This window comes from Pseudomonas sp. nanlin1, assembly GCF_045571515.1.
GTDB lineage: Bacteria > Pseudomonadota > Gammaproteobacteria > Pseudomonadales > Pseudomonadaceae > Aquipseudomonas.
On the sequence record NZ_CP124218.1, the window covers coordinates 750,001 to 807,671 of the forward strand.

At 61.9% G+C, this 57,671-nt stretch carries 46 protein-coding genes, 2 rRNA genes and 1 pseudogene (2 of these 49 only partly in view); 36 read left to right on the plus strand and 13 right to left on the minus strand.

The window, feature by feature from the left end:
- From QCL65_RS03520 to QCL65_RS03555, 8 genes are all read left to right on the plus strand, one after another.
- Positions 1-518, plus strand: a 23S ribosomal RNA gene (locus tag QCL65_RS03520); it begins 2,375 nt to the left of the window's first position.
- 139 nt (positions 519-657) lie between these two features.
- Positions 658-773: ribosomal RNA gene (gene rrf, locus QCL65_RS03525) — 5S ribosomal RNA — on the plus strand.
- Between the two features lie 149 nt (positions 774-922).
- Complete coding sequence (gene recC / locus QCL65_RS03530) at positions 923-4,390, plus strand: exodeoxyribonuclease V subunit gamma (protein ID WP_407314920.1); 3,468 nt, start codon at positions 923-925, stop codon at positions 4,388-4,390.
- On the plus strand, positions 4,387-8,082 hold the full coding sequence (recB, locus tag QCL65_RS03535; protein WP_407314921.1) for an exodeoxyribonuclease V subunit beta: 3,696 nt from the start codon (positions 4,387-4,389) through the stop codon (positions 8,080-8,082). The genes recC and recB overlap by 4 nt, the downstream gene beginning before the upstream one ends.
- The gene (gene recD, locus QCL65_RS03540) at positions 8,079-10,151 is read left to right on the plus strand and encodes an exodeoxyribonuclease V subunit alpha (RefSeq protein WP_407314922.1); all 2,073 of its coding nucleotides are present in this window, start codon (positions 8,079-8,081) and stop codon (positions 10,149-10,151) included. The genes recB and recD overlap by 4 nt, the downstream gene beginning before the upstream one ends.
- A gap of 165 nt (positions 10,152-10,316) precedes the next feature.
- Complete coding sequence (locus QCL65_RS03545; RefSeq protein WP_407314923.1) at positions 10,317-10,811, plus strand: YfiR family protein; 495 nt, start codon at positions 10,317-10,319, stop codon at positions 10,809-10,811.
- Positions 10,808-12,094, plus strand: coding sequence for a diguanylate cyclase domain-containing protein (locus QCL65_RS03550; protein WP_407314924.1), 1,287 nt, complete (start codon positions 10,808-10,810; stop codon positions 12,092-12,094). Before QCL65_RS03545 ends, QCL65_RS03550 begins: the two co-directional genes overlap by 4 nt.
- A gap of 109 nt (positions 12,095-12,203) precedes the next feature.
- Positions 12,204-13,709: a M10 family metallopeptidase C-terminal domain-containing protein gene (locus QCL65_RS03555; protein WP_407314925.1), complete on the plus strand. Its 1,506-nt coding sequence runs from the start codon at positions 12,204-12,206 to the stop codon at positions 13,707-13,709.
- Here the strand turns inward: QCL65_RS03555 and QCL65_RS03560 are convergent.
- A complete protein-coding gene (locus QCL65_RS03560; protein WP_407314926.1) occupies positions 13,700-14,656 on the minus strand; it encodes a LysR family transcriptional regulator in 957 nt (318 codons plus the stop codon). The two genes, QCL65_RS03555 and QCL65_RS03560, sit on opposite strands and share 10 nt — an antisense overlap.
- Before the next feature lie 104 nt (positions 14,657-14,760).
- On the opposite strand from QCL65_RS03560, the gene QCL65_RS03565 reads away from it, so the two are divergent.
- Positions 14,761-16,281 carry a CoA-acylating methylmalonate-semialdehyde dehydrogenase gene (locus QCL65_RS03565; protein ID WP_407314927.1) on the plus strand — a complete coding sequence of 507 codons (1,521 nt, stop codon included), beginning with the start codon at positions 14,761-14,763 and terminating at the stop codon, positions 16,279-16,281.
- Positions 16,282-16,291: 10 nt separating this feature from the next.
- Positions 16,292-17,182 (plus strand): 3-hydroxyisobutyrate dehydrogenase, encoded by an 891-nt coding sequence (mmsB, locus tag QCL65_RS03570; protein WP_407314928.1) that lies wholly within the window; start codon positions 16,292-16,294, stop codon positions 17,180-17,182.
- Here the strand turns inward: mmsB and QCL65_RS03575 are convergent.
- Entirely contained in the window at positions 17,175-18,188 is a 1,014-nt protein-coding gene (locus tag QCL65_RS03575; RefSeq protein ID WP_407314929.1) for a GntR family transcriptional regulator, read from the minus strand. The two genes, mmsB and QCL65_RS03575, sit on opposite strands and share 8 nt — an antisense overlap.
- A gap of 371 nt (positions 18,189-18,559) precedes the next feature.
- Here QCL65_RS03575 and QCL65_RS03580 point away from each other — a divergent pair, with 371 nt between their 5' ends.
- The 8 genes from QCL65_RS03580 to QCL65_RS03615 all read left to right on the plus strand — a co-directional run bounded on the left by QCL65_RS03580 (position 18,560) and on the right by QCL65_RS03615 (position 26,302).
- Complete coding sequence (locus QCL65_RS03580) at positions 18,560-19,909, plus strand: amidase (protein ID WP_407314930.1); 1,350 nt, start codon at positions 18,560-18,562, stop codon at positions 19,907-19,909.
- Positions 19,910-19,979: 70 nt separating this feature from the next.
- Positions 19,980-20,861 carry a polysaccharide deacetylase family protein gene (locus QCL65_RS03585; RefSeq protein WP_407314931.1) on the plus strand — a complete coding sequence of 294 codons (882 nt, stop codon included), beginning with the start codon at positions 19,980-19,982 and terminating at the stop codon, positions 20,859-20,861.
- 38 nt (positions 20,862-20,899) lie between these two features.
- Positions 20,900-22,258 carry an MFS transporter gene (locus QCL65_RS03590; protein WP_407314932.1) on the plus strand — a complete coding sequence of 453 codons (1,359 nt, stop codon included), beginning with the start codon at positions 20,900-20,902 and terminating at the stop codon, positions 22,256-22,258.
- 15 nt (positions 22,259-22,273) lie between these two features.
- Positions 22,274-23,047, plus strand: a complete 774-nt coding sequence (locus QCL65_RS03595) for an SDR family NAD(P)-dependent oxidoreductase (protein WP_407314933.1) — start codon at positions 22,274-22,276, stop codon at positions 23,045-23,047.
- A 19-nt stretch (positions 23,048-23,066) separates the two neighbouring features.
- Entirely contained in the window at positions 23,067-23,819 is a 753-nt protein-coding gene (locus tag QCL65_RS03600) for an SDR family NAD(P)-dependent oxidoreductase (protein WP_407314934.1), read from the plus strand.
- 19 nt (positions 23,820-23,838) lie between these two features.
- Positions 23,839-24,138 carry a hypothetical protein gene (locus QCL65_RS03605; protein ID WP_407314935.1) on the plus strand — a complete coding sequence of 100 codons (300 nt, stop codon included), beginning with the start codon at positions 23,839-23,841 and terminating at the stop codon, positions 24,136-24,138.
- Positions 24,135-25,121 carry a CobW family GTP-binding protein gene (locus QCL65_RS03610; RefSeq protein ID WP_407314936.1) on the plus strand — a complete coding sequence of 329 codons (987 nt, stop codon included), beginning with the start codon at positions 24,135-24,137 and terminating at the stop codon, positions 25,119-25,121. The genes QCL65_RS03605 and QCL65_RS03610 overlap by 4 nt, the downstream gene beginning before the upstream one ends.
- Positions 25,118-26,302 (plus strand): PotD/PotF family extracellular solute-binding protein, encoded by a 1,185-nt coding sequence (locus tag QCL65_RS03615; RefSeq protein ID WP_407314937.1) that lies wholly within the window; start codon positions 25,118-25,120, stop codon positions 26,300-26,302. Before QCL65_RS03610 ends, QCL65_RS03615 begins: the two co-directional genes overlap by 4 nt.
- Here the strand turns inward: QCL65_RS03615 and QCL65_RS03620 are convergent.
- The gene (locus tag QCL65_RS03620; protein WP_407314938.1) at positions 26,283-27,194 is read right to left on the minus strand and encodes a LysR substrate-binding domain-containing protein; all 912 of its coding nucleotides are present in this window, start codon (positions 27,192-27,194) and stop codon (positions 26,283-26,285) included. The two genes, QCL65_RS03615 and QCL65_RS03620, sit on opposite strands and share 20 nt — an antisense overlap.
- An 86-nt stretch (positions 27,195-27,280) precedes the next feature.
- On the opposite strand from QCL65_RS03620, the gene QCL65_RS03625 reads away from it, so the two are divergent.
- From QCL65_RS03625 to QCL65_RS03635, 3 genes are all read left to right on the plus strand, one after another.
- Complete coding sequence (locus QCL65_RS03625) at positions 27,281-28,048, plus strand: sulfite exporter TauE/SafE family protein (RefSeq protein ID WP_407314939.1); 768 nt, start codon at positions 27,281-27,283, stop codon at positions 28,046-28,048.
- 106 nt (positions 28,049-28,154) lie between these two features.
- Complete coding sequence (ggt, locus tag QCL65_RS03630; RefSeq protein ID WP_407314940.1) at positions 28,155-29,819, plus strand: gamma-glutamyltransferase; 1,665 nt, start codon at positions 28,155-28,157, stop codon at positions 29,817-29,819.
- Positions 29,820-29,840: 21 nt separating this feature from the next.
- A complete protein-coding gene (locus QCL65_RS03635; protein ID WP_407314941.1) occupies positions 29,841-31,277 on the plus strand; it encodes a surface-adhesin E family protein in 1,437 nt (478 codons plus the stop codon).
- 122 nt (positions 31,278-31,399) lie between these two features.
- Here the strand turns inward: QCL65_RS03635 and QCL65_RS03640 are convergent, their stop codons facing one another.
- The 4 genes and pseudogenes from QCL65_RS03640 to QCL65_RS03655 all read right to left on the minus strand — a co-directional run bounded on the left by QCL65_RS03640 (position 31,400) and on the right by QCL65_RS03655 (position 37,114).
- Positions 31,400-33,316 (minus strand): methyl-accepting chemotaxis protein, encoded by a 1,917-nt coding sequence (locus QCL65_RS03640; RefSeq protein ID WP_407314942.1) that lies wholly within the window; start codon positions 33,314-33,316, stop codon positions 31,400-31,402.
- Between the two features lie 117 nt (positions 33,317-33,433).
- A complete protein-coding gene (locus QCL65_RS03645; protein WP_407316659.1) occupies positions 33,434-34,297 on the minus strand; it encodes a methyl-accepting chemotaxis protein in 864 nt (287 codons plus the stop codon).
- Positions 34,289-35,413, minus strand: a pseudogene (locus QCL65_RS03650) (methyl-accepting chemotaxis protein); the annotation flags it as partial. The gene QCL65_RS03645 and the pseudogene QCL65_RS03650, both read right to left, overlap by 9 nt.
- Before the next feature lie 117 nt (positions 35,414-35,530).
- On the minus strand, positions 35,531-37,114 hold the full coding sequence (locus QCL65_RS03655) for an aldehyde dehydrogenase (NADP(+)) (RefSeq protein WP_407314943.1): 1,584 nt from the start codon (positions 37,112-37,114) through the stop codon (positions 35,531-35,533).
- 200 nt (positions 37,115-37,314) lie between these two features.
- On the opposite strand from QCL65_RS03655, the gene QCL65_RS03660 reads away from it, so the two are divergent.
- The 3 genes from QCL65_RS03660 to QCL65_RS03670 all read left to right on the plus strand — a co-directional run bounded on the left by QCL65_RS03660 (position 37,315) and on the right by QCL65_RS03670 (position 39,588).
- On the plus strand, positions 37,315-38,313 hold the full coding sequence (locus QCL65_RS03660; RefSeq protein WP_407314944.1) for a response regulator: 999 nt from the start codon (positions 37,315-37,317) through the stop codon (positions 38,311-38,313).
- Positions 38,314-38,316: 3 nt separating this feature from the next.
- Positions 38,317-39,276: a diguanylate cyclase gene (locus QCL65_RS03665; RefSeq protein ID WP_407314945.1), complete on the plus strand. Its 960-nt coding sequence runs from the start codon at positions 38,317-38,319 to the stop codon at positions 39,274-39,276.
- 84 nt (positions 39,277-39,360) lie between these two features.
- Positions 39,361-39,588: a hypothetical protein gene (locus QCL65_RS03670; protein WP_407314946.1), complete on the plus strand. Its 228-nt coding sequence runs from the start codon at positions 39,361-39,363 to the stop codon at positions 39,586-39,588.
- A 4-nt stretch (positions 39,589-39,592) separates the two neighbouring features.
- Here QCL65_RS03670 and QCL65_RS03675 read toward each other — a convergent pair whose 3' ends face one another.
- On the minus strand, positions 39,593-39,805 hold the full coding sequence (locus tag QCL65_RS03675) for a hypothetical protein (RefSeq protein WP_407314947.1): 213 nt from the start codon (positions 39,803-39,805) through the stop codon (positions 39,593-39,595).
- 485 nt (positions 39,806-40,290) lie between these two features.
- Between QCL65_RS03675 and QCL65_RS03680 the strand changes: the two genes are divergently transcribed.
- From QCL65_RS03680 to QCL65_RS03710, 7 genes are all read left to right on the plus strand, one after another.
- Positions 40,291-40,575 carry a hypothetical protein gene (locus tag QCL65_RS03680; protein ID WP_407314948.1) on the plus strand — a complete coding sequence of 95 codons (285 nt, stop codon included), beginning with the start codon at positions 40,291-40,293 and terminating at the stop codon, positions 40,573-40,575.
- A gap of 142 nt (positions 40,576-40,717) precedes the next feature.
- The gene (locus QCL65_RS03685) at positions 40,718-41,221 is read left to right on the plus strand and encodes an AAA family ATPase (RefSeq protein ID WP_407314949.1); all 504 of its coding nucleotides are present in this window, start codon (positions 40,718-40,720) and stop codon (positions 41,219-41,221) included.
- Positions 41,222-41,331: 110 nt separating this feature from the next.
- Entirely contained in the window at positions 41,332-41,547 is a 216-nt protein-coding gene (gene cydP / locus QCL65_RS03690; RefSeq protein ID WP_407314950.1) for a cytochrome oxidase putative small subunit CydP, read from the plus strand.
- Positions 41,525-43,114: a cytochrome ubiquinol oxidase subunit I gene (locus tag QCL65_RS03695; RefSeq protein WP_407314951.1), complete on the plus strand. Its 1,590-nt coding sequence runs from the start codon at positions 41,525-41,527 to the stop codon at positions 43,112-43,114. Before cydP ends, QCL65_RS03695 begins: the two co-directional genes overlap by 23 nt.
- Positions 43,114-44,256: a cytochrome d ubiquinol oxidase subunit II gene (gene cydB, locus QCL65_RS03700; RefSeq protein ID WP_407314952.1), complete on the plus strand. Its 1,143-nt coding sequence runs from the start codon at positions 43,114-43,116 to the stop codon at positions 44,254-44,256. The genes QCL65_RS03695 and cydB overlap by 1 nt, the downstream gene beginning before the upstream one ends.
- A 12-nt stretch (positions 44,257-44,268) precedes the next feature.
- Positions 44,269-44,385, plus strand: a complete 117-nt coding sequence (gene cydX, locus QCL65_RS03705) for a cytochrome bd-I oxidase subunit CydX (protein WP_407314953.1) — start codon at positions 44,269-44,271, stop codon at positions 44,383-44,385.
- Positions 44,369-44,665: a cyd operon YbgE family protein gene (locus QCL65_RS03710; RefSeq protein ID WP_407314954.1), complete on the plus strand. Its 297-nt coding sequence runs from the start codon at positions 44,369-44,371 to the stop codon at positions 44,663-44,665. The genes cydX and QCL65_RS03710 overlap by 17 nt, the downstream gene beginning before the upstream one ends.
- Before the next feature lie 142 nt (positions 44,666-44,807).
- On the opposite strand, the gene QCL65_RS03715 is transcribed toward QCL65_RS03710, so the two are convergent.
- The 3 genes from QCL65_RS03715 to QCL65_RS03725 all read right to left on the minus strand — a co-directional run bounded on the left by QCL65_RS03715 (position 44,808) and on the right by QCL65_RS03725 (position 46,465).
- On the minus strand, positions 44,808-45,485 hold the full coding sequence (locus QCL65_RS03715; protein WP_407314955.1) for a DUF1828 domain-containing protein: 678 nt from the start codon (positions 45,483-45,485) through the stop codon (positions 44,808-44,810).
- A gap of 77 nt (positions 45,486-45,562) precedes the next feature.
- Positions 45,563-46,066, minus strand: a complete 504-nt coding sequence (locus QCL65_RS03720) for a hypothetical protein (RefSeq protein ID WP_407314956.1) — start codon at positions 46,064-46,066, stop codon at positions 45,563-45,565.
- A gap of 150 nt (positions 46,067-46,216) precedes the next feature.
- Entirely contained in the window at positions 46,217-46,465 is a 249-nt protein-coding gene (locus tag QCL65_RS03725) for a hypothetical protein (protein ID WP_407314957.1), read from the minus strand.
- A gap of 232 nt (positions 46,466-46,697) precedes the next feature.
- Between QCL65_RS03725 and QCL65_RS03730 the strand changes: the two genes are divergently transcribed.
- Positions 46,698-48,860 carry a TonB-dependent siderophore receptor gene (locus QCL65_RS03730; protein WP_407314958.1) on the plus strand — a complete coding sequence of 721 codons (2,163 nt, stop codon included), beginning with the start codon at positions 46,698-46,700 and terminating at the stop codon, positions 48,858-48,860.
- Positions 48,861-48,926: 66 nt separating this feature from the next.
- Here QCL65_RS03730 and QCL65_RS03735 read toward each other — a convergent pair whose 3' ends face one another.
- On the minus strand, positions 48,927-50,936 hold the full coding sequence (locus QCL65_RS03735) for a M10 family metallopeptidase C-terminal domain-containing protein (protein ID WP_407314959.1): 2,010 nt from the start codon (positions 50,934-50,936) through the stop codon (positions 48,927-48,929).
- 111 nt (positions 50,937-51,047) lie between these two features.
- Complete coding sequence (locus tag QCL65_RS03740; protein ID WP_407314960.1) at positions 51,048-53,624, minus strand: M10 family metallopeptidase C-terminal domain-containing protein; 2,577 nt, start codon at positions 53,622-53,624, stop codon at positions 51,048-51,050.
- Positions 53,625-53,882: 258 nt separating this feature from the next.
- Between QCL65_RS03740 and QCL65_RS03745 the strand changes: the two genes are divergently transcribed.
- From QCL65_RS03745 to QCL65_RS03760, 4 genes are all read left to right on the plus strand, one after another.
- Positions 53,883-54,371 (plus strand): Hcp family type VI secretion system effector, encoded by a 489-nt coding sequence (locus QCL65_RS03745; protein ID WP_407314961.1) that lies wholly within the window; start codon positions 53,883-53,885, stop codon positions 54,369-54,371.
- Positions 54,372-54,380: 9 nt separating this feature from the next.
- A complete protein-coding gene (locus tag QCL65_RS03750; protein WP_407314962.1) occupies positions 54,381-55,358 on the plus strand; it encodes a hypothetical protein in 978 nt (325 codons plus the stop codon).
- Between the two features lie 518 nt (positions 55,359-55,876).
- The gene (locus QCL65_RS03755) at positions 55,877-57,163 is read left to right on the plus strand and encodes a hypothetical protein (protein ID WP_407314963.1); all 1,287 of its coding nucleotides are present in this window, start codon (positions 55,877-55,879) and stop codon (positions 57,161-57,163) included.
- A gap of 54 nt (positions 57,164-57,217) precedes the next feature.
- A protein-coding gene (locus tag QCL65_RS03760; protein ID WP_407314964.1) for a hypothetical protein crosses the window boundary here: on the plus strand, positions 57,218-57,671 show its 5' portion. The gene runs 182 nt beyond the window's last position; only the first 454 of its 636 coding nucleotides appear in the window; the start codon lies at positions 57,218-57,220; its stop codon lies beyond the right edge, outside the window.

A 57,671-nucleotide genomic window follows, 5' to 3' on the forward strand; every position in this document is an offset into this window, starting at 1 on the left:
TAGTGATCCGGTGGTTCTGTATGGAAGGGCCATCGCTCAACGGATAAAAGGTACTCCGGGGATAACAGGCTGATACCGCCCAAGAGTTCATATCGACGGCGGTGTTTGGCACCTCGATGTCGGCTCATCACATCCTGGGGCTGAAGCCGGTCCCAAGGGTATGGCTGTTCGCCATTTAAAGTGGTACGCGAGCTGGGTTTAGAACGTCGTGAGACAGTTCGGTCCCTATCTGCCGTGGACGTTTGAGATTTGAGAGGGGCTGCTCCTAGTACGAGAGGACCGGAGTGGACGAACCTCTGGTGTTCCGGTTGTCACGCCAGTGGCATTGCCGGGTAGCTATGTTCGGGAAAGATAACCGCTGAAAGCATCTAAGCGGGAAACTTGCCTCAAGATGAGATCTCACTGGAACCTTGAGTTCCCTAAAGGGCCGTCGAAGACTACGACGTTGATAGGTGGGGTGTGTAAGCGCTGTGAGGCGTTGAGCTAACCCATACTAATTGCCCGTGAGGCTTGACCATATAACACCCAAGCAATTTGACTCGAGAGAGCGGATTGCGGTGTTGTGAAGACTGCAGAGTCCGAAAATTTGCACTCACAAACCACCGATATCACACACCTGATTTGCCGAGACGCGTAAGCGCATCGGTACCCGAATTTCTTGACGACCATAGAGCCTTGGAACCACCTGATCCCATCCCGAACTCAGTAGTGAAACGATGCATCGCCGATGGTAGTGTGGGGTTTCCCCATGTGAGAGTAGGTCATCGTCAAGATTAAATTCCGAAACCCCCATCTGCGTAGGCAGGTGGGGGTTTTGTTTTTCCGCAGGTTTATGCCGTTACAAGCTCGCTAAGCCAGGCTCTGCTTCATCTGGTAAGGTTTCCTTGCTGATCTACCCCCCTTCTTCGTCAAGGACGCTTGTATGTCGGATGCCCCCATCCTTACGCCTGGATTCATGGTGGTTCATGGCAACCGCCTGGATGACCTGCGCAGCCTCGTGGTGGGGTGGATGCGGCGTTACCCATTGCCTCCTTTGGAAAATGAAATTGCTCTGGTGCAGAGCAACGGCATTGCTCAGTGGCTAAAACTCGCCCTGGCCGAAGACCCCCAGGCCGACGATGGGGGAGGCTGTGGTATCGCGGCAGCCATTGAGGTGCAATTGCCAGGCAGCTTTCTATGGCAACTGTACAGGCTGGTCTTGGGCAAAGAAGCGATTCCAGTGACCTCCCTGCTGGACAAGGCACCGCTGACCTGGCGGCTCATGCGCTTGCTGCCAGAGTTGATCGAGCAACCTCATTTCGCGCCACTCAAGCGTTTTTTGACCGCCGACGCTGATCTGCGTAAGCGCTATCAATTGTCTGAACGCTTGTCCGACCTGTTCGATCAATACCAGGTGTACAGGGCGGACTGGCTGGAAGACTGGGCGGCCGGCCGGCATCAGCTGCGCAGCGCGCGCGGTGAACCCAAGCCTTTGTCCGAAGCCAACGTGTGGCAAGCTGAGCTATGGCGAGCGCTGCTGCAAGACGTCGGAGCCGGCGATATGGCGCAAAGCCGCGCAGGTGTTCACCAGCGTTATATGGAGCGCATCACCCAGCTGGAGGCCGCGCCCGCCACCCTACCGCCAAGGGTGATCGTATTCGGCATTTCGTCGCTACCGGCCCAGGCGCTTGAGGCGTTGGCCGGGCTGTCACGGTTTAGCCAGGTCCTACTGTGCGTACACAATCCTTGCCAATACCATTGGGCCGATATCGTCGCCGACAAAGACCTGCTCCGCCACCAATACAAGCGCCAGGCTCGCAAGCCCGGCGTACCGTTGCAACTCGACGGCGATACGCTGCACCAGCACGCCCATCCCTTACTCGCAGCATGGGGTAAGCAGGGCCGGGACTACATCAACCTGTTGGATTCTTACGATGAGCCAGGGCGCTACCGTGCGGCCTTTGTCGAAGGGCGTATCGACCTCTTCACTGAAGGTGAAACCCATAGCCTGCTCAGCCAACTGCAAAACGACATTCTCGAGCTAAGGCCGCTGGCCGAAACCCGCAGCCGCTGGCCGTCAGTGGACCCAGCCAAAGACCGTTCAGTGCGTTTCCATGTCGCCCATAGCGCCCAACGTGAAGTTGAAGTGCTGCATGACCAACTGTTGGCCCGGTTCAGCGCAGACCCCGCCCTGCGGCCAAGGGACATCATCGTTATGGTGCCGGATATCGACAGCTATGCCCCGCATATACGTGCTGTGTTCGGGCAGTTGGAGCGCATCGATCAACGCTATATCCCATTCACCCTAACCGACCAGAGCCAGCGTGGCCGCGATCCGCTGCTGATCGCTGTGGAACACTTGCTAAAGCTGCCCGACAGCCGTTTCCCTGTGAGTGAGATTCTCGACCTACTCGATGTGCCTGCGTTGCGGGCTCGGTTCTCCGTGCAAGAGGCCGACCTGCCGACCTTGCACCGCTGGATCGAAGGCGCCGGGATTCGTTGGGGATTGAACGCCGAGCAGCGTGCTGGGCTCGGTTTGCCGCAAAACTTGGAGCAGAACAGCTGGCGCTTTGGTTTACGGCGTATGCTCCTGGGGTACGCGGTAGGCAGCGGTGAAGGCTTCGCAGGCATCGAGCCCTACGATGAAATCGGCGGTTTGGACGCCGCATTGATTGGGCCGCTAGTGGCCCTGATGGACGCACTGGAAGTTGCCCACGAGCAACTCTCGTTGCCAGCCGAACCTCAAGAATGGGGTGTACGTTTGCAAGGGCTGTTGCAAGCTTTCTTCCAAGCCAGCGACGAGCACGATGATTACCTGCTGGGGCAACTGGAAGACCTTCGTGAAGGCTGGCTACAGGCTTGTGAGAGCGTCGGCTTGCACGAGCAACTGCCCCTAACAGTCGTGCGCGAAGCATGGCTGGCCGGTCTGGACCAGGGCCGGTTGTCACAGCGGTTCCTGGCGGGCTCCGTCAACTTCTGTACATTAATGCCCATGCGCGCGATCCCGTTCAAGGTGGTCTGCCTTTTGGGCATGAACGATGGTGACTATCCGCGAGCGCAGCCACCCTTGGACTTCGACCTGATGGGCAGCGACTATCGCCCAGGTGACCGTTCCCGCCGCGAGGACGACCGCTATCTGCTTCTCGAGGCATTATTGTCGGCCCGTGACCAGCTCTACATCAGCTGGGTTGGCCGCAGCATTCGCGACAATTCGGAACGCCCCGCGTCAGTCCTCATTGGGCAATTGCGTGACCACCTGGCGGCTGGTTGGTCGCTGGTAGGGGAGCATGAGCATGCTGGGCAGGCGTTAGTCCATGCCTTGACGTTAGAACACCCTCTGCAACCATTCAGCGCCCGCTATTTTCACGAGGGCCAGCCTGGGCTATTCAGCTTCGCCCAGGAGTGGCAGGTATTACACGCGCCACGCCCGGCGATCCAACCTTCTGCAGCGCTGGCGGCCTATGAGCCGCAAGAAAGTCTCACTCTGCAACTGTTGCAGGATTTTCTCCGCAACCCTGTACGGCATTTCTTCAGTCAGCGCTTGAAGGTGTTCTTTGAGACCCTGGAGGCACCCCTGGCCGATGAGGAGCCCTTCGTATTGGATGCACTGCAGCGTTACACCCTCAGTGAAAGCCTGCTTACCCAAGGGTTGGTCGAAGTGGGTGATGCCGAGGATGGCTTACAACAGCATGCACAGCGGCTGCAACGCGCCGGGTTGTTGCCCATGGCAGGCTTTGGCGAGCGCTTGCAGCAAGAGTTGATCGAGCCTTTACCAAGCTTGCTGGCACGCTATCATCAGTTGCTGCAGGGCTGGCCGACGCCGCTGGAAAGCGCCCTGCCAATAATGTTCGAGCACCAGGGCCTGAAGCTTGAAGGCTGGGTGGGGGGGCTTCACCAGCGCGCGGATGGCGGGCTGTTAAGCGTCACCCCGATTGCCAACGCCATTGGCGCCCAGCGGGCGCGTAAATGGCATCGGATGATTCGCGCTTGGGTGACTCACCTGGCCGCCTGCGCCGAGGGCCTACCGCTCACCACTGCGCTGGTGGCCAGTGACGACACCTTGCTCTTGGCCCCGCTAGACCGCGCAGTCGCGGTCAGCGCCCTTGGGGACATGGTACTGGCCCGCCAAACCGGGATGTCGCGGCCTTTACCGGTCGCGGTAAAAACGGCATTCGCCTGGCTGGGGCAAAGCGATCCAGACAAAGCCGAGGCATCGGCCCGCCGGGCGTACGAAGGGGATGGCCAAAACACCCGGGGCGAACGCCAGGAAAGCACCGCATTGCTGCGCCAATTCGCCGACTTCGATGGGCTGACGGAAAGCGAAGAGTTCGAGGGCTGGTGCGAGGCGCTGTACCGCCCTATGTTCGAGGCGTCTTGGCGCTCTATGGATGACCAGGAGGCACGGCCATGACAGCCCAGTCCATGCCCCTTGCGCTGGCGTTCCCATTGCGCGGCAGTCAACTGATCGAAGCCAGTGCCGGTACGGGCAAGACCTTCACGATTTCAGCACTTTATCTACGTCTGGTCTTGGGCCACGGCGGTGACACCAGCGGCTTTGGCCGCGAGCTTCTGCCACCACAAATCCTCGTGGTGACTTTCACCGAGGCGGCCACCAAAGAGCTGCGCGAACGAATCCGAACTCGGCTAGCCGAGGCCGCGCGTTATTTTCGCGAGGAAATCGAGGCCCCTGACAGCCTTATCGAAGGTTTGCGTCAGCAGTACCCCGACAGCCAGTGGGCCGCTTGTGCCAATCGCCTGGATATCGCCGCACAGTGGATGGACGAAGCTGCGGTCTCAACCATCCACAGCTGGTGCCAGCGCATGCTGCGCGAGCATGCGTTCGACAGCGGCAGCCTGTTTACCCAGACCCTTGAGACAGACCACACTGAGCTATTGGGCGAGGTGCTGCGTGACTACTGGCGGCGCTTTTGTTACGGCATGCAAGGCGAGGCACTGGATTGGGTCCGTAGCCACTGGGGCGGCCCGGCAAGCCTGTTGCCCCGGGTGCGTGCCATGTTCGGCAACCTGCGTGGAGCTGTGAGCGAAGCGCAGCCCGAAGCCTTGATCACCGCCAGCCTGACACAACGGCGTGCCGAGCTGCAGCGGCTCAAAGCCCCGTGGTCGCTTTGGGCGGCCGAGCTACGCACCCTGTGCCTGGAAGCGGTGGCAAGCAAGCAGGTCGACGGGCGGAAAATGCAAGCCCGCTATTTCGAACCCTGGTTCGACAAGCTGCTGGCCTGGGCGGGCGATGACGCCGAAGAACAGCTCGACCTGGGCACCGGTTTTACTCGTCTGACCCCAGAAGGCATGGCACAGGCCTGGAAGGGCGAACCTCCCCACCACCCGGCGCTAGACGCCATGCTGATGTTGCCCGCCGCCTTGGCCGCGCTACCGAGCCCTGATGCCGCCGTCCTGGAGCACGCGGCGCACTGGGTCGCTCGGCGTTTCGAAGAGGAAAAGCGCCGCCGCGCCGAAATGGGCTTTGACGACATGTTGCTGCGCTTGGATGCTGCCCTTCAAGCCGACGGTGGTGAGCGCCTGGCTGCTCTTATACGTGAGCAGTTTCCCGTGGCGTTGATCGACGAATTCCAAGACACCGACCCAGTGCAGTATCGGATCTTCGAAAGCATCTACCACATCGAGACCAATGATCAGCGCAGTGGGCTGTTCCTGATCGGCGACCCTAAGCAAGCTATCTATGCGTTTCGCGGCGCTGATATCTTCACCTACCTGCGCGCTCGACAGGCCACCTCGGGGCGTCTGCATACGCTGGGTACCAACTTCCGCTCCAGCGTAGCGATGGTGGATGCAGTCAATCACGTTTTCGCCCTGGCCGAAGAGCGCCCTAGCGGCAAGGGCGCGTTTTTGTTTCGCCAGGCTGACGACAACCCCGTACCCTTTCATCCGGTGAACGCCCAAGGCCGCAAAGACAGGCTGCAAGTGGACGGGGCTGCGCAGCCCGCTATGACCTTGTGGCACTTGGCTAGCGATCAGCCGATGTCCGGCGCCAGCTACCGGCAGGCACTGGCCATTGCCTGCGCTGGGCATATCGTGACGTTGCTCAATCAGGGGCAGGCCGGTACGGCCGGCTTCGTAGGCGACGATGGCGCAGTGCGCGGTATCAGGCCTGCCGATATCGCGATTCTGGTCCGCGATGGCAAAGAAGCCCAGGCGGTGCGGGCCGAGCTGAACGCGCGAGGCGTGCGCAGCGTTTATCTATCGGACAAAGACTCGGTTTTCGCGGCCCAAGAAGCTCACGACCTGCTGAGCTGGCTCAAGGCCTGCGCCGAGCCGGATGCGGAGCGGCCCCTACGTGCAGCGCTGGCCTGCCTGACCCTCAACCTGTCCTTGGCGCAGCTGGAGGAGTTGAATCAGAACGAGTTGGCCTGGGAGGCGCGGGTCATGCAGTTCCGCAGTTATCGGGCGATCTGGCGCAGCCAGGGCGTGCTGCCGATGCTTAGAAAACTCCTCCACGACTTCAACCTGCCATTGGCGCTGACCGCCCGTACCGACGGCGAGCGGGTGCTCACCAATTTGCTGCACCTGTGCGAACTGCTGCAACAGGCTGCCGCTGAGCTGGACGGCGAGCAGGCGCTGATCCGCCACCTGACCGAGCAACTGGCGCTGTCAGGCCAGGCGGGCGAAGAGCAAATCCTGCGCCTGGAAAGCGACGAGCAACTGGTCAAGGTGGTCACTATCCACAAGTCCAAGGGCCTGGAATACCCCTTGGTGTTCCTGCCTTTTATCTGCTCGGCCAAACCAGTGGATGGTAAGCGTCTGCCATTGGCTTATCACGATGCAAACGGCCAGGCTCAGGTCACCCTGGCGCCCACCCCCGAACAGGTGGAGCAGGCCGATAGCGAGCGCCTGGCGGAAGATTTGCGCTTGCTTTATGTCGCCCTCACCCGTGCGCAATATGCCTGCTGGCTGGGCGTGGCCGACCTCAAGCGGGGCACCCACAAGGAATCGGTGCTGCATCGGGCGGCACTGGGCTACTTGATGGGGGCGGGTGTTCCACTCGCCGACAGCCTGGCGCTGGGCGCTTGGATGGCTGCCCTGGCTGAAGGGTGCCCGGCGATCGCTCAATTGCCGCCACCCGAACCCAGCCAGCAGCGCTACCTACCGCCCGCCAACCAAGCGGCTTTGCTGAAGGTGCGCGTGCCCCGTCGGCGGGCGGCGGAAAACTGGTGGATTGCCTCCTACAGCGCCCTGCGGATAGCCGCCAGCCTGGCCCCGGGCAGCGACCAATCCCCTGACAGCCCCCAGGCGCAAAAACTGTTCGACGATGAGCGCCTGGACCCAGAGGCGGCCCGGGAAGTGGCGGCGACCAGCGGCGATATCCATCGCTTTCCACGCGGCCCGCACCCGGGGACTTTCTTGCACGGTTTGCTGGAGTGGGCAGGGCTCGAGGGCTTCGCTGAGGTCGCGGCGCAGCCGCAATTGCTCCGTGAAACGGTCGCCAAGCGTTGCAGCCGCCGTGGTTGGCAAGGTTGGATCGAGCCGCTAAGCGATTGGCTGCAAGCGTTCGTGCAAACATCGTTTCAACTAGGCGATGGGCAGCCACCGGTGAGGTTGAGCGAGTTGACCCAATACCGCATCGAAATGGAGTTCTGGTTTGCCAGCCACCGGGTCGATGTGACCAGGTTAGATGGCCTGGTGCGCCAGTACACCCACGACGGTGCTGCGCGCCTGCCCGCCGAGGGCGCCTTGCTCAACGGTATGTTCAAGGGGTTCATTGATCTGTGCTTCGAACACGCGGGGCGATACTACGTAGCTGACTATAAGTCCAACTGGCTAGGCGTCGACGATAGCGCCTACACCGCGCAAAACATGACCAGTGCCATTCTCGACAACCGCTATGACCTGCAATACGTACTCTATGTGCTCGCCTTGCACCGGCAATTGCGGGCAAGGCTGGAAGACTACGACTACGACCGCCATATGGGGGGCGCCATGTTCATATTTCTCAGAGGCGTGGACGCGCCCAGCCATGGCATGTATTTCACCCGGCCGCAGCGAGCGTTGATCGAAGCCCTGGACCGGCTTTTCCAAGGTGCCGCACCGCAGGTGCAGGCCGATCTATTCTCTGAGGAATCGGCATGAACCGCACATTCGCCGATTTGTTGCCTACTGAAGTCGATGCCCAAGGGTTGGCAGACCTCAGGCCCTTGACGCGCATCGACGACCTGCTGGCTTTGCTCGCCCGCTGGGTCGAACGAGGCTGGTTGCGTGCCCTGGACAAAGCCTTCGTGGCCTTCCTGGCCGAGCAGACGCCCCAGGCCGACCCGCTGGTATTACTGGCGGCGGCGCTCACCAGCCATCAGCTTGGTCATGGGCACGTGTGCCTGGATTTAGGGCAGACCCTCGAAGCGCCAGATTTCGCCTTGTCGTTGCCGCCGGAAGGTGACCCGCTGAAAGGCGCACTGTTGCTACCTTCGACCTTGCTGGCAAACCTGGACGTAGAAGCCTGGCGGCGCACGGTCGAAGCCAGCGAGCTGGTGGCCGGCGCCAGCGATGTTGCGGGCGCGGCGCACCAACGGCCGCTGGTCTTGGCCGGGCAGCGCTTGTATTTACGTCGCTACTGGGCCTACGAGCGGCGCATCGACCAAGCCTTGCGCCTGCGCCTGGCTCATCTGGAACCGGGCGCAGCCGACCTGCCCGCACGCTTGACGCACCTGTTCGGCAGCCCGGCGGCGGGGCGCATCGATTGGCAGAAGCTGGCGTGTGCCCTCGCCACTCGCCGCTCGTTCAGTATCGTGACCGGCGGCCCTGGCACGGGCAAAACCACCACCGTGGTACGCCTGCTGGCCTTGCTCCAGGGGCCGGCCGTTGAAGCGGGCAAGCCCCTGCGCATCCGCCTGGCTGCGCCGACCGGTAAGGCAGCGGCGCGTTTAACCGAATCCATCAGTGGCCAGGTCCGACAGCTCGATGTGCCCCTCAACGTCCGTGAGCGTATACCGGTTGAGGTCACCACGGTGCACCGGCTATTGGGCAGTCGCCCAGGTACCCGACACTTTCGTCATCACCCTGGCAACCTGCTGCCACTGGATGTCCTGGTGGTGGACGAAGCGTCGATGATCGATCTGGAAATGATGGCCAATCTGCTAGATGCCTTGCCTCTGCGCGCGCGCCTGGTGCTGCTGGGGGACAAAGACCAATTGGCCTCGGTGGAAGCCGGTGCGGTGCTGGGAGACCTGTGCCGCGACGCCGAAGCCGGGCGCTATAGCCCTGCCACGCTTGAATGGCTGCAGCAGGTCAGCGGCGAGCCCCTGGCCGGTTCTGGCCTGGAGGTCGGCAGCGAAGCCGAGTATCCCCTCGCCCAACAGGTGGTGATGTTGCGTCACTCGCGGCGCTTTGGCGAGGACAGTGGGATCGGCCGGTTGGCTAACCTTGTGAATGCGCAAGAAGCTGAACCCGCCCGGGCCCTGCTGCGCGGCGGTGAGTTTGCCGACCTCTTCGCGCTGGCGATAAAGGGGGAGCAAGACCAGGCTCTGCAGGCCTTGCTACTGGACGGTCATGGGCAGGCACACGGTTACCGACATTATTTTCAGACCTTACACCAACAGCGTCCGGCCGCTGCCACGGCCCTGGGCGATAGCCTGTGGGAGGGCTGGGCCCGGCAGGTGCTGGATGCATTCGATACGTTCCAGCTGCTATGCGCCGTGCGCAAAGGGCCTTGGGGCGTGGAGGGCCTGAACCAGCGGGCAACCCAAGCGCTGTTGGGCGCGGGCCTGATCGACAACGACCATCAATGGTACGAAGGCCGGCCCGTGCTGATGACCCGGAACGACTATGGCCTGGGCCTAATGAATGGGGATATCGGCATTACCTTGCGCCTACCGGAAACAGATGGCGATACACGCCAGGTTTTACGCGTAGCCTTCCCGCGTAACGATGGCTCGGGCGGTGTGCGGTTTATCCTGCCCAGCCGCTTGAATGACGTCGAGACGGTTTATGCCATGACCGTACACAAGTCCCAGGGCTCGGAGTTCGAGCACACCGCCCTGGTATTGCCCGACGCACTGAATCCGGTGCTCACCAAAGAATTGATCTATACCGGCATCACCCGGGCCAAGCAGTGGTTCACGCTGCTCGAACCCCGAGCTGGGGTGTTCGAGGAGGCTGCACGGCGCAAGGTCAAGCGTCTGAGTGGCTTGATGCTCGCGCTGTAGAGGGCAATGCCGAATCGATTAAGGATCCAATCCAGCTTCGTGATATCGTTGTCGCATTAATTGTCATCGCACAGAGTATTGGCGTAGATGAACATCGCGTATCGATCACCGGGCTCCTTGGGCGTACCGGTCTATCGCTGGCTTTGGGGTTGCACCCTTGCGCTAATGGCTATACCAAGCGTTGCGCAAGAGGCTTCCAGCCCCGTCCAGGCCCGTGACGAGGCGGTGGCCCAAGTCATCCTGGGTATCCTTAGCTATACGCGGTGGCCCGACGACCCCTCGACATTGCGCCTGTGCATCGTCGGGCCCACCCAGCAGGCCGATGCCATTTTCGAGGGCGCTGCTGACGCCACCGGGGTGCCCCTGCAGGTCGAGCGACTGCCAGCCAACGAGCCAGGCCTCCCCGAACGCTGTAATGCAGTCTACCTGGGCCAATTGAGTGACGCCGAGCAGGCCGAACTAACCGCTCGCCTGCTCGACAAACCGATATTGACCATCAGCGAGCAGGCCCACCGCTGCGACACGGGCGTATTATTCTGCCTGGTGAGCGCCGGGCAGCAGGTCGCCTTCGAGGCCCAGCTGGATGCGCTGACCCGCAGCGGGTTGCGTATTCACCCTAGTGTCCTGCAGTTGTCTCGAAGCCCTGCGGTGCAGCCATGAACGGTGCTTCTCTCCCTTCACGGCGGGCCTCGCTGCGGTCGGTGATGGCACGGGCTAACCTGGCAGTGGCATTTCTCGCGGTGGGCTTGGCCGGCATCTCGCTCACCGTGTTGGGGGTATTGGCGTTGCGGGTGTATGCCGACCACAACTTGCAACTGATCGCCCGCTCGATCAACTACACCGTCGAAGCGGCACTGGTATTCAACGACCGCCCTGCCGCGAATGAAGCGTTAGCCTTGATTGCCTCCCGTGAACAGGTGGCCGAGGCGGCAGTGTTCAAACCCAATGGCGATTTATTTGCCCAGTGGAAGCGGCCCCAGCGAGGTGTGCTGGCGCACTTGGACATGCACCTGGCCAGGGCCTTGCTGCAGGAGCCGATCAATCAGCCGATCGAGCATCAAGGGCGCATCATCGGCTACGTGCATTTGACCGGGCACAGCGCGAGCCTGCTGCGGTTTATGCTCAGTGGCCTGCTGGGCATCTTGCTGTGCACGGCATTGAGCGCGCTCGTCGCGCAGTACCTGTCGCGCCGCCTGCTCAATGGCATTGTCGGGCCTTTGCGAGGGCTGGCCGAGGTCGCCCACGCCGCGCGGCGTGATCGAGCCTTCGAGCGGCGCGTGCCGGCGGTAGCCATCACTGAGCTGAACGACCTGGGTAGCGACTTCAATGCCCTCTTGGCCGAGCTGCAGACCTGGCAGAAGCACTGGCAGCGCGAGAACAAAAGCCTCGCGCACCAAGCCAGCCATGACAGCCTGACAGGCCTGCCCAACCGGACATTTTTCGAGGGGCGCCTGGGCCGCCACCTGGTCACGGCCCAGGCCAGCCAACAACGCTTGGCCGTGTTATTCATCGACAGCGACCGCTTCAAATCCATCAACGACACCTACGGCCATGCGGCGGGGGATGAGGTATTGATCCACATCGCCACGCGTATTCGCGGCCAACTGCGCGAGCACGACCTGGTCGCGCGCCTGGGCGGCGATGAGTTCGCGGTGCTGCTGTCCCCGCTGCCGGGCCTCGAGGAAGCCCAACGCATTGCCGAACAGATCATTCACAGCATGGCCGAACCGGTCCGGGTGGGTGAGGGCGAGGGTGAGGGTGAGGGTGAGGGTGAGTATGTCGACACTAGCTTAAGCGTCGGTATCGCCGTATTCCCCGACCATGGCCATACCCCCGCGCAATTACTGGCGGCGGCGGACCTCGCCATGTATGGCGCCAAGCGGGTGGGCCGCGGCCGCTGGCATGCCGCAGGCCTGGAAGCCGCGGATGATCTCGACGGGTAAGCATCGCGCTAGCGATACCCGGCCGCAGCAGCCGTTTATCCGTCGGCCTGGCGGCGCGGAGCATCCAGGCTAGGATCAATCTGTTTCCGTGTTTAACAGGGTTTGAACCATGGCCAACACCTACAGCGCACCCGGCATCGTCGTTGTCGACGTTGCCGGGCATACCGATACGGCACAGGATATCGTTGTGCGGCCTGACGGCTCCTTACTGATCGCCGGGTTCAGTGACTACAGCAGCGACTTCACCGACGGTTTCGATTTCTCCCTGGCTAGCGTCTCAGCCGCCGGGGCGGTCGACACGGCTTACGGCCACGCGGGGCGGCAAGTCATCCACAAGCAAATCCCCTACGACAAAGCCTACAGCCTGCAAGTACAGGACGACGGCGCCGTCGTCGCTGCCCACGCCGGCCATGATGACACGCCGATCGTGCAGCGCTGGGGCGCCGACGGCAAAGCCGATACGGCGTTCAACAGCAACGCCCAGGCCAGCCTGCCCAGCGGCTTGGGTTCCGCGCCCATCGTCAGCGCCCACGCTGATGGCAGCGTGCTAGTGGGCGCAGCCGAGGATAACCACCTCAACGTGGCACGCCTGAACCCGGATGGCACCCTGGACGCCGCCTTTGGCGCTAACGGTTTACTCACCTTGCAGGCGCGCGACACCTGGGCATTCGTCGAGAACATCACGGTTTTGGACGATGGTGGGGTGCTGGTCCAAGGCGCACCGGGTTTTCAGAGCAGCGTGTCGAAATACACCGCGAGCGGTGAACTGGATAGCCAATTCGGCGAAAACGGCGTGGTGTCACTGGCTGGGTTCGCCAGCTACCGGGGCGATTTGGCGGTGCAAGCCGATGGCAAAATTCTCATCGCCAGTACCACTACGTTCAATGACTACGCCGTGTTGCGGCTAAACGCCGACGGTAGTCGCGATACCAGCTTTGGTAACAATGGCCTGGTCAGCGTAGACCTGCCTGGCGACTCGGCTCAGGCCGACGGTATCAGTGTGCTGAATGATGGCAAGATCCTGCTCGGTGGTAACACCTATGCCCTTGGCGGCAGTGATTACGCGGCGGTGCGGCTCAACGCCGACGGCACCCTAGACACGACCTTTGGCAGCCCCGATGGCAACACCCGCTTGGTGGGGTCTTCCGCCGATGACGCTCTGCAAGGGTTGGCCGCTGACGAAATCCTCCGCGGCCTGGCCGGTGACGACCTGCTACAAGGCAACCTCGGCCGCGACCTGCTCTCCGGCGGCGCAGGCGCAGATGTGTTCAGCTACGCCTTGCTGGCCGACAGCTTTCGCACGGCCACCACCAGCCACAGCGACCGCATCCTCGACTTCAACCCCAGCCAAGACCGTATCGACGTAAGCGCCCTGGGCTTCACCGGCATCGGTGATGGCTTCAACGGCACCCTGGCGATCCAGGCTAACGCCGAGGGCAGCCGGACCTACCTGAAAAGCTTCGAGGCGAACACTGAGGGCCAACGTTTTGAACTGGTATTGGACGGCGACCTGGCCAACCAGCTGACTGAGCGCAATTTGCTGTTCGGCTCAACCAGTGCCGCTGATTCGCCGCAGTTGGTGGCCTTGGGGGTGCCGCCGGAGCTTCACGGGTGAGCCCCTGCAAACAGCATTTCCGGTGCCTGCCCCAGCAACAACGGCCGATTCAGTTCGGTCACCTCGCGGATGTAATCCCACAACAGGGTGATCCGCTTGAGCTTGCGCAAATCCTCCCGGCAATACATCCAAAATTGCCGCGTCACCTGAACCTCCTCCGCGAGTACTGGCACCAGCCTTGAATCCCCGGCTGCTAGGAAGCACGGCAATATGGCCAGCCCGTGGCCTTGCAGGGCTGCCATGTATTGGGCGATCACGCTGGTGCTGCGCAAGGTGGCGTTGGCGGTAGGTAGCAGATGTTGCAGGTAGAGCAGCTCGGTGCTGAAGGCAAGGTCATCGACATAACTGATAAACGGATGAGCGTTGAGCTGCGCGCTGCTGGTGATCGACGGGTGGCGGGCCAGGTAGTCGGCGCTGGCGTAGACCTGCAGGCGGTAGTCGCACAGCTTGCAACATACATAGGCACCGTGCTCGGGGCGTTCGAGGGCGATGACAATATCGGCTTCGCGGCGCGACAGGCTGATGAAGTGCGGCAGCGGCAGAATGTCTACGGAAATAGCCGGGTAGCGCTGGGTAAAGTGGCTGAGCTGGGGGGTGATGAAGTAGCTGCCGAAGCCTTCGGTGCAGCCCATGCGCACGTGCCCAGACAGCGCCACACCCGTGCCGGACACCTGCTCACAGGCCATGTGCAGGGTGCTCTCGATGCTTTCTGCCGAGGTGAGCAGGGCTTGCCCTTCGGCGGTTAGGACAAAGCCGCTGGTACGCGACTTTTCGAACAACAGCGTGCCGAGGGCGGTTTCCAGGGAGGTGATGCGCCGCGACACCGTGGTGTAATCCACGCCCAACCGGCGTGCGGCGCTACTGGCTTTGCGGGTGCGGGCCACTTCGAGGAAAAACTTCAGGTCATCCCAGTTCAGGGCGGACAGTGAGGTGAGGTGTTTTTGCATGTCAGACCGGCTTTTATCCGCGTTCTTGTTGGAAGTTTGCACATCTATACTGCATCCCACGGCTTGAAAACACCCTGCACAACAATAATGAAGCGGAGGTTGCTATGGATGTGCCCGTTCCCCCCGTCACCCCGTACCAGGACGCCAGGCTGCTGATCGATGGCCAGTGGGTCCATTCCAGTAGCCAAGAATGGCGCGATATCGTCAACCCAGCGACCCAGCAGGTGTTGGCGCGGGTGCCCTTCGCCACGGCGGCGGAGGTGGAGGCTGCCGTGGGTGCGGCTCAGCGCGCCTTCCAAAGCTGGCGGCATACGCCCCTTGGCGCGCGCATGCGCATCATGCTCAAGCTGCAAGCGTTGATCCGCGAACACAGTGCCCGTATCGCGCGCACCCTGAGCGCCGAGCAGGGTAAGACCCTGGCCGACGCCGAAGGCGATATTTTTCGCGGCCTGGAGGTGGTCGAGCACGCGTGTTCGGTGGGCAGCCTGCAACTGGGCGAGTTCGCTGAGAATGTCGCGGCGGGCGTCGACACCTATACCCTGCGTCAGCCCCTGGGCGTGTGCGTCGGTATCACGCCATTCAACTTCCCCGCGATGATCCCGCTGTGGATGTTCCCCATGGCGATCGTGTGCGGCAATACCTTCGTGCTCAAGCCCTCGGAACAAGACCCGCTCTCGACTTTGTTGTTGGTCGAACTAGCCCTGGAAGCCGGGGTGCCGCCGGGGGTGCTGAATGTGGTGCACGGCGGTAAGGCCGTCGTCGACGGCTTATGCCAGCATGCGGATGTCAAAGCGATTTCCTTTGTCGGCTCGACCGCTGTGGGCACCCATGTCTATGACTTGGCCGGCCGCTACGGCAAGCGCGTGCAGGCCATGATGGGGGCGAAGAATCATGCGGTGGTGCTGCCCGATGCCAATCGCGAGCAGACCCTCAACGCACTGGTGGGCGCTGCGTTTGGCGCGGCCGGGCAGCGCTGCATGGCCACCTCGGTGGTGGTGCTGGTGGGGGCCGCGCGGGGTTGGCTGGCGGAACTGACGGCGCGAGCTGCGCAGTTGAAGGTCAACGCCGGCGACCAGCCGGGCACTGACGTCGGGCCACTGATTTCGCGCCAGGCGCTGGAGCGCGTACTTGGCCTGATCGACAGTGGCGTGCAGCAGGGCGCCAAGCTTGAGCTCGACGGCCGCGGCGTGCAGGTGGCGGGGTATGAGCAGGGCAACTTTGTAGGGCCGACCTTGTTTAGCGGGGTCACCAGCGACATGCGCATCTACACCGAGGAGATCTTCGGCCCAGTGCTGCTGGTGATGGAAGTCGAGACCCTGGCCCAGGCCATTGCCCTGATCAACCGCAACCCTTTCGGTAACGGTACCGGGCTCTTCACCCAGAGCGGCGCGGCCGCGCGTACCTTCCAGAGCGAGGTCGATGTCGGCCAGGTGGGTATCAATATCCCCATTCCCGTGCCGGTGCCGATGTTCAGTTTCACCGGTTCGCGCGGCTCCAAACTGGGCGACCTGGGGCCGTACGGCAAGCAGGTGGTGCAGTTCTATACTCAGACCAAGACCGTCACGGCGCGTTGGTTCGACGACGGCGCCGGTGAAGGCGTGAACACCACCATTCATTTGAAATAGGGATACGGCCATGCACATCGCATTCATCGGCCTGGGCAATATGGGCGCGCCCATGGCGCGCAACCTGCTCAAGGCTGGCCATCAGTTGCATGTGTTCGACCTGAACCCGCACATGCTGGCCGAGTTGGCCCAACTCGGTGCGCAGGTCAGTGCATCGCCCCGGGACGCGGCGCAACAGGCTGAGTTGGTGATCAGCATGCTGCCCGCAGCCGCCCACGTGCGTCAGGTGTATCTGGGCGATGACGGCGTATTGGCCGGCATTCGCCCCGGCACACCCGCGTTGGACTGCAGCACCATCGACCCGCAAACCGCGCGCGAGGTGTCCGCCGCCGCCGCGTTGCAAGGCATCGACCTGGGTGACGCCCCTGTTTCCGGTGGTACCGGTGGAGCGGCGGCGGGCACCCTGACCTTTATGGTCGGTGCCAGCCCAGCGTTGTTCGCCACGCTCAAACCGGTGCTCGAACACATGGGCCGCAATATCGTGCACTGCGGCGCGGTGGGTACCGGGCAAATCGCCAAGATTTGCAACAATCTGCTGCTGGGTATTTCCATGATCGGCGTTGCCGAAGCCATGGCCCTGGGCGACGCCTTGGGCATCGACACGCAGGTGCTGGCCGGAATTATCAACAGTTCTACCGGGCGCTGCTGGAGTTCGGACAGCTATAACCCATGGCCGGGGATCGTCGACACCGCTCCGGCATCACGTGGCTATACCGGGGGCTTTGGTGCCGACCTGATGCTCAAGGACTTGGGCTTGGCCACCGAGGCCGCCCGTCAGGCGCAGCAACCGGTGTTGCTGGGGGCGTTGGCGCAACAGCTGTATCAAGCCATGAGCCAGCGGGGCGAGGGTGGGCGGGACTTTTCCGCGATCGTCGAGGCTTACCGTAAACCTACTAACTGAGCCTGGTCATGTAAGGCGCGAGATCCGGCTCCGGTAACACAGAGAGCACCTTGAGCCGCTGCAGCGTGCGCTCCCGGGCACGGAGCAAATGGTCGCGCAAGTTCAGGGCTGCGGAGTCGAGGTTGCCGTGCAGCAAAGACTCGATGATCAAGCGGTGTTCCACCAGGGTGGCTTCGTCGATGCCCATGCGCAGCGCTTCGAAAAAAATCCGGCTGACGTTGATCGGGCTCTGGCATTGCTGAATCAGCGCAGCCATTTTGCGGTTGCGCAGGCCGGCCAGGCAGCGCACGTGCAGGTCGTGCTCAAGGCGGTCGACTGCCTGGCGGCTGGCTTGGTCCGGCGCGGCTTGTAGGCTGTTGATGTGATCGAGCATGTCGAGCAGGGTTTCCCGGCTCAACTGCGGGGCGGTCTGCTGCAAGGCCTGGGGTTCGAGCACGGCGCGCAGTTCGTAGTCTTCAGTGATTTCCTGGGCGGTCAGCGGCCCGGCCAGCCACTGCGCATAGGGTTCTTTTTCGACCAGGCCACGGTCGCGCAAGCGCATCAGGGCCTCGCGCACCACGCTGCGGCTGACGCCCAAGTGCTCGGCGGCCAATTGCTCGTCGATACGGTAATGGCCGAATACCATAACGGTGGACACGCACGCGGCGATTTCATCGTACACGCGCTCGCCCAGGGGCCGGGTGTCGATCAACTCCTCGCTAGGCTCCAGGCCCAGTAATTGCCGGGTCAGCGGTGCGCGTTGGGGTTCCAGCTCGAGGCCCTGGGGGTTGATCAGGTAACCGCGGCCTTCGAAGCGGCTGATCAGGCCCTCCTCGTGCAGCAAGGTCAACGCCTGTCGCACCGGCACCCGGCTGGTGCTGAACAGCTGCGCCAAAGGCGCCTCCACCAGCACCAGACCTGGCACCGCCCGCCCCGCCAAGATGGCATCGCGCAGGGCACTGCGAATCAGCCCATAGCGCGGGGCGCCGCGGGCGTCATCGGAAACGGGGCTTTCTTCGACCAGCATCAGCGGCGTTCTCTAACATCAGCGGGCGGGGATTCTCTCATAACTCACCCAAGGTTGAGCGGCGAAGGTGGGGCACCAGATTGGGGCTAGAAGTAGCACAGTGTTACTTTTTAACGCATAAATGTACTTATTTAGAATGCATACATTTCTGTAGGAGGGGGCTTGCCCCCGATCTCTTCCAACCCACCACAATCTGCGCCTGCGGTTAAAACATCGGGGGCGAGCCCCCTCCTACCCGCGGATCGTGCGGTAGGCTGATAAAAACTATTCAAACGAATAGCAGGCTGGCACAAAGGTTGCCACATAAAACGTACTTATTAAATAAATGTACATTTGAGAGTGTACATTTTTAGGTTCGTTGTGGAGTAGCCATGCCGACGTTCGATCCGCGCACTGCCGATGGCTTGGCCATCGCTCAAGCTTATGCCTCTGGCGCCTGTGACCCGGTCGAGGTGCTGGACGCTGCGCTGGCGCAGGCCGGCAGCGTTGAGCATGTGTTTATCGAGCTGAGCGCAGAACGCGCCCGCCGCGAAGCGCAAGCCTCGGCCGCGCGCTGGCGCGCTGGCCAGCCGTTGTCGGCCCTGGACGGCGTGCCCATCGCCTGGAAAGACCTGTTCGACATGACCGGCAGCGTCACTACGGCGGGCGCGGCAGTGCGCCGTACGCAGATGCCTGCGGCGGCCGACGCCTGGATGGTGCAGCAGTTAGCCCGTGGCGGGATGGTCAGCCTGGGCAAAACCAACCTGAGTGAGTTCGCCTATTCGGGGCTGGGCCTGAACCCGCATTTCGGCACGCCGCGTAACCCTTACAGCCGTGAGGCCAGGGTGCCGGGAGGCTCGTCATCGGGTTCGGGCGTGGCCGTGGCGGCGGGCGTCGTTCCAATTGCCATGGGCACCGACACCGCCGGCTCGATTCGCATTCCTGCGGCGTTCAATGGCCTGGTCGGGTACCGCAGCAGTCGCCAACGCTACGATTTCGCCGGCGTGTTCCCCCTGGCCCGCTCGCTGGATTGCCTCGGCCCTCTGACGCGCAGCGTGCGTGACGCCATCGCGGTGGATCACCTGCTATTGGGCGGCGCCGTGCCGGCCATGGCTGACCCGCGCACGCTGCTGTTGCGCGTAGACCCCGCGACCCTGGCCGACGAGCGCGTCGAGGCGGCCGTACGGGACAACTTGGAGGCCTGCCTGGCGCGGCTGGAACAGGCCGGTGCGCGAATCGACCGGCGCCCGTTGCCCGTGTGGCAGGCCACCCTCGACAGCATTGAGCAGCAGGGCTGGTTGGGCGCGGCCGAAGCCTTCGCCCTGCATGAGCAACTGCTCGACAGCAGCGCCGCCGAGCAGCTCGACCCCAGAGTCAGGGCGCGCCTCGAAACCGCGCGTTCAATGCCAGCCAGCCAGTTGTTAAAGCTGTACAGCGCCCGTGCGCAACTGCAGGCCCGCGTGCAGGAAGAATTGAACGGTGCGCTGTTGGTGACCCCCACGGTGGCCCACGTGGCCCCGCTGCTGGCGCCACTGCTGGCAGACAGCGAAGCCTTTGTGCGCTGCAACCTGGCCACCCTGCGCCTGACCATGCCCGGCAGCCTGCTCGATATGCCCAGCGTGGCCTTGCCCAGCGGCGTCGACGCCCAGGGCCTGCCCACCAGCCTGTTGCTGTCGCTGCCCGCTGGCGATGACCGGCGCCTGCTCGGCATGGCGCTGGCCGTCGAGCACGCCTTGAACTGACTTTTTCAAAGCCGCGACGGGGGCCCGGCCCTGTCGAGTGCTGGATAGAACCGGGCGCAAGGAATTTTTCATGGCTAAAGAAATACTGGTATCGATCGGTGTCGACGTCGACGCAGTCGCCGGCTGGCTGGGTTCCTACGGCGGCGAAGACTCCCCTGACGACATTTCCCGCGGCCTGTTCGCCGGGGAAGTCGGAGCGCCGCGCTTGCTCAAGCTGTTCGAGAAATATGGCCTGCGCACCACCTGGTTCATCCCCGGCCATTCGGTGGAAACCTTCCCCGAGCAAATGAAGGCCGTGGCCGACGCCGGGCACGAAGTGGGCATCCACGGCTACAGCCACGAAAACCCGATTGCCATGACCCCAGAGCAGGAAGAGATCGTCCTGGACAAGTCGATCGAGCTGATCACCCAACTGACCGGGCGGCGCCCGACCGGTTACGTGGCGCCCTGGTGGGAATTCAGCCGGGTGACCAACGAGCTGCTGCTGAAAAAGGGCATCAAGTACGACCACAGTTTGATGCATAACGACTTCTCGCCGTACTACGTCCGCGTCGGCGACCAGTGGACCAAAATCGATTACAGCCAGCACCCCGACACTTGGATGAAACCTCTGGTACGCGGTGAAGAGACCGACCTGGTGGAGATCCCCGCCAACTGGTACCTCGACGACCTGCCGCCAATGATGTTCATCAAAAAAGCGCCCAACAGCCACGGCTTCGTTAACCCACGCCACCTGGAAGAAATGTGGCGCGACCAATTCGACTGGGTCTACCGCGAAAGCGACTACGCCGTATTCCCCATCACCATCCACCCCGATGTTTCTGGCCGCCCGCAGGTGCTGCTGATGCTCGAACGCTTGATCGAGCACATGCAAGGCCATGCCGGTGTGCGCTTTGTGACCATGGACGAGATCGCCGACGACTTTATCCAGCGCCAGCCTCGCCAGCGCTGATTACCCACCTACCCGAGCTGTCCTTTCGAGGTTTCGCCATGACTACGCCTGCAGCCGTTACCGCTTCAGTGAATGCTTCAACCACCCCTTGGCAACCGCAACAACTCTCGTCAAAGGATGTGACGTATTCGACCTGGATCTGTTTCTTCGCCTGGGTCTTCGCGGTGTACGACTTCATTCTGTTCGGCACCTTGCTGCCGGTCATGGGTGAGCACTTCACCTGGAGCCAGGCCACGCAGGCCGAGATCGCCACCTGGGTAGCCCTGGGCGGCGCGGTCGTGGCATTTGCCATTGGGCCGGTGGTGGATAAGATCGGGCGGCGCGCCGGCATCATGTTCACCGTGACCGGTGCCGCGCTGTGTTCGTTGCTCACCGCATTTGCCGCCGGGGCTGGCAAGGGCGCGTTGGTGGCGGTGCGTTCGGGCGCCGGTTTGGGATATGCGGAGGAGGGGGTCAACGCCACCTACCTGACCGAAATCTACGCGGCATCCACCGACCCCAAGCTGATCAAACGTCGCGGTTTTATCTACAGCCTGGTGCAAAGCGGCTGGCCGGTGGGCGCGCTGATCGCCGCAGGCCTGACCGCCCTGTTGTTGCCCGTGATCGGCTGGCAAGGCTGCTTTATCTTCGCCGCCATTCCCGCATTCGTGGTCGCAGTGCTAGCCCGCAAGCTCAAGGAGAGCCCGCAGTTCCAAGTGCACATGCGCATCGCTCAATTGCGCAAAGCCGGCGATGAGGCCGGTGCCCGTCAAGTCGCCCAGGCTTATGGGGTCGACTATGCCGAACACGCCAAAGCCGGTGTAGCCGCCGCTTTCAAAGGCCCGGCCTTGCGCGCGACACTGGTGCTGAGCGTGGCGTTGCTGCTGAACTGGTCGGCCATTCAAGTGTTCAGCGTGCTGGGCACCTCGGTGATCGTCAGCGTGCACAACGTTTCGTTCCAGAACTCCCTGTGGATCCTGGTCTTGTCCAACCTGGTGGGCTTCTGCGGCTACCTTTTTCACGGTTGGTTGGGCGACCGGATCGGCCGGCGTAACACCGTGGCCATGGGCTGGATGTGCGGTGGGGTAGCGTTTGCCGCCATGATCTACGCCCCCAGCGACCTGGTCACGGTGGTTGCTCTGTACAGCGTTGGCCTGTTCTTTCTCAATGGCCCTTACTCGGCGCTGTTGTTCTTCATGAGCGAAAGCTTCCCCACCAGCATTCGTGCTACCGGCGGCGCCATTGTGCATGCCATGGGCCCGATCGGTGCGGTGGTGGCAGGCCTTGGTATCACCGGGGTGTTGACCGCCGGTGGCCAGTGGGCCAGTGCAGCCATCTGGTTTGGCGCCGTGCCTTGCTTCTTGTCCGGCGCGGTGATGCTGGCTGCTCGTCACGTCGCCCCCGACAGCATCAAATGAACTAAGGAGCACATCATGACCGTTGCAACCCCTCAACCTGTGGCACTGGTAACCGGTGCCGCCAGCGGCATCGGCCAGGCCCTGGCGGTGGCGTATGCCGAACGCGGCGTGCGCGTGGTCGGTGGCTATTTCGCCGGTGACCCGCACGACCCTGAAGTGACCCTGGACCTGGTGGCCGCGGTGGCGGGCGAATGCGTCATGCTGCCGCTGGACGTCACCGACAGCGCCTCGGTGGACGCCTTGGCAGCGGCCGCCATCGGCCACTTCGGCCGCCTCGACTACGCCGTGGCCAACGCTGGGCTGCTGCGGGCGTCGCCGCTGCTGGAGATGACCGACGAACGCTGGCACGAATTGCTCAACGTTGACCTCACCGGGGTCATGCGCACCTTCCGCGCCGCCGCGCGGCACATGGCCGACGGCGGGGCGCTGGTCGCGATCTCGTCGATTGCCGGGGGCGTGTATGGCTGGCAAGACCACGCCCACTACGCCGCCGCCAAAGCGGGTGTCCCGGGCCTGTGCCGCTCGCTGGCGGTAGAGCTGGCGCCGCGCGGCATTCGCTGCAACGCGGTGATCCCCGGCCTGATCGAAACCCCACAATCGCTGGACGCCAAAAACTCCTTGGGCCCCGAGGGCTTGGCCAAAGCCGCCCGGTCGATCCCGCTGGGGCGGGTGGGGCGGGCCGATGAGGTCGCCGCATTGGTGAGTTTTCTGACCAGCCCCCAGGCCAGCTACCTGACCGGCCAAAGCATTATTATCGATGGCGGCCTGACCGTACGTTGGCCCGATTGAATCGCCTGTGGAGTGCACCATGAACCGACCTTTGGAAAACCGCCGCGCCGTGATCACCGGGGCCGGCAGCGGCATTGGCGCCGCCATCGCCCTGGCGTACAGCCAGGCCGGCGCGCGCCTGGTGCTGGCCGACCGCGATGGGCCAAGCCTGCAGCGCAGCGCGGCGCAATGCCGTGCGCTGGGGGCCGAAGTCTACGAATGCGTGGCCGACGTCGGCACCCGTGAAGGCGCCCAGGCCAGCGTTGACCTGTGCATCGCGACCTTTGGCAGCATCGATATTCTGGTCAATAACGCGGGCATGCTGACCCAAGCCCGCTGCGTCGACCTGACCCAAGCCATGTGGGACGACATGTTGCGGGTCGACCTCACCAGCGTGTTCATTGCTAGCCAGCGCGCGCTGCCGGCGATGCTCGGGCAACGTTGGGGGCGCATCATCAACGTCGCTTCGCAATTGGGCATCAAGGGCGGCGCGGAGCTTACCCACTATGCGGCGGCGAAAGCTGGGGTGATTGGTTTTACCAAATCCCTGGCGCTGGAAGTGTCCAAGGACAACGTGTTGGTCAACGCCATCGCCCCTGGCCCAATCAGCACCACGCTGGTGGAAGGCCTGAGCGCCGATTGGAAAAAAGCCAAGGCCGCCGAGTTGCCCCTGGGCCGTTTCGGCTTGGCCGAGGAAGTGGCGCCGGTGGCGGTGCTGCTGGCCTCCGAGCCCGGCGGCAACCTGTTCGTGGGGCAGACCCTGGGGCCGAATTCCGGCGATGTGATGCCATGACCGGCAGGGAGGGCTAAGCATGTGCGGACTCTGCGGCTTACTCGGCGAAGACATCCACTGGAGCGATTCGGTGGCCGACTCCCTGCCGCGCCGGCGCGAGCGCTTGCAGCGGATCAAAGCGATCAACCGCGTGCTTGGGGCCTTTCGCTTGAGCGTCTCGGACTTCCAGGGCAGCGCCTACTTGATCCAAAGCGCGACCGGCCGCCAAGAACTGGCCAGCGGCCTGGACCTGCTCTGGGCCCAGGCCGAAAGCATGCTCGGCCGCCCCCTCGACCCCTTGGACCCACAGCTGCTGCAACGCCTCGAGGCGCAGCCATGAGCTTGCCGCTGAACGTCATCACCGGCTTTCTCGGCAGCGGCAAAACTACCCTGCTCAAGCGCCTGCTGACGGATCAGAGCCTGGGCGACACGGTGGTGTTGATCAACGAATTCGGCGAAGTGGGCATCGATCATTTACTGGTCGAGGAAATCGCCCCCGACACCGTGCTACTGCCCAGTGGCTGCGTGTGCTGTTCGGTGCGCGGCGACCTTAAGGCGGCGTTGCTCAGCCTGCATGAGCGGCGCGGGCGCGGTGAGATTCCGGCATTCCGGCGGGCCTTGCTGGAAACCACTGGGTTGGCCGACCCCACACCGATCCTGGCCACCCTGGCCAAGGATGCGCAGCTACGCGGGCGTTACCACCTCGGGTTGCTGATCACCGTGGTGGATGCCCAGCACGCCGCCTTGCAACAAGGTTTGCACCCGGAGTGGCTGGCCCAGGTCACGGCGGCCGACCGCCTGCTGTTGAGCAAGGCAGACCTGGTCGAGCCACCCGTGGTTGAGGCCTTACGCCTGGCCCTGGGGCAACTCAACCCGGGTGCCGAGCAACGCCTGGTCACCGAGGTGACCCAGGGCGATGAATGGCTGCTGGGGGAGGGCGTGCACACCGACGTGACCGCCGAGGTGCAACGCTGGCAGCTCTTCGCCCCGGTCAACCCACAGCGCCACGCCCAGGCCCAGGTGTGCTGCCTGGAATTCGAGCAGCCGTTGGACTGGATGACGTTCGGTGTCTGGCTGTCCATGCTGCTAAGATGCCACGGCCCCCGCATTCTGCGGGTCAAGGGTATTCTCGACGTGACCGACAGCGCGCAACCGATCGTTATCCATGGCGTACAGCATTGCCTGCACGCGCCCGTACACCTGCCGGCCTGGCCGAGCGAGCAGCGCCGCTCGCGCTTGGTGTTTATCGTGCGCGACTTGGACGTAGCGCAGTTGCGCCGCTCGTTCGAGGCCTTTATCGGGCACGTTGGGCTGGCCCCATGAGCGAGCCGATCACCCTGCGGGTACTGGGCACCTCGGTCACGCTGCTGGAGCCGATTCGCGAGCGGGCCGAGCGCGAGTTGGGCATTCGCCTGGAGTATCAGGTGCACGAAGTGCAGCAGGCGCAACGCATTGCGGTGATGCAGCCGGAGAGCTACGACCTCTACGACCAGTGGTTTCACAACGTTGACCTGGTCTGGCCAGCCCGCGCGATCCAGCCGATCGACACCCGGCGCCTGGCGCTGTGGGACGAAATCAACGACCTGCCCAAGCGCGGCCGCTTGCACCCGCAAGACCGTATCGCCACCGGCAGCCTGCCCTGTGATCGGCTGTTTGTGCAGCACGACGGTAGCCTGGCGAGCAAGCCAAGCGACTTTATCAGCATGCTGCCCCTGACCCACAACGCCGACAGCTTTGCCTACCGCCCCGAACGCCTACCCGCCAGCCTCAGCCAAGCCGAAGAAAGCTGGGCCTGGCTGATCGACGAGCAGTGGTGCGGGCGCATTGCCCTGCAAAGTGATGCCTCCATCGGGGCCCTCGATGCGGCACTGGCGCTACAGGCGTCGGGTTTGGCCCAGTTTGAAAACATCGGCAACCTGCGTATCGAAGAAATCGACCACCTGGCCAAGTTGCTGATTCAGAAGCAGCAGCACGGCCATTTCGCGGGGTTTTGGTCCGACGGGCAGGAAGCCGGCGAGCTGATGTTGCAGCCGCGTATCGACATCCAGAGCCTCTGGTCGCCGACCCTGATGCAGCTGCACCGCGCGGGGGTGCAGTACCGCCTGGCTGTACCGAAGGAAGGCTACCGAGCCTGGTTTGGCGGGCTGTCGCTGTCGCGCTGCGCCCAGGGCAAAGTGCGCGACGCCGCGTACGCCTACCTGAATTGGTGGCTGGCCGGCTGGCCGGGGGCGGTCATGGCGCGCCAGGGTTTTTACATCTCCAACCCGCTGCGCGCCCGGGATCACCTGTCGGCGGCCGAATGGGACTATTGGTACGCGGGCAAGCCGGCCCGGGAAGTGCTGATGGGCAGCGACGGCGAGCCGCTGATCGACATCGGCGCCTGCCGCGAAGGCGGCTCCTACAGCCAGCGCATGGGCCACATCAGTGTGTGGAACTCGGTGATGGACGAACACAACTACCTGGTGCGGCGCTGGGCGGATTTTCTCAGGTCGGCGAAGAACTGACAGCGGGCGCGTACTCATCGAGGATCGCCAGCAACCCTTGGGCATAGCCCGGCAGCGCGGCAAAATCACGGGCGCAGATCCACAGCTCGCGTGCGGCCCAGGGCTCGGGCAGTGGCAGCCATTGCAACGCCGCCGTACCTTGCCAGCGCTGTTGGGTGGCCCGCGGGACGATCCCCAGCCCGGCCCCCAGGGCCACCATGCGCAACACGCCGTCCAGGCTGCCGGCGCGTACCCGCACCTGCAGCGTGTGGCCCAGTTGTGCCGCCTGTGTCGCCACCAACTGGCCCAACGCGCTGTGCGCGGGCAGGCCGACGAAGCCGTGCTCTAGGGTGTCGGCGAAGCCCAGCCCCTGGCGCCCTTGCAGCAGGTGCCCTTGGGGGATCACCAACAGTAAGGGGTCGACCCGAAACCGGCGGCTTTGCAGGCCGCTCATGTCCACGGCATTCGAGACAATGCCCAGGTCCAGCGTGCCCTCGCGCAAGGCCTGCACGATACGGGTACTGGTCCATTCGCTGACCTCAAGCTCAAGAGTGGGGTAGCGCTTGAGGAATTCGGCCAGCGGCTCGGGCAGGTGCTCGGTTAACGCCGCACTGTTACAGGCCAGGTGCAGGCGGCCCTTGATACCCGCGCTGTATTGCGCCAATTCGAACTGCATGTGCTCGATGTGCTGCAGCACCTGACGACTGTGCCGGCCCAGCGCTAGCCCCGCGGCGGTGGGCGTGACACCGCCGCGGCCGCGCTCGAATAGTGCGGTGCCCAGGGAGGCCTCAAGGGCGCGAATGCGCGCGCTGGCCGCCGCCAGTGACAGGTGGCTGCGCTGGGCGCCGGCGGTGATGTTGCCGCTGTCCAACGTGTTGAGGAATAACCGCAGGTCAGTCAAATCGAAGTGCAAGGCAAACTCCAGCCTATGGCCAAACAAGAGGCTGGCTCAGTATATGGCAGATTTTCAAGCTCGCGCATGGCTGTCAGGATGCCGCCATGAACGACATTATCGGATTTTACCAACAGCTTGGATGGCCCGTTTTTAGTTGGGTGCTGAGCGTATTTATACTGGCCGGGCTGGTTAAAGGCGTGATTGGCTTGGGCTTGCCGACTGTGGCCATGGGGCTGCTGGGGCTGGCTATGGCTCCGGTGCAGGCTGCTGCCTTACTGATCGTGCCGTCGATGTTGACCAATGCCTGGCAGTTGGCAGCGGGCGGCCACCTGCGGGGCTTGCTGGTGCGCTTGTGGCCGCTGTTACTGGCGGTGTTTATCGGCACCTTGGGGGCTGGCCTATTTTTGGGCGTCAGTGGTGAACCGTGGGTCAAACGAGCCTTAGGTGGGGTATTGGTGGTTTACGCACTGGCAGGCTTGTTTCTACCCGCGCTGGCCATCGCCCCGCGCCATGAAGGCTGGTTAGGATTTGTCTGCGGCCTGGCGACCGGCTGCATCACGGCGCTAACCGGCGTGTTCGTGATCCCCGCCGTGCCTTACCTGCAAGCGCTGGGCTTGCAGCGCGACGAGTTGGTGCAGGCCCTAGGGCTCTCCTTTACGGTCTCGACCCTGGCGCTTGGCTTAAGCCTGTACGGGCAAGCCGCGCTGGGCGGCGCCGAGCTGGGCGCTTCACTGGTGGTGCTAGCCCCCGCCCTGGCCGGGATGTGGCTCGGGCAATGGCTACGCCGGCGCATCAATGCGCTGCTGTTCAAGCGCGCGTTTTTCGTCGGCATTCTGCTGCTCGGGCTGCATTTGTCGATCACACCCCCGTAGGTCGGCACGAGGGGCCCGCCCCCGATCTCTCGCTCTACCCGGTTTGATATGCACCTACAAATGGTCCTTAATGACGCATGCTGAAAATAATAGCTAAGGACATGTCATGCGTATCCTGTTGTTCAAACATCTGGCTCTGAGCGTCGCCCTGCTGGCCAGTTCCGGCGCCTACGCCGCCGTGCTGGATGCCGGTGCTGTGGCCGCGCCCAACCAATACGGCGCTGAAGTGGCCGCGCAGATCCTCAAGCAAGGCGGTAACGCGGTCGACGCGGCGGTGGCCACAGCCTTTACCCTCGCGGTGACGTACCCCGAGGCCGGTAACATTGGCGGCGGTGGCTTTATGACGATGTTCGTCGATGGCAAGCCCTACTTCCTCGATTACCGCGAGAGCGCTCCGGCGGCGGCCCACCGCGACATGTACTTGAACGAGAAAGGTCAGGTCATCGAGAATCTCAGCCTGGTGGGGGCCAAAGCCAGCGGCGTGCCCGGCACTGTGCTCGGCATGTGGGAGGCCCACAAGCGTTTCGGCAAGCTGCCCTGGGCGCAACTGCTGACCCCAGCCGTGGCCTATGCGAAGAACGGCTTCGTGGTGGCAGACAAACAGTACCAGTACCGCGAAGAAGCCTTGAAAACCTTCAAGGGCACCAATTTTGCTGACTACTTCGCCAGCATGAAGGCCGGCGAGCTGTTCCGCCAACCGGAGCTGGCGCAAACCCTGGAGCGCATCGCCGACCGCGGCGCCGACGAGTTTTACCAAGGCCAAACCGCTGGCCTGCTGGTGGCGCAGATGCAGCGAGACCAAGGCCTGATCACCGCCAAAGACCTGCATGACTACAAGGTACACTGGCGCCCACCTCTGCACATCGACTGGCGCGGTAACGTGGTCTACACCGCGCCATTGCCGAGCTCCGGCGGTGTCGCGTTGGCGCAACTGCTGGGGATCAAACAGCTGCTGGCAGCGGACTTCAAAGACGTGCCGCTTAACGCCACGCGCTATATTCACCTGTTGGCCGAGATCGAAAAGCGGGTATTCGCCGACCGCGCCGACTACCTCGGCGACCCCGACTTCGTCAAAGCCCCGGTGAATAAACTGATCGCCCCGGCCTACCTGATCAAGCGCGCCGACGAAGTCAACCCTACGGCCATCTCGCCCACGGCGGACGTCAAGCCGGGCCTGGAATCGAACCAGACCACCCACTTCTCCATTGTCGACAAACAAGGCAACGCGGTCAGCAACACCTTCACCCTTAACTTCGATTACGGCAGTGGTGTGGTGGTCAAGGACGCGGGTTTTCTGCTGAACGATGAGATGGACGACTTCAGCTCCAAGCCCGGCGTGGCTAACGCCTTTGGCGTAGTGGGCGGCAACGCCAACGCCATTGAGCCGGGCAAGCGCATGCTGTCGTCCATGAGCCCGACCCTGGTCACCCGCGATGGCAAGGTAACGCTGGTGCTGGGCACCCCGGGCGGCTCGCGGATCTTCACCACGATCTTTCAGGTCATGAACAACCTTTACGACTATAACTTGCCGCTGCAGCAAGCCGTGGCGGCGCAGCGGGTGCATCATCAGTTGCTGCCCAAGGACACGATCTTCTTCGACTCTTTCGCGCCCTTACAGGGCGAGCAGGCCCAGGGCCTCGAGCGCATGGGCTACACCCTGAAGAACCAGGGCTGGCGCATGGGCGATGTACAGGCTATTCGGGTCAACGGCCGCCACGTGGAAACCGCTTCCGACCCACGGGGCCGGGGCCAAGGCATTCTAGTGCCGTAACCCGGCCAAGGACTTCAACCTATGCACACACCGTTTATGCAGCGCAGCCTGGCACTACTGGCCATCGCGGTCCTGGCCGGTTGCGCCAGCCAACCCGAGGCGCCGGCACCGGCGCCCGCGCCGAACCCCCAAGGGGCGCGCCTGCTCAGCGACACCCTGGCGTTGGCGCCGGTGCCCGCCAGTTTGTTGCGCGAAGGCGACACCCTCAACTATTCAGTGCTGCAAGCCGACGGCGACACCCACTACCTGGCCCAGGTCGAAGCTGCCTGCGACGGCTCTAGCGCGACCCTGTTGTACCTGGACGGTGCGCGGCGGATCTACCTGGGCAGCGCCGATGGCAAGTATGTACCGGGCAGTCGTATTCCGGCCGAGCAGTTGCAAGCACTGAAAGCCAACGACGCTTTCAAGCAAGCCTGTGCCACCACGCCCCGGCCAGACTGGCGCGCGGTCAAAGTCGAAGGCCAGGGCGAATGGACCCTGTTGGACCGCGCCAGCCTGCAGCGCGATGGCACCACGGTACGCTTCTGGAGTGCATTCGATTTGCCCAGTACCGAGCTGGAACCGCCCTACGACGCCCCGTTCGCCCAGCGCCGCGAGCGCTATGCCGCCGACTGCCAAGCGCAAAGCTGGCGTTTACTAGGGCTGTACGATGTGGACCAAAACCAAATCGTCACCGATGGCAAACTGTTCCCCCTGGCCGAGCCCCAGCCCTTTAGCAAGGCCGACCCCGAGCAGCAAGCTCTGTTCGCCGTGGCCTGTGCCGCGCCGGGCAAAGCGGCGCAGTTGCCACCGTTCAAACCCCGCAACAAGGCGCCGGTCGCGCTGCAAACCAAAGGGGTCAACGCGGGTGTACTGATGGCAATCAAGCGCCTGAACCTGCCAGCCGCTACCGTGCCTCTGCACCGGGTGGTGGAAACCGGCACCGCCACCCTCAAAGGCAAAAGCAAGCCCCTGCGTGAAGAGAAACTGTTCAGTGTCGACCCCGCCACCGGGCAAATGGCCGTGCGCACGCGCGGCGATGGCTATGACAGCAGTGAAGTGAGTTTTCGCGGGCTATTTGCGTTGGTCGACACCACCCTGTTCAAAGGTGACGGGCAAAGCATGAACAACAGTTCGGGGTTGACCAGCCTAAGCTTCAAAGGCGATTGGAAAACCATGCCGGTGGGCGCCGAACTGAGTTATAGCCATCAGGGGGTGACCACCAACAGTGTGGTGGGCGAGTACGGTAAGGCGCTGATCGTGGAGCGTTGCAGCGTGGAGGCTGAAGTCCCCGCCAGTACCCTGAGCGCACGGTTGCAAGGGGTCGCCAAGCGGCTGAGCTGTTCGGCCGAGGGCGATGAGCATAAACGCGTGGACACCGTGTACTACTTGCCCAACCATGGCTGGTTCTTCAAGGCGAGCACTGCGCCGAACGATTTCTACTTCGATCGGCGGCAGTTGCAGGCGGTGGAGGGGTGAACGGATCGGACGTAGGAGGGGGCTCGCCCCCGATCTTTTGCTTTGATACATATGCCGGCCGAAGAGCAAAAGATCGGGGCCAAGGCCCCTCCTACGCCCGCGATCTTTTGCTCTACCAACGATCAAACGCGGAAATGGCTGACCAGCATCTGCAACTGGTTACCCAAACGCGCCAATTCAACGCTGGAGGCCGCGGTTTCTTCGCTGGCGGCGGCGGTCTGTTCGGAGACGTCGCGGACATTGATGATGCTGCGGCTGATCTCCTCGGCCACCGAGCTTTGTTCCTCGGCAGCTGCAGCGATTTGCAGGTTCATGGCCTGAATACTCGACACCGTGCGGGTGATGTCTGACAACGACACACCGGCTTTGCGGGTCAACTCCACACTGCTGTCGGTCAAGCCACGGCTGCTGAGCATCACACTCGCCACTTCCTGGGTGCCCGCTTGCAAGCCGGCCACCAAGCCTTCGATCTCTTCGGTGGATTTCTGCGTGCGTTGGGCCAGGCCACGCACTTCGTCAGCCACCACGGCAAAGCCGCGGCCAGCTTCACCCGCGCGGGCGGCTTCGATGGCGGCGTTGAGGGCCAACAAGTTGGTTTGTTCAGCCACGGCCTTGATCACATCCATCACGCTGCCGATCTTCTGACTTTCGTTCTGCAGCACTTCCATGGCAGTGGTAGAGCGCTTCACTTCATCGGCCAAGCGTTCGATCTGAGCGATGGCCTGGTTAACCACTTTGTCACCGGCGCGGGCTTGTTCGTCGGCTGCGGTAGCGGCCACCGAAGCTTGCTCGGCGTTGCGCGCGACTTCCTGCACGGTGGCGGTCATTTCGTGCATGGCGGTGGCAACCTGGTCGGTCTCGACTTTCTGGTTGTTCACCCCGGCACTGGTCTGCTCGGTCACGGCCGACAGCTCTTCCGCTGCGCTGGCGATCTGCGTGACGCTGTCACGAATACCCCCGATCAACTCGCGCAGGGTCTGGCCCATGCGGGCGATGCCTTGTTGCAGCACGCCCAGTTCATCACGACGGGTAACGACCATTTGCTGGCTGAGGTCGCCACCGGCGATACGCTCGACCACTTCCATGGTCGCTTGCAGTGGCTTGGTGATCTGCCGGGTGATAACCCACGCGGCCAGCACGCCAAAGAGCAACGCCAGCAACGCGGCGCTGATTTGCAGCGTGCGCGCTTGGGCGCTCTCGACGTCGCGACGGTCCATCTGCAGTTTGTACAGTTCTTCGCTGAGGCGCACGATCACCGCTTGCTCATCGGTCATTTCTTGACGGGTAGCAGCAATGGCGGCGACGGACTGCTTGAAGTTGTTCACCGAGTCGCCGTAAGCCTGCAAGGCGGCGCTCAGTTGCTGAAGACGGGTGGCCTGGCCTGGCAACAGCGCAGCCATGCCGGCGATTTCGCTCTTGGCGCTGTCGAGTTGAGCGAAGGCGACCTTCTCAGTTTTATCGTTGACGTTGTTGATATAGCCACGCACTTCGAAGCGCACCAGGGTGACCAACTCGCGAGCACGGGCAGCGGTCTGATACTGGCGAAGTTCGTCGTCGCCAGCGGACTGTTCAGCCACAGCGTTGTACAACGCGGCGACGATGTCATTGGCGCTGTCGGCGGCGCTGGACATCGCCTGGCGGGCGCTGTTGGAGGTGGTGTAAGCGGCGCGCATGCGGGTCAGCGAGTCTTGGTAGAGGCCAATCTGCTTGGCCTGCTCTTGCAGGCGCTGGACGTTCTCTGGGCTCTTGAACGAGGCGAGCACTTTGGCCTGCTGCGTGCGGTAGACGTCCAGCTGGGTTTGCACGGTCTGGCCGATGGTGTCGTCACCGTTGGCCAGCATGTATTGCAGGCGGGTGATACGCAGTTTGGTCAGGCTGTTGTTCAGCCCGGAGATGTCGCTCATCCAATCGCTGCGCTTGATCAAACTGCCCAGGCTGTTCCAGCCGGTCAGGGCCAGCAATGCGGTTAATACCAGCACCAGCCCGAACCCCAGGGTAAGTTTCTTGGTGACGCTGATATTGCCAAACCAGCTGTTCATATTTGTCCCTTCATCTAAAGTAAAAATTTGCCGCGCATTGCGTATTTGCTGAGCCAGCGCCCGTAGGATCGGCTCTGGCTTGGCTTTCTTTAAATCCTGGCGTTGCCTGTCGTCGGCTCACACCTTGAAGTGGCCGACCAGGCTTTGCAGGTGGCCGCCCAAGCGGGCCAGCTCAACACTGGAGGCGGCGGTTTCATCGCTGGCCTCGGCGGTTTGTTCGGCAACATCGCGTACTTTGATAATGCTGCGGCTGATCTCTTCGGCCACGGCGCTCTGCTGTTCGGCGGCGGCAGCGATTTGCTGATTCATGCCCTGAATGCCAGAGACGGTCTTGGCGATATGGGCCAGTGAGGTGCCCGCGTCGCGCGTCAGTTGCACGCTGCTGTCGGTCAGGCCACGGCTGCTCTGCATGGCTTTAGAGACTTGCTGGCTACCGGCCTGCAAGCTGGCGACCAAGGTGGCGATTTCTGTGGTGGACTGTTGCGTACGCTGGGCCAGCCCGCGCACTTCGTCCGCCACCACGGCAAAGCCGCGGCCCGCCTCGCCCGCCCTGGCGGCCTCGATGGCAGCGTTGAGCGCCAGCAGGTTGGTCTGTTCGGCGACTGCCTTGATCACGTCCATCACGCTGCCGATCTTGTCGGTCTGGCCTTGCAGGTTGGCCATCGCCTGGGTAGAGCGGGTGACTTCACTGGACAGCAATTCGATTTGGGCAATGGCCTCGCCGACCACCTTGTCGCCCGCCTGGGCTTGCTCATCCGCCTCGGTGGCGGCGCGGGACGCCTGTTCGGCGTTCTGCGCAACTTCTTGCACCGTTGCCGACATCTCCAGCATGGCTGTGGCCACCTGATCGGTTTCGACCTTCTGGCTGTTGACCCCGGCGCTGGTTTGCTCGGTCACGGCCGACAGCTCTTCGGCCGCACTGGCGATCTGGGTGACGCTGTCGCGGATGCCGCCGATCAATTCGCGTAGGGTCTTGCCCATACGCCCCACGCCCTGCTGCAGGATGCCCAGTTCGTCACGGCGCTCCACGTGCACGGTCTGGGTCAAATCGCCTGAAGCGATGCGTGCGACCACGGCCATGGTTTGTTGCAGCGGGCGGGTGATTTGCCGGGTGATCAGCCATGCGGCGAGCACACCAAACAACAGGGCCAGCAAGGCTACGCTCACCTGCACGGTATTGGCGCGTTGGCTGTCGAGGTCACGGAACACGATTTGTTGGGCATACAGCTCATCGCTGACGCGCAGCACGTCGTTACCCTGTTGGGTCATTTGCGCGCGAGCGTTGACTACGCCGGCCATGGCGGCTTTGAAGTGCAGCACGGCCCCACGGTATTCCTGCAGCGCGGCGCGCAGTTGGGCCAGGCGTTCGCGCTCGCCGGGCAAGGCGGGCTGGGCGCGATCGACACCGCTAAGGGCTGCGTCCAACTGGTCGAGGGCCGCTTGTGCGGATTTGTCATTAGGGTTAATGGTATAGCCGCGCACTTCAAAGCGGGCGAGCTGCACCTGGTCTTTGATGGTAATGCTCGCCTGGGTTTGCGCCAGGCGGTTCTCAAGCTGCGCATCGGCCGATATATCGGCGTAGATGGTTTGCGCCAGAGCGGTCGCGGCGGTGCCTTTGGCGCCCATTTCAACATCTGCCCCACGGCTGGCCTGGTAGGCCGCGCGCATGCTTTTGAACGACTGCTCATAGGCTTGCATCAGGGTGTCTTGCTGGTCCAGCCGCTCGAGGTTGCTAGGGTTGCTGAAATACCCACGCAAGCTTTGGCGTACCGCGTTGAACTCTTCCAGGCGGGTTTGCACTTGCTGGGCCAGGGCGTCGTCACCGTCGGCGATCATGTATTGCAAGCGCGTGACGCGCAGGGCGGTCAAGGCGTTGTTGAGGCGGGTGATGTCGCTCATGCGGTCGCTGCGATCGATCAGCGAACCCAGGCTGGTCCAACCGGCCACGGCCAGCAGAATGGTCAGCGCCAGCACCAACCCGAAACCCAGGGCCAGCTTTTTAGTGACGCTGATATTGCTAAGCCAGCCGTTCATGCATTGCTCTCCAGTCAATATCCGTTTCGAAACGCTGGAAATATCCAGCAGGAGGCGCGACATGAGGACACACCTAACATCGTAGCTATCGGCGAAATCGGCCAAACCTGAAGGCGTTTTTTACCCACAAAAAAACGGCGCAGTCGATGACGGCGCCGTTTTGGTGTTGCGGATGATCAATCAATCGATCGGCTGATTGCTCCATTCGCCATTGACCAGGCGTTGCAGGCCAAGTGGGTTGGCGTTACGCAGGGCTTCGGGGAGCAGCGCGTCCGGGTAGTTCTGGTAGCACACCGGGCGCAGGAAGCGGTCGATGGCCAGGGTGCCCACCGACGTGCCGCGGGCATCCGACGTGGCAGGGTAGGGGCCGCCATGCACCATGGCTTCACACACCTCGACGCCGGTAGGGTAACCGTTGACCAGAATACGCCCGACCTTTTGCTCCAGGATCGGCACAAGCCATTGGTATTTGACCAGGTCGCCAGGCTCGCCGATCAAGGTGGCGGTCAGTTGCCCGCGCAGGGCCAGCAGGGCTTGCTTGAGTTGCGCATCGTCGGCCGCTTCGATGACGATCGTGGTCGGCCCGAACACTTCCTCTTGCAGCAGCTCGTCACCTTCGAGCAACAGGCTGATATCAGCCTTGAACAATTGCGCCTGGGCCTGTTGGCCGGCTTGCGCCTGCCCTGCCAAGTGGGTCACACCGGGGTGGCTGAGCAAGTGCTCGACACCTTTACTGTAGCTGCGCAGGCCACCGGCATTGAGCATGGTTTGCGGTGCCTGGCTGCCCATGTGTTCTTGCAGTTGGGTAAGGAATTCGCTGAAGGCACTGGAGCGCACCCCGATGACCAGCCCTGGGTTGGTACAGAATTGCCCGGCGCCCATGACCACCGAAGCGGCCAGGTCTTTGGCGACAGTGCCTGCGCGGCTGGCGAGTGCCTCGGGCAGTACCACCACTGGGTTGATGCTGGACATTTCAGCGAACACCGGGATCGGCTGCGGGCGCTCGGCGGCCATTTTGCACAGGGCATTGCCGCCGCTCAGCGAGCCGGTGAAGCCCACGGCTTGGATGGCCGGATGCTTGACCAATGGCTCGCCGACACCGGCGCCAAAAATCATGTTGAACACGCCCTTGGGCATGCCGGTGCGTTCGGCCGCCCGGACGATGGCCGAGGCCACGCAATCGGCGGTAGCCATGTGCCCGCTGTGGGCCTTGAACACCACCGGGCAACCGGCGGCCAGCGCGGCAGCGGTGTCGCCACCGGCAGTGGAGAACGCCAGCGGGAAGTTACTGGCACCGAACACGGCCACCGCGCCCACGCCAATGCGGTACTGGCGTAGGTCGACCCGTGGCAGCGGCTTACGCTCTGGCAACGCCAGGTCGATACGGGCGCCCAGGTAGTCGCCGCGGCGCAGCACTTTGGCGAACAAACGCATTTGCCCGCTGGTACGGCCGCGCTCACCTTGAATGCGGGCGGCGGGCAGGGCGGTTTCCTGGCAAACGGTGGCTACGAAATCATCACCCAACTGGTCGATTTCGTCGGCGATGGCTTCCAGAAACTCGGCGCGGCGCGCAGGGCTCAACTGGCGGTATTCCAGAAATGCGCCATCAGCGGCCTGGACGGCCTGGTTCACTTCGCTTTCAGTGGCTTGGTAAAACGCCATTGGGAGCGCTTCGCCAGTGCTGGCGTCGACGCTTTTCAGCGAGGCCTGACCTTCGGCACTACGGCCGCCGCCGATAAAATTGTGACCTAGAATAGTTGGCATTGTTGTCTCCATAGGCAATTGGGCGGGATGTTGACGGACATCATACAACTGTGAATACCGATGCGCAAACGGCGCCCGGCTGACCCGTGGGCCGTGCGCTTAGGGCTCCGACCTGTATCTGGTTGGGTACTTTTAAGCTGGATTGACCGCCACTTTCCCAGTAGGGTTGTTCCATACCGAACGATGAGAATAGACCGTACATGCCTCCTATCGCATTGCTCATTTGTGACGATTCGAGTATGGCCCGCAAGCTGCTGTTGCGCGCGCTGCCCGCGGATTGGAACGTCTCTGTCACCCACGCCCGCAATGGCGTGGAAGGCTTGGCGGCGATTCGGGCCGGGCTGGCCGAAGTCACCCTGCTCGACCTGACCATGCCGGAGATGGACGGCTACCAAGTGCTGGAGGCGGTCCGCGCAGAAGGCCTGAGCACCCAGGTGATCGTGGTGTCGGGTGACATCCAGGACGAGGCCATGCGCCGCGTGCGCGAATTGGGTGCCATCGCGTTCATCAAAAAGCCGGCCGAGCCTGAACTGCTCAAGCGCATCCTGGCCCAGGCCGGGCTGTTGCAAGCCGCGCCCGCGCAGCCAGTGGTGCGAGAGTCGGCGGCGCAAATCCCTTTCGATTTTTTCGACGCCATGCGCGAAGCCGTCAACGTTGCGATCGGCCAGGCGGCCGCGCTGTTGGCGCGGGTGCTCGATGTGTTCGTGCACTTGCCCGTGCCCAACGTCAACCTGCTCGACAGCGGCGAGTTGCACATGGCCCTGGCCGATGCCCGCGAAGACCCGCAGTCCACCGTGGTGTGCCAGGGCTATATAGGCAACGGCATCGCTGGCGAAGCACTGCTGATCTTCCACCACTGCAGCGTGGGCGATATGGCGCGGCTGATGAAGCGCAGCGCCTTGGACTACGGCGACCAAGAGATGCTGCTCGACCTCTCGTCCGTGCTGATCGGCGCCTGCCTCAGTGGCCTGGCTGAACAGTTGGACGTGATGTTCTCCCAGGGCCACCCGCAAATCCTGGCCGACCGGGCGCAGCTCGACAGCTTGGCCAGCAACGCCCGCTCGCGCTGGAAGCAGACCCTCGCTGTCGAGATCAGCTACCGCCTGGACGGTTACGACATTCACTTCGACCTGCTGCTGTTGTTCACCGAAGATTCGGTGGAGCGCCTGCGCAGCAAACTCGACTATCTAATGGGTTGAGCCATGAGCAATGCGGTTGAACTAGACGAATTTCATTGGCTGTTGGCAATCACCCAAAGCATCGACGTGGGGGTGGTGGTGCTGGGCCTAGACGGCAAGGTCGAGGTCTGGAATACCTTTATGGAGAACCGCTCCGGCCTGCTGCCACGGCAAGCGGTGGGGCAGAACTTTTTCGAGCTGTTTCCCGAAATCGACCGCGCCTGGTTCAGCAAAAAAATGCATGGGGTGGCCACCCTTGGAACCCCGGCGTTTACCGTGTGGGAGCAGCGCCCTTACCTGTTGCGGTTCAAGAACTACCAGCCGATCACCGGGCAGGAAGCGTTTATGTTCCAGAACACTACCCTGACTCCCTTGCGTTCGATTCGTGGCGACATCAGCCACCTGTGCCTGGTGATCTACGACGTCACCAACGTGGCCACGCAAAGCCGCCAACTGCACGCCAGCCATCAGCAATTGCAGACGCTGCTGAGTGCTGATCACCTGACAGGGCTGTATAACCGCGGCCATTGGGAAGATGCCGTACGCCACGAGTTCGCGCGCCACCAGCGCTACGGCCACATGGCGGCGTTGATGATGCTGGACATCGATCATTTCAAACGGATCAACGATGAACATGGGCACCTGGTGGGCGACCGGGTGATCCGCGCGGTCGCCGACACCCTGCGCGAACACGTCCGCGAGGCGGACATCCCCGGCCGTTACGGCGGTGAGGAGTACGCGGTGTTGTTACCCGACACCGACAGCGAAGGCGCGCGAGTGCTGGCCGAGCGGCTGCGGGAGGCCATCGAGGGGTTGCAGTTGGCCCATCAAGGGCAGGGCATCGCGGTGACCGTCAGTATTGGCGTGGCCGACTTGGGCTCTTCGGCGGCTGACTGCAGTGAATTGATCGAGTGGGCCGACCGGGCGCTGTACGCGTCCAAGCGGGCGGGGCGCAATCGCGTGTCGGTGTATACGCCGGGCTGATGCCAGTGGCGGCTGGGCATGCCAAAAAACGTCGGCCTGATGTAGGCTCTGCAGTTCGACCGGGGTGCTGGGAAGGTGCTTGAATTGGATGAAGACCTGATGCAAAAACGCCGTCAGCAGATGACGCAGCGAATGACCGAATGGGGACGCCTGTGGGTCATCGAGAGTGACCTGGTGCGCTGCCCGCTGTGCCATGCCATACAAACCGTGGCCGAAGCCGACCGCTCATTTATTCACCAGTCTGGCTGCCGCAATGAGGATCAGGAGCAATACCCCTGGCGGGCCTTGGGCAGGATCCTGAGCGACTTATAGTGGTTCAGGCCACCTTGCCGATACGCTGCGCCACGCAGCGCAAATCCACCACGGACGCGGTCAAGCCATTGAGGCGCGTTTCAATGAAGGTGGCATCGCCGGGATTGGCGTGGCGTAGATAACGCGCATGGCCTTCGAGCAAGCGCGACAACGCCTCGAGGTGTTCAGCAGTGCCTTCGAGGTCGCGTTGCATAGTGTTCAGACGTTCAATGTGCATGGGCGATGGCTCCGGAATGCAGGGTGAGCGGGCATTCCTGGCCCAGGGAAGAAGCTTGCCACAGGTGGTTGTCTGGCTGGCTAATAGCCATATCGGCGGGCGTTGGGGAAACTGTAGGACAAAAAGATCGGGGGCGAGCCCCCTCCTACCCGGCGGCACACCAAATATCGAATGTGCCGCTGAACGTAGGAGGGGGCCTTGCCCCCGATCTCTTGATCTTCACCCACCACGCGATTAACCTTCCGCCGTCGCTGCCAAATCAGCGGCCGGATTTCGCAGTCCGAATCAATCGTCAGGCGCACAGCGCCTCCATAACCCTTGCCGGCGTTTTTTCGTCGGTAGGGAAGCTTTATGGCGGCTGTGCGTGGGGCACCTTCGGGTGCGCCGGGTGCCTGACGGTCCGGTCTGCGAACCCGCGTACAGCTGCCACCTAATCGTTTCGCAGCGAAGCGTGGCAGATCCTTAGGTCCGTCAGGAGATACGCCATGGTCAAGCTGACCCCCGATCCGCCCCTCAAGCTCATCACATCGCTTTATCCCTTCGGCCCCTGCGCGGGCGATTTACCCCTGTTGGCCGTACGCGAGGGCATGCCCATGGAAGAAGCCTTGATCCAGGCCTGCGAATACCTCAAAAGCGCCGGCGCCGTAGCCACCGAGGTAGTGGAAAGCAGCCCACCGCCCTTGCGCGACCTGGCTCGCTCGGTAGAACATTCGGTGGCGTTGGCCCGGGCGTTGGTGGAAGCCTCTGTGGCTGGGCTGCGGCCGCTATAAAGATCGGGGGCGAGCCCCTCCTACCCGGCGGCACACCAAATATCGAATGTGCCGCTGAACGTAGGAGGGGGCCTTGCCCCCGATCTTTTGATCTTCACCCACCACGCGATTCCGCCGACCCTACCCTATAAAGGTCTCACCTATGCTTATTGTCTTCAGTGGCCTGCCCGGCTCCGGTAAAACCACCGTCGCGCGGGCGCTTGCCGCGCAGCTGGGGGCGGCTTATTTGCGCATCGATAGCATCGAGCAGGCCCTGCGCAACGCCCAGGTGCTGGTCGGCGATGTCGGCCGTAGCGGCTACGACGTGGCCAATGCCCTGGCGTTGGGCAACCTGCAACTGGGCAATCGGGTGGTGGTGGACGGGGTAAACCCGGTGGCCGAAAGCCGTGAGGCCTGGTCCGCCGTGGCCATGGCAGCGGGCGTAATGTTGCTCAATGTCGAGCTGGTCTGCTCGGACCGCGCAGAGCACCAGCGCCGGGTGCAAGGGCGGGTATCCGATGTGCCAGGGCTCAAGCCACCCACCTGGGCCTCGGTGGTGGCCCACGACTATCAAGCCTGGGCCGAGCAACCGCTGTGTATCGACACCGCAGCGCTGTCCGCCGACGAAGCCGTGCAACTGATTTGCCGGCAGCTTTTCCCGGGCTGACCTCCCTCGTGGCGCTTCGCCGCACCCCCGCCTGATACGCGCTTGACCCATATCAATAAGCGCACCTGGGCGATGGCCGAGAATCCCGGCCACCCCACCGAGTAAGGTCCATGTCAGGGCACTTCGACTTTTTGAAAAAACCGCTGGCCCAGGAAATCGCGCTTATTTTGGTGATCAAGTTGGTGCTGCTGGTGGGGATCCGCTGCGTGTGGTTTAGCGCACCGGTGGACGTCAAGGATGACGGCACGACCGTTGGCCAGCATTTGCTTGGCACCCCATCCGTCCCCCTTGAGAAAACCCGAAATGATTTCCGAATCAGTCGTTGATCTCTCCCGGCTGCAGTTCGCCATGACCGCGCTGTATCACTTCCTCTTCGTACCGCTCACCTTGGGGCTGGCGTTTCTGCTGGCCATCATGGAGACGGTCTACGTCATGACCGGCAAGGCCATCTACAAAGACATGACCCGCTTCTGGGGCAAGCTGTTCGGCATCAACTTTGCGCTGGGCGTCACCACCGGCCTGACCATGGAATTTCAGTTCGGCACCAACTGGGCCTACTACAGCCACTACGTGGGCGACATCTTCGGCGCGCCCTTGGCCATTGAAGGCATGATGGCGTTCTTCTTGGAATCGACCTTTATTGGCCTGTTCTTCTTCGGCTGGGACCGCCTGTCACGGGGACAGCACCTGGCCGTCACCTGGCTGGTGGCGATTGGCTCGAATCTGTCGGCCCTGTGGATTTTGATCGCCAACGGCTGGATGCAAAACCCGGTGGGCGCGGAATTCAACTTCGTCACCATGCGCATGGAACTCACCAGTTTCAGCGCGTTGCTGTTCAACCCGGTGGCCCAGGTGAAGTTCGTGCACACCGTGGCCTCCGGCTACGTCACGGGCGCGATCTTCGTCCTGGCGATTTCCAGCTGGTATTTGCTCAAGGGTCGCGACGTCGCATTCGCCCGCCGCTCGTTCGCTATCGCTTCGGCGTTTGGCATGGCGTCGATCCTGTCGGTGATCGTGCTGGGCGACGAGTCCGGTTACGAGATTGGCGATGTGCAAAAAACCAAACTGGCGGCCATCGAAGCCGAATGGGAAACCGAACCTGCACCGGCGGCGTTCACCTTGTTCGGCTTGCCCAACCAGGCCGAGCAGCGCACCGACTATGCGGTGAAGATCCCCTACGTGATGGGCATCATCGCCACCCGCTCGCTGGACAAACAAGTCACCGGTATCAAGGACCTGGTGGTCGAGCACCAGGAGCGTATCCGCAACGGTATGGTCGCCTATGGCCTGCTGCGCCAACTGCGCGACGGTGACCGCAGCGAGCAAACCGTGGCGGCCTTCAACGAGGTGAAGAAAGACCTCGGCTATGGCCTGTTGTTGAAGAAATACACCGACACCGTGGTCGATGCCACCGACGCGCAGGTCAAACAGGCCGCACTGGATTCGATCCCCGGCGTGGCCTCGATTTTCTGGACCTTCCGCATGATGGTCTTGAGCGGTTTGCTGATGCTGGCGCTGTTCACTTGCGCCTTTTGGGCGTCGATGCGCAAGAACGAAATGCGCAAACCCTGGCTGCTCAAATGGGCCCTGTACAGCCTGCCGCTGCCGTGGGTCGCCACCCAGACCGGCTGGTACGTGGCCGAGCACGGCCGCCAGCCGTGGTCCATCGGTGAAGTGTTGCCCACGCACTTGTCGGCTTCCAGTTTGTCTGCCGCCGATGTCTGGGGTTCGCTGCTGGCCCTGGTGGCGTTCTACAGCGTGCTGTTGGTGATCGAGATGTACCTGATGATCAAGTTCGCCCGCCTCGGGCCCAGCAGTTTGCACACCGGCCGTTACCATTTTGAACAGGCAACCCCCACAGCGCCCAACGGCCTGACTCAAGGAGCGCACTGATGTTCGATTATGAAACCCTCAAGTTGACCTGGTGGGTGTTGGTGGGGGTGTTGCTGATCGGCTTCGCCCTGACCGACGGTTTCGACCTCGGCGCGGCGCTGCTGATGCCCTTCGTTGGGCGCAGCGATGCCGAGCGGCGGGTGGTGATCAACACCATCGCCCCGCACTGGGACGGTAACCAAGTGTGGCTGATCACCGCAGGCGGGGCGCTGTTCGCGGCCTGGCCGTTGGTCTACGCGGCGGCGTTTTCCGGCTTGTACTGGGCGCTGCTGTTGGTGCTGTTTGCCCTGTTCGTGCGGCCTGTGGGCTTCGACTACCGCAGCAAAGTCAGCGACCCGCGCTGGCGGCAGAGCTGGGACTGGGCCCTGTGCATCGGTGCGTTGGTGCCGTCGCTGGTGTTCGGCGTGGCGTTTGGCAACCTTTTGCTAGGCCTGCCGTTCCAGTTCGACGACACCCTGCGCAGCAGCTACCACGGCTCGTTTTGGCAACTGCTGAATCCCTTTGGCCTGCTGGCCGGTATCGTCAGCCTGAGCATGCTCGCCCTGCACGGCGCCACGTGGCTGATGATGCGTACCGACGGCGCCATCGAACGGCGCTCGCGCAACCTCGCCTGGGGCCTGGCCGTGGTCTACCTACTGGCGTTTGTGGGCGCCGGGGTATGGCTGGCGCTGGGCAACATTCAGGGGCTGGTGATCAGTTCCAGCTTCGACCCCAACGTGGCCCTCAACCCACTGGAAAAAACCATCACCAGCGCCAACCCCGGCTGGCTGGGCAACTACGTCAAATACCCGCTGACCACCATCGCGCCGCTGCTCGGCGTACTGGGTGGCGCCTTGGCCTTGCTGGCCAGCATCGGCCACTCGGCACGCCTGGCATTTCTGGGCAGCAGCCTGGCCATCGTCGGCACCTTGTGCACCGCCGGGTTCGCTCTGTTTCCATTCGTCATGCCTTCGAGCCTGGATCCGGCCTCTAGCCTCACCGTATGGGACGCGGTGTCCAGCCACACCACCCTGGGCATCATGCTGGTGGCGGCGGCTATCTTCGTGCCGCTAATCCTGAGCTACACCTTGTGGTGCTACGTGCGCATGTGGGGCACGGTGACCACCGCCCACATCGACGCCAACCCCCACAGCCTTTATTGAGGAGCCTGTTTTATGTGGTATTTCGCTTGGATACTGGGGGTGCTGCTGGCGTGCAGCTTGGGCATCATCAACGTGTTGTGGCTGGAAGCCGTCGAAGCGCGCGGGGAGGGCGATGGCGGTGATCGCTGAACAGCCGACCCTGGTGCGCCGGCCTGGGAGCCGCTGGGTATCACTGCTACTGGCGGCGCCCATCAGCCTGGTCCTGCTGCTGCACCCCATGGCGTTGGTCAATGAGCAGGGCGGCTACAGCCACGGCGTGCTGTCGCTGATGCTCTGGGGCGTGGCGGCGGGCTATGTCCACGGCCTGGGTTTCGACCCAAGGGCCCTGGTGTGGCGCTGGGTGTTTCACCCGGTGCTGGCGTGGGGGTTGATGGGGTTGGGGTATGGGGCGTTGGGGGGATGGGTGTGAGGTTAAAATGTCGCGCTCTTTTCGAAGGAAGATGTCGCGACTGCACGCGCATGATCTGTATGCCGCTAGCCTAGTGATTTTTAACACACGCTCAAGATTGAGGCGCCCGGCACGTTGCCGGGCGAGTCGAAGCCGGAGAGGCTCACGCGGCTTGCATTGCTTTGGTTAGCTGGCCAGGGGTTTTGTAAACCAATACTGAGGCACATTCAGCCAGAGCCGATGAGGCTTTTGAGAGCTCATTCTGTTCAGCCGCTTCAAGTATCACGGTCCTACGGATACCGGGGATTGCGTTTTTGATGTCGATCATCTTGCCCAGAGTCTGGTAGACGGATGGCCAGTGGGGGCTTCCACTTACCGCACTAATCGTTTGCACTAGCTGCAATTCCGACGTTCCGACACCGATAGCGAACGGGAATTTAAGTTGATGTCCGCTTGCCCCAACAATGGTGAAGTCACGCTTTACTTGTCCGGGGAAGGTCTGCTTCAACGCAGCCGAGACAATTCTATCGAATCGGGAGCCGCTGACAGCTTGCCACTGACTGCAGGCGTAACTGATGGAAGCCGCCGCATCTATCATTTGCGCCAAGTAGAACGGGGCGTTTTGCTCATCACACGCTACGAATAGCTCCCCATCATCGGAAAGGTGCACGTGATTTTCCGCGGCTATCGCTGCCAGACGGCGTCCACGCGCGGCATTGGGTTGAATGCCGACGGTCATGGCATGAAAAAGTGTGTCTGCGTTGTCTGAGATACGCACACGCCCTCGCCCGATGTCCTCCACGTAGGCTCCAATGAGGTTACCGTCGTAAGGGACAGTCATATGGCTTTCCATGTACACGACATCCTCGTTGACCGGAACGCAGGTCAAAGCGAGAGCGTTACCAAGCGCTGAACAATTCATATCAACCTCAGTTGGCCGTCTTGGCCTATCTCGTCTGGGAGATTAAAGGTGGGGGCCCCGTGGATATTCGCATGGCGTAAGAACATCTGCCAGAGGTGTTCGGCGGGGGCCGGGTTTACAGGCTCCGCATACCCATAGGACGCCTCCAGCGCAGGCAGGTGCATGTGGGGATGTCCAATGGTTTGGCCGTAGAATGGCCTACCGGCACCAACCTTATTCCGGTGTCTGGTGAAGCCACCGTCGTCGATAGCGAACGATCGTGTATTTTGTACGAAAAGCCCAAGATAGAGACGCTCGGGCGCGCCGTTCACCTTGCCTCCTTTGTACTCCAGCTGGACAAATAGACCTTCTTTCGTCCGTTCGCCGACCAGCAAACTGGCTCGATACTTGTAGATCGATGGCCAACGATGAACTGTTGTCATGACCCAATCGATTCGGTCGGCGCCAAACCATTTTTTCTCAACGGCGATGCCGTTTATTGCTTCAGCAAAAGGTATCAAACCGTCAGCCCGTCCTTTTTGTTACCCCGTCCTGACGCCGAAGATCCCCCCCTTCGCTGTCATTCCTTAAAAGCTATCCGAACTCGTCCCTGAATTTCATTTGCACTATTCAGACGCAATGGCCAAAGGCTCATCGGCACTTATAGAACTTTAGCCAACTGCCGGAAATTCTCGCATGCGTGCTTGCACAGCGTCATCGAAAATTATGTAAAGCGCTTCAATATCCGCAGGCCGCAGCTTCCGCCCGGCCTCCAGTTCGCCGATAAAGCTCAGGGCTATTGCGCCCTCGCTTTCAATCGCTTCGCGGGTGCTGGCGGCCTCGAGCGAGCGCACCAGTTTTTGGATGGGGTCGCGGACCGGTTTGGCCAGTTTGAGCAGGTCGAGCCGTTGCTGGGGCATGCAGGGCGTATCTCGTGAGTAGAGGTAAGTTCGGGCTAGGCGGCGTGGCGCTGCTTCACGGTGGCTCAAGCCGGCGCAGGGGTCAATGCTTTGCGCTTAAAGCCCGCGCTAGAGCCTTCGCCGATAAAAAAATTTTCATGATCCATTGTTGCAGCGACACAAATCCTGACAAAATAAATGCTAATCGTTCTTATAAGCATTATCTATCGTGCCCCGTAGTCAGGAAACCCTCATGTCGCGCTCTGCCCCGCTGCATTGCTTTAGCCCCTCCCGTAACCTTTTGGCCGTGGCCATCTGCATGGCCACGATGGCCTCGGCCCAGGCCGATGACAGCACCGCAGCGACAGCACCCGTGGAGCTTGGCGCTACTGAGATCACCAGTACCAGCGCTCAATTGGGCAGCACCACCGAAGGTACGCAGTCCTACACCACGGGGGCGATGTCGACGGCCACCAAGTTGCCGCTGACCATGCGCGAAACGCCCCAGGCGGTCACGGTGATCACCCGCCAGCGCATGGACGATCAGGCCATGACTAGCATCAATGACGTGATTGCCGCCACCCCCGGGGTGTTCCTCAACTACTCCAGCGGCCCGGGCCGTCAGTCCTACACCGTGCGCGGGTTCGACATCGACAACCTGATGTACGACGGCATCCCCAGCGGGTATCAGAGCGCAACTGTAGGCGCGCAGCCCAACCTGGCCATGTTCGACCGCGTCGAGATTGTGCGCGGCGCCACAGGCTTGGTGACCGGCGCGGGGAATCCGTCGGCGGCCGTTAACCTGATCCGCAAGCGGCCGCTGTACGACCAGAAAGTCACCCTGACCGGTGCCGCTGGCAGTTGGGACGACTACCGCGGCGAGGTCGACGCCTCCAGCCCGCTGAATGACAGCGGCACCCTGCGCGGGCGAGTGGTGGCGTCTTACCAGGGCGCCAATAGCTTTATCGATGATGTGGAAGACGACCACGGCCTGCTGTACGCCGTCACCGAGGCCGACCTGAGCGATGACACCACCCTGACCCTCGGTTTCTCCCATCAGAAGGACAAAACCAACTATTTCTGGGGCGCCTCGATGATCGGCCTCGACGGCCATCACCTCGACCTGCCGCGTTCCTACAACCCCGGCACCGATTGGGAAAACAAAGATCAGGAAATCAACACCGTCTTCGCCGAGTTGCGTCACCAGTTGGCCAATGACTGGAAGCTTCAGGTCAATGCCAATTACGCTGAGCAGAACGCGCTATTTTCCGGGTCCTACCAGTCGCGCTTTGCCTCTGATCGCTTGCTGCGGCGCACCGTGTACCAGTCTGCCCATGATGAAAACCAGGCGGGCCTGGACGCCTTCGCCAGTGGGCCGTTCGAGGCGTTCGGGCGTAGCCATGAACTGGTGGTGGGGGCGAGCAAACGCATCTTCGATATGACCACCCATAACTATTCCCCGTACGCCACGGAGGGGCCGCTCAATGGCGGCAAGCCGGACTTTGTCCACACCAACAACGAACGTGCAGTGACCACCCAGGACGGTGTGTACCTGACCACGCGCCTGAGCCTGGCCGACCCGTTGAAGTTGATCCTCGGCGGCCGTGTGGACTGGTATGACTACGACAACCGCGATGGCGACGGCGACTACAAAGTCACCCGTAACGTTACCCGTTACGCGGGCATGATTTACGACATCGACGAGCACCACTCGGCCTACGTCAGCTACAGCGACATCTTCACGCCACAAACCGAGAGGGATGGTTCCGGTAGCCCGGTCAGGCCGATCGTGGGCAAAAACTATGAGGTCGGCCTTAAGGGCGAATACCTCGACGGCGCGCTGAACGCCAGCGTCGCGCTGTTTCGGATCGACCAGGAAAACCGCGCAGTACAACGGGTGGGCTGCCTGACCACCAACTGCTACAACCCTTCCGGCGAAGTGCGCAGCGAAGGTATCGACTTCGAACTACAGGGCGCGCTGACGGAACACTGGCAGGTGGGCGGTGGCTACACCTACGCCCGCGTGCACACCATCAAAGACTCTGACCCAGAGAAAGTGAACCAGATGTTCGACACCGACACCCCCGAGCATATGTTCAAGCTGACCACCCTCTACCGCCTGCAGGGCGACCTGGAAAAACTGCGTATCGGCGGCACCGTCTCCTGGCAAAGCCGCATGTACAACGACATTGACAGGCTCGACAATGGCGGCAAGTACCGCCTGGAGCAGGGCGCCTATGCGGTGGCCGACCTGATGGCGGGGTACAAGGTTAACCAGCACCTGGACCTGCAACTCAATGCCAACAACATCTTTGATCGAAAGTATTACGCTTCCATTGCCAACTCGGCGCGGTACGGCGGCGACACCTACGGTGCGCCGCGTAATCTGATGATGACGGCTAAGTACAGTTTCTGAGGCTGGCAGCGATAAAGATCGGGGCCGTAGGAGGGGGCTCGCCCCCGATCTTTTGACCCTAGGGCGTCACACCGTGGTCTGCACACCAATCAACTCAACCTCAGCCGTTTCCGCCGTCGGCGCAGCCGGGGCAAACACCACAGTGTCTCGCAATGCACCGTTCTGCCAGTCGCCATCGAGCGTCAACTCAAACCGATGACCCTGGGCGTCCGCTTCCAGGTCCTTGAGGTAGGTGCGGTCCAGCGCTGAGTTGTAGCTCAGCTTCAAGGTGGTGCCGGTGCCGTCCCCGTAGCCGGTATACCCCAGCGCCGAGAGGTCGATGGTGTCCACACGGCGATCGAACTGCACGATCACGTCAGAGAAACTCTCGGTGTCGGTGCGGTAGCTGTCGTCAACGGACGTATACAGGTAGGTGTCCGCCCCTTCTTCACCGTTAAGCACATCCCGGCCTTTGCCACCGATCAGCACATCGTCACCGGCGCCGCCGTTGATCCGGTCGTTACCGTCCAACCCGCGCAGCTCCTCGGCCATGGCCGTACCTCGGATAACGTCAGCCCCAGCGGTGCCCTGCACCACAGGTGGGGTGAAGACCACATTGCTGCTGTCCAACTGGCCAAGCCAATTCCCTTCCAGCACCAACTCAAAGCGCTCACCAGCGGCGTTCGCTTCAAAGCTCTTGAGATAGGTGCGGGTGCCCTCAGCGTTCAATTGCACCGCCAGGGTGCCGTCGTGGCCATCGCCCAGCCCGGTGAAACCCAGGCCGATCAGGTCGATGCGGTCTTCGCTGGCGTTAAAGTCCTGAATACGGTCACTGGCCGTGGTGGTCGCAGTACGGTAGCTGTCGTCTACCGCAGTGAAACGGAAGATATCCGCACCATCGCCGCCGTACAGCACGTCGCGCCCGCCCGCGCCCTGTAGGACATCATCGCCGCCCAAGCCGCGAATGATCTCGGCCGCATCGGTGCCGAGCAAGTCATCTTGGCCCTTATAACCGTCCACGTGGTTTTTGCCGTCCTGGCTGCCGAACGTCAGGTCCAGGCTGCCATCGGGGTTAAACCGGGTCACGCTAAAGTCCAGGCCGTTGATGTTAGAACTGCCGGACACCACGATCTTGCCGTCCGCCTGCACCGTCACGGCGCTGGCATTGTTGGCGTAGCCCTCGGCGGGGGTGAAGTACGCGCGGCCGTTCTCGCCGAAACTAGTGTCCAGAGAGCCGTCGCTGTTAAGGCGCACCACAGTGCCGGTTTTGCTGTCGCCATCGCCGACCACGATGATCTTGCCGTCTGGCTGTACCGCCACTGCCGAGTAGACGTCCAAGCCGAGCGAGGCGTCGAACACCACCTTGCCGTTGTCGCCAAAGGCGGTGTCGCGCTCGCCGTCAGCCGTTACGCGCACCAGGCTGTAGGCGTATTTGTCTGCGGAGGACCAATCCCCGGCAAACAGCACGCTGCCGTCAGGCTGCACGACGGTGGTGGTGTACAGCCCTTCGAATTCTCCCGCGTCGGCAAAGCGGAAGGTGCCGTTATCGCCGTAGCCAGTGGCCACAGAGCCATCCGCATTGAGCTTGGTCACCGCCAGGGTCGTACCATAGATGCCGGTGACATACAGGCCACCGTCTGCAGCCACCGTGATAGCGGTCGCGCCATTGAAGGAGCCAGCGTCGGTCAGAACCACCTTGCCAGCGTTACCGAAACTGGTATCCACCGTGCCATCGGCGTTAAAGCGCTGCACAACTTCCGACTCACTGGCGAGAATCTTGCCATCGGGCTGGACGGTCACATAGGTGCCGTTTTCGCGGTCGACCTCGGCGTCTACCACCACCACGCCACCGGTGCCGAAGCTGGTGTCCAGGGTGCCGTCGGCATTGAGCCGCATCAGTGAGTAGTCGGAGCGGGTCTCATAGAAACCCAGCGGTGAACCGGGGTAGCTGTAGGAGATGTGCGGGCTGTGGCCGGCCACCAATATTTTGCCATCGGCCTGGAGGCTGATACCGCGGTTCGAATCGTCCATACCCGTCAGGTCCACAATCACCTGGCCAGGAGCGGTACGAACGGTATGCGTGCTGGGCGTTGCCATCGGTTAATCCTTTAACAAGGGGGAGTTTTTAAGACCGTGCACAAAGACGAAAGTGAATTTCGTAATTGCGGCCAGGCGACCAACGGTCGCTGGCCCGCAACGGTAATGCGCTTACGCCATGCCGGCCGCATGCACAGCCGGGTCAACCTGCCCGAGCAATGTCACCTCACCCTCACCGGCAAAGACAAAATTGGCCGCGTTGAGCTGCTGCGACACATCGCCGTCCAGTGCCACCTCGAAGCGGTGGCCCAAGGCATCGGTTTCCAGGTCCTTGATGTAGGTGCGCCCGGTCTCAGCACTGTAGGCCACCTTCAGGGTGCCCTGGGTGCCGTCGCCCAGGCCGGTGTAGCCGAGTGCGCTGACGTCGATCACGTCTTTACTGGCGAGGAAGTCCAGAATCAGGTCGTTGGCGCCCCGGTAGCTGTCCAGCGTGCTGTCGTAGACAAAGGTGTCCGCGCCGGTGCCACCTTGTAGGCGATCAGCGCCTGCGCCGCCATTGAGCACATCGTCACCGGCCCCGGCAGTCAGCAGCTCGCCTTTATCCCCGCCGGTCAAATAACTATTGCCGTTACCCCCATACACCCCAGTCAAGTTTGGGTTCGCCTGGGCATAGTCCACCGGCGTGTGCAGGGCCTGATTCGGCCCGAACTGCACGCTGTTCACAATCTGCGCAAAGGCCAGGTACACCGGCGCCGGGGTGGTAATGTCCAGGGCGAAGTGATGACCGCTGCTGTCGGTTTCAAAATTCTCCAGCCGGTAGGTGTCGTCCGTCGTGCGGCTGAAGGTGAGGGTGTCGCCGTAACCGTCGCCGAACCCGGTAAAACCCAGGGCGCTCAAGTCGATACGGTCACCCTGGCTGTAGGTGAAATCGGTGATGCGATCCCGGCCGTTCTCCAGGCTATCCGCCAGGTGGGCGAACTGGAACACATCGGCGCCCGCGCCGCCGGTGAGCGTGTCCGCGCCAGCGCCGCCATCCAGGCGGTTGTTACCGCTGCCGCCGATCAGCCGGTCAGCCCCGGCCAGGCCGAAGAGGGCGCCATCGTCGCTGGTGCTGGCGAAGTCAAGGGTGTCTGCTGCCGCCGAGCCCTGGTGTAGGGCGACGAAATCCTGGCTGCTCAACACCCCGCGGTAGTCGCCCCGCAACGCCACGGCAAACCCCTGGCTGGCGCCTTCAGTGGCCAGGCTGCGCAGATGAGTCAAACCCGTGGCCGCGTCATAGCTCACCGCCAAGGTACCGTTGAGGCCATTGCCGACACCCGCCACGCCCAATGCAGTGAGGTCCAGGCGATCCACGCCTACTTTGAAGTCGCGGATCGAGTCCGACGTACTCAGGCTGGTGCCGTAACTCTCACTTGCCTGGTTAAACACAAACACATCGCGCCCATTACCGCCGGTCAACGTATCCGCGCCGCTACCGCCCACCAGCCGATCGGCCCCAGCGCCACCCACCAGGCTGTCGTTACCGCCACCGCCCAACAAGATCGAAGCGCCTGCCGCTGCCTTCAAAGCATCCGCCGCGTCGGTACCGTACTGGCGGTTAGGCAAGGCAGAATTATCCACCGTAGCGCCCAGGCCGCTCTGCGCCGAGCCAAAGCCGTTGAACACATTCTGATCGAGCAGGTGCTGTTCTGAGGTCGGGTTGTCCTGCTCGACAATCGCCGTGCCCCCCGCAACGCCGGCATTGAGCACGTTATGCGACAGCGCAAACGAGGCATCGGCGTTATGAAACACGCCTTTACTGTCCAGGTACCCCTTCACCAACAACTCTGGCCCCGCGCCCGCTTGGGAATTGTGCGACAGCGTGCTGTTCACCACCTGCACCCCCGAGCCGCCTTCCAACACCAGCCCCGCGCCCTGGTTGTCATGCACCACCACCCCGTTGACGGTGCCGATCAGCCCCCGCTCGACGATGCCCGCGCCACCGTTGCCATACACCTCACCGTAGGACACATCCCCGGCATACCGATTAGGATTCGGCGCCCCCACGCGCTCTAACAGCAGGCCATTGCCGCCGTTGTCGTGGGACACACTGCCAAACAGAAGCGACTGATCGGCGTACTGCACATCGAAGCCATCCCCCGCGTTATGCGCCGCCTCGTTATCGTAAAACAGCACGCTGTCGCCATAGCCCGCCGATGTATCGAGCACAAGCCGCGTAGTAAAACCATCCTCACCGTTGTAGGTAGACACACTGTCGCGCACCGTCGATTCCGCGGTCAGCGCATACGCGAAAAACCCCGACCCACTGCACTGGGTCAACGCAACCCCTTCAACGGTCAGGGCGTAGGTCAGCGCCTTCATATTGGCGTCCGTACCACTGACCAACCCGTGCACCGTACCGCTGGTATTGCTCTGGTTGCCGTCAATGGTCAGGTCACTCACCGTCGCCGCTGACGTCTGCACCCGCGATGAGGTGCGCACAATCCCATCAATGTCCTCACTGGAACCGTCCGCCAACTTCAGCGTCGTCAGCCCTTGGCCCGCGCCAGTCAAATTGACCGCACTTTTCAACGTCAGGCAGCCCCCGTCGGCATTGGTACCGCTGACCACGAACGTGCCCTGGGGAATAAACACATCACCGCCGCCGGCTTTAAAAGCGGCGTTTATGGCGAGCTGGATGGCATGGGTGTCGTCCGTGACGCCGTCACCTTTGGCGCCGAAGTCTTTTACGTTGAAGGTTTGTGGCATGGGGGCGTCCTTAGGGGAAATGGATGGATTTTATGACAACATGTTTCAGAGGAGTGCGATAAGAAATTGGGGGAAAGCGACTAACGGTTGGGCTATACAGGGGATGCGGCGTTAGCAGGTTGAGAAATGGGCATGTCCATGGCATGCCCGCGCCGCCTAACTATGTAATGCCCAAATACAAAATCAAGAACAAATCCGAGAGGCCCATATGCTAAGTTTTTTATCCACATTAGTTTGGTTACCAAGGAATGGTTCAAGATGGCCTTTGATGCGTTTATTGAAATTCCCGAAATCCCTGGCGAAGCAATAGATGAGAAATATTGCAACTGGATAGAAATCCTGGGTTACAACTTCGGCGTCAGTCAAAGTGTTTCCGCAACCGCTAGCTCCGCCGGCGGCGCTTCGTCAGGTCGCACTAACGTGACCAACTTCACCTTCACCAAGTACTTGGACAGTGCAAGCTGCAAGCTGATGGAGGCGGGGTGTTCAGGTCAGCACATCAGAGAAGTCAAAATGGCACTCTGTCGAGCGGGCGCGGACAAGCTCAAGTATTACGAAATAGTCCTAGAGGAAGTTATTATTGCCGATTATGCGCAGAGTGCCAGCTCAGGCATTCCCGTTGAAATCGTACAGCTCAATTACGGCCGCATAAAAGCGACCTACACCCGGCAGCAACGTGCCGACGGCACTCCGGGTGGTAATGTCGCGGGCGGTTGGGACCGGATCGAAAATAAAAAGTGTCTGTAGGGTACGACCATGGCCGATACCCGCTCATTCATCAATCAACGCACACAGACATTCGAAACCCTAAAAGAAAGTCTCGAACTGCCAAAACATACCCAAGCAAAATTCGTCGCACTTAACCCGCACCTTTCAGGAGGCGTTGTTCTAGCGGGCGATCTGGTTATTGTGGGCGATGCTTCAACCGCCTCATCCACCGCCGAAGAAGCCATGTTGATGGCGAAGGCGGCTGAAGTGCGCACAGCGCTGCTGGTAAATGGACAAGGCGGTGACGACTTTTTTCTGGAAAATTTCGAACTCATCAAACAGATGCTGGCTTACACCTCCATTGGTATAGGCGCGGCGAGCGACGGTTGGAGTCGGCACTTAGACGCCATCAAACGAACCCTTCTGAGCATCGAGACGCTTCACAGGGAACACATGGGCTCCGGCACCCTGGCCCAGCGGGAAGCGTTCTATGCCAAGAGAGCAGCCTTGTTCTCAACCCTGGAGAAGCAACTCGATAGCTTCGCCGCATTGGGGTCTGGCCTACGCGATAAAAGCTCGATCAAAAGGCTGTTGGGCCTTTCGACAAAAAGCTACCTGCATAGGGGGGATATCGCCGGGTACGCTGACAAGGTCTCCGGTGTAGCCAAGGCGTCTCAGCTCATTAAACGCGGAACTTACATCGGTACCGCACTGGAAGTCGGCTCCAAGGGGCTGGCGATCCGTAATGCGTGCACGTCTGGGCGCGAGGAGCAGTGCCGCAAGGCCAAGTATGTGGAGGGTAGCGCGCTGGTTGGTAGTGTATCTGGAGCGGCTCTCGCGGGGCATATTGGCGGCGGTATGGCTATGGCCGCCTGCGTCGCCTTGGGATTTTCTAGTATGGGCACGGTGACGCTAGTGTGCGCGGTGGCTGGAGGTGCTGGTGCGGGTTGGGGGGGAGGCGAGTTGGGTGGAGTGGGAGGGGAGATATTGGGCGAAATTCTCTACGGAAAGATGACGAATGAATAGCACTCTGGTAGCTGTGCTTGCTGGGATAATCCTGGGCTCTATGGTGCTATTGTTAATCGCACTAGCAGTGATTGCCCACAGGTACGTCGATGCCATCGAGGCATGCTTCCCCAATAGCCTGTATATAGAACACAATAGGAACAATTGGTCGTGGGCGGGATTGCAAGGGAAGGTGACAAGAATGGGCAATATTGGCATGGTCTTAATTGTGCCGAGGATATATGTCAGAAGAGGGCTCGTTGATCCACGGGAAATAAGTGAGCTCCCTAAGGGTTATAAATTGTTGCTAGTGGTGCCATTGTTCTTGTCTTTCTTTTTGATTGCATCGCTTGCTGTGCTAAGCCTCGCATTTTAGAAGAAAGGCCCAAGCGTCGTTTATATTCCGTCTTCACATTGGCAACTGCCTTCTGCCCCCGGCATACTCCTGCGCTGATAAATAGCCGGGGGCTCCGTGGTAGGTCACTGGTCCCAAACCGCTACTAGTGAAGCAAGCTCGAACGGATCAGGAGAACACCTAGATGGACCCCACACTTTTCGAGCGCTACTCACCGGCCATCCGCAGGCTCGGCGCGGCCGGCGCCGACAGTCCCGAGCTCGTGATTGAAGAAAACGGCAGAGACATCCTCAGGTATATCCCTTTCGAACACGTTAACGCCGATGCCAAATTGGTCATCGTGGGCATCACCCCAGGCCCCAACCAGCTCCGATTGGCGTACAGCGAAGCCCAGCGGCTAATGGCCGCCGGCACCCCGACCTCGACGCTGCTGCATGAAGTAAAAAAACTGGGTGCATTCGGCGGCAGCGCCATGCGCCCCAACTTGCTGCGTTATCTGCGGCACTTCAAGTTCGACAAGATCCTGGGCATTGCCGATGTAGAGTCCCTGTGGGCAGAAAACGCCGGCTTGTTCCACGCCACCTCGGTGATCCCTAACGCAGCCTTTACCGCCACGCCTGCAGGCGGAGAATCCATGTTCGCAGGGTCATTTGCCTACCTGATGGCTTCCCCTTTATTTCGACAGTGCTTCATGGACCGCTTCGTCTCCACACTCCGCCAAATCAACCCAAATGCGCTTTATGTCGGCCTCGGCGATTGCCCCGCAGACGCGTTGCAGTGGTGCGTCGATAACGGCTACTTACAAGCCCGGCAGTTTTTGGGGGCTTTCTGTCATCCCTCAACCAGTGGCGGCAGCGCACCCAGTGTGTATATCCGCGATAAAACACTCAGTGACCTCAAGCCGACAGACCCTGTACGTCACAGAGTTGCCAAACTCGATCAAGCCTATGCGCGAATGGCTCGCGCAACTGCCCTGCTCCTGGGCAACGCGGCGCCAATACCGGAACCGCCACCCGTAGCCCCTTTACCGAACCCTATCCAACCAGCCCTTGCCCCAACGCCTGCGCCCAAGCCAGCCCGCAAAACCGTCGCTGCCCCATGCGACGAATTCACCGAAAAGGTGATCAGGCAGATCCAACAAAGCGGCTACTTGCTGGTAAAGCAGAACAAATACCTCGCAGAGTTCTGCGCTGCTGGCCACACGGTTTATTTATTGAAAGCAAAGACCCGCGTCGACCACATCGGCCTGATGGTTCACCCCAACCTGAACAGGGCTGACTTAGTAGAGCTGCTGGCGCACGGTTCGGTCAGCACAGACCATCGACACCACTCCAACATGTCGAAGTTTCCATCAAAACTGCATACTGGAAAGCTACCCATCACGTATGCCTGGCAAGTGAGCGTAGGTGGCCTGGCGCAGGTGAGTGCTGTATTAGAAGGTCTGCTTAAAATCAAACCACTCGCAAGCTGAAACTCTGCTGCATCTTCGCTTGGCAGGCCCGTTAGTCTCTTATGGAAAAACACAATGAGCGAACACCTTCGCACGCGTTTCCCTACCCCAAATCTAGACCGACTCCTGCAAACCGAGCCGCTCAAAGGCGCGAAGGTATTCAAGACCGGCTCCAGTTCAACCATCTTCGAGGCGGGTGACAGCCTGCTGCGGTTGACCCTGCAAGGCAGTGGCCATAACTTTCTGGCGCAACAATCGGCGGCGGGTAACCCAAACGTGGTCAAAGTGCTGCGCAACTATGGCGCGGTTGCACTATCGGACACCTACGAGTCTGGCCCTGAAGTCGAGTTCTACTGGCTCGCACAGGTCGAACGCCTGGTTGAAATTGAAGTGGGTAGCGAGCCTGTTATCGAGGCCTGGCTTGCGCAATTCGATGAAGACGGGCAGCCCGAATCGCAGGACTTACCCGCTGTCGCCCAGCAATGCCGTGAACTGGCGCAAGCTCACAAAGAGTATGCGGGGTTCATGG

Excerpts from the sequence above, each read along its gene's own strand:
- QCL65_RS03555 (WP_407314925.1), top strand. The coding sequence starts at position 12,204 with ATGGCCAACACCTACAGCGCACCCGGCATCGTCGTTGTCGACGTTGCC.
- cydB (WP_407314952.1), top strand. The coding sequence starts at position 43,114 with ATGTTCGATTATGAAACCCTCAAGTTGACCTGGTGGGTGTTGGTGGGG.
- QCL65_RS03575 (WP_407314929.1), bottom strand. The coding sequence starts at position 18,188 with ATGCTGGTCGAAGAAAGCCCCGTTTCCGATGACGCCCGCGGCGCCCCG.
- QCL65_RS03725 (WP_407314957.1), bottom strand. The coding sequence starts at position 46,465 with ATGCCCCAGCAACGGCTCGACCTGCTCAAACTGGCCAAACCGGTCCGC.
- QCL65_RS03675 (WP_407314947.1), bottom strand. The coding sequence starts at position 39,805 with ATGCACATTGAACGTCTGAACACTATGCAACGCGACCTCGAAGGCACT.
- QCL65_RS03550 (WP_407314924.1), top strand. The coding sequence starts at position 10,808 with ATGAACGGTGCTTCTCTCCCTTCACGGCGGGCCTCGCTGCGGTCGGTG.
- QCL65_RS03710 (WP_407314954.1), top strand. The coding sequence starts at position 44,369 with ATGGCGGTGATCGCTGAACAGCCGACCCTGGTGCGCCGGCCTGGGAGC.
- QCL65_RS03730 (WP_407314958.1), top strand. The coding sequence starts at position 46,698 with ATGTCGCGCTCTGCCCCGCTGCATTGCTTTAGCCCCTCCCGTAACCTT.
- QCL65_RS03545 (WP_407314923.1), top strand. The coding sequence starts at position 10,317 with ATGGCTATACCAAGCGTTGCGCAAGAGGCTTCCAGCCCCGTCCAGGCC.
- QCL65_RS03660 (WP_407314944.1), top strand. The coding sequence starts at position 37,315 with ATGCCTCCTATCGCATTGCTCATTTGTGACGATTCGAGTATGGCCCGC.
- QCL65_RS03600 (WP_407314934.1), top strand. The coding sequence starts at position 23,067 with ATGAACCGACCTTTGGAAAACCGCCGCGCCGTGATCACCGGGGCCGGC.
- QCL65_RS03585 (WP_407314931.1), top strand. The coding sequence starts at position 19,980 with ATGGCTAAAGAAATACTGGTATCGATCGGTGTCGACGTCGACGCAGTC.
- ggt (WP_407314940.1), top strand. The coding sequence starts at position 28,155 with ATGCGTATCCTGTTGTTCAAACATCTGGCTCTGAGCGTCGCCCTGCTG.
- QCL65_RS03695 (WP_407314951.1), top strand. The coding sequence starts at position 41,525 with ATGATTTCCGAATCAGTCGTTGATCTCTCCCGGCTGCAGTTCGCCATG.
- recD (WP_407314922.1), top strand. The coding sequence starts at position 8,079 with ATGAACCGCACATTCGCCGATTTGTTGCCTACTGAAGTCGATGCCCAA.
- QCL65_RS03595 (WP_407314933.1), top strand. The coding sequence starts at position 22,274 with ATGACCGTTGCAACCCCTCAACCTGTGGCACTGGTAACCGGTGCCGCC.
- cydX (WP_407314953.1), top strand. The coding sequence starts at position 44,269 with ATGTGGTATTTCGCTTGGATACTGGGGGTGCTGCTGGCGTGCAGCTTG.
- QCL65_RS03635 (WP_407314941.1), top strand. The coding sequence starts at position 29,841 with ATGCACACACCGTTTATGCAGCGCAGCCTGGCACTACTGGCCATCGCG.
- QCL65_RS03645 (WP_407316659.1), bottom strand. The coding sequence starts at position 34,297 with ATGGGCAAGACCCTACGCGAATTGATCGGCGGCATCCGCGACAGCGTC.
- QCL65_RS03610 (WP_407314936.1), top strand. The coding sequence starts at position 24,135 with ATGAGCTTGCCGCTGAACGTCATCACCGGCTTTCTCGGCAGCGGCAAA.
- QCL65_RS03605 (WP_407314935.1), top strand. The coding sequence starts at position 23,839 with ATGTGCGGACTCTGCGGCTTACTCGGCGAAGACATCCACTGGAGCGAT.
- QCL65_RS03715 (WP_407314955.1), bottom strand. The coding sequence starts at position 45,485 with ATGACTGTCCCTTACGACGGTAACCTCATTGGAGCCTACGTGGAGGAC.
- QCL65_RS03685 (WP_407314949.1), top strand. The coding sequence starts at position 40,718 with ATGCTTATTGTCTTCAGTGGCCTGCCCGGCTCCGGTAAAACCACCGTC.
- QCL65_RS03735 (WP_407314959.1), bottom strand. The coding sequence starts at position 50,936 with ATGGCAACGCCCAGCACGCATACCGTTCGTACCGCTCCTGGCCAGGTG.
- recB (WP_407314921.1), top strand. The coding sequence starts at position 4,387 with ATGACAGCCCAGTCCATGCCCCTTGCGCTGGCGTTCCCATTGCGCGGC.
- QCL65_RS03565 (WP_407314927.1), top strand. The coding sequence starts at position 14,761 with ATGGATGTGCCCGTTCCCCCCGTCACCCCGTACCAGGACGCCAGGCTG.
- QCL65_RS03580 (WP_407314930.1), top strand. The coding sequence starts at position 18,560 with ATGCCGACGTTCGATCCGCGCACTGCCGATGGCTTGGCCATCGCTCAA.
- QCL65_RS03755 (WP_407314963.1), top strand. The coding sequence starts at position 55,877 with ATGGACCCCACACTTTTCGAGCGCTACTCACCGGCCATCCGCAGGCTC.
- QCL65_RS03665 (WP_407314945.1), top strand. The coding sequence starts at position 38,317 with ATGAGCAATGCGGTTGAACTAGACGAATTTCATTGGCTGTTGGCAATC.
- recC (WP_407314920.1), top strand. The coding sequence starts at position 923 with ATGTCGGATGCCCCCATCCTTACGCCTGGATTCATGGTGGTTCATGGC.
- cydP (WP_407314950.1), top strand. The coding sequence starts at position 41,332 with ATGTCAGGGCACTTCGACTTTTTGAAAAAACCGCTGGCCCAGGAAATC.
- mmsB (WP_407314928.1), top strand. The coding sequence starts at position 16,292 with ATGCACATCGCATTCATCGGCCTGGGCAATATGGGCGCGCCCATGGCG.
- QCL65_RS03750 (WP_407314962.1), top strand. The coding sequence starts at position 54,381 with ATGGCCGATACCCGCTCATTCATCAATCAACGCACACAGACATTCGAA.
- QCL65_RS03590 (WP_407314932.1), top strand. The coding sequence starts at position 20,900 with ATGACTACGCCTGCAGCCGTTACCGCTTCAGTGAATGCTTCAACCACC.
- QCL65_RS03615 (WP_407314937.1), top strand. The coding sequence starts at position 25,118 with ATGAGCGAGCCGATCACCCTGCGGGTACTGGGCACCTCGGTCACGCTG.
- QCL65_RS03625 (WP_407314939.1), top strand. The coding sequence starts at position 27,281 with ATGAACGACATTATCGGATTTTACCAACAGCTTGGATGGCCCGTTTTT.
- QCL65_RS03560 (WP_407314926.1), bottom strand. The coding sequence starts at position 14,656 with ATGCAAAAACACCTCACCTCACTGTCCGCCCTGAACTGGGATGACCTG.
- QCL65_RS03740 (WP_407314960.1), bottom strand. The coding sequence starts at position 53,624 with ATGCCACAAACCTTCAACGTAAAAGACTTCGGCGCCAAAGGTGACGGC.
- QCL65_RS03640 (WP_407314942.1), bottom strand. The coding sequence starts at position 33,316 with ATGAACAGCTGGTTTGGCAATATCAGCGTCACCAAGAAACTTACCCTG.
- QCL65_RS03680 (WP_407314948.1), top strand. The coding sequence starts at position 40,291 with ATGGTCAAGCTGACCCCCGATCCGCCCCTCAAGCTCATCACATCGCTT.
- QCL65_RS03745 (WP_407314961.1), top strand. The coding sequence starts at position 53,883 with ATGGCCTTTGATGCGTTTATTGAAATTCCCGAAATCCCTGGCGAAGCA.
- QCL65_RS03655 (WP_407314943.1), bottom strand. The coding sequence starts at position 37,114 with ATGCCAACTATTCTAGGTCACAATTTTATCGGCGGCGGCCGTAGTGCC.